Raw genomic sequence first — 57,671 nt, 5'->3', positions numbered from 1 at the left:
CTTTCCGACCTTACCGACGCAAGAGCGCGCGAGGGTGAGCGTCTTAAAAAATTCTTTGACGAAAGCATCGAAAAAATGGCGGATTTGGTGTGCAGAATTGAGGCGCGCTCGCCCGAAACCATAACCGAATTTGCGGAGAGAATAAAACAGAGGGTGGAAGATTTCACAAACGGCGTAACGCTTGATGAATCAAGACTTCTCGCCGAGGTGTGCCTTTATACCGACAAGATAAATATAACCGAGGAAATCACGCGTTTCAGAAGTCATTTGAACGAGATTAAAAATCTTATTTCGAGCGACGTTCCCGTGGGAAGAAAGCTTGATTTCACCGTTCAGGAGCTTAACCGCGAGGCGAATACGATGGGTTCAAAATGCAACGACTACGAAATCAGCCGTCTTGTGGTGGACTTGAAATCGGAAATTGAAAAGGTGCGCGAGCAGGTTCAGAATATTGAATAGGAAGTGACATTATGAAGCTTATAAATATCGGTTTCGGAAATATCGTTTCCGCAAACAGGCTTGTGGCTATCGTAAGCCCTGAGGCGGCGCCGATTAAGAGAATTATTCAGGGCGCGCGCGACAAAGGTATGCTTATCGACGCAACCAGCGGACGGCGCACAAGAGCGGTTATTATTATGGACAGCGAGCATATAATCCTTTCAGCGGTACAGCCCGAAACGGTTGCCGGAAGATTGGAAAAGGATTTGACGCTTTCGGGAGATGAAGAAGATGACGAATAGAAAAGGTACGCTTATCGTGCTTTCCGGTCCGTCGGGAACGGGCAAAGGCACGGTGTTAAAGCATTTTTTTGATAATTATGCGGACGATGCCGTAAAGCTTTCAATATCCGCAACAACGCGCCTTCCGCGGGACGGCGAAACGGACGGTGTTAACTATTTTTTTGTAGAAAAAGAAAAATTTGAAAATATGGTGCAAAACGATATGCTTCTTGAGTGGGCGTCGTTCTGCGGAAACTGCTACGGCACGCCTAAAGCGTTTGTGGACGAAAATCTTGAAAACGGCTGTGACGTTATTCTGGAAATTGAAGTTCAGGGCGCGTTAAAAGTTATGGAAAAGCGTCCCGACGCAGCGTTTGTGTTTATTGCACCGCCGTCAATGCAGGAGCTTAAAAACCGTATTGTCGGACGTCAGACCGAAACGGCGGACGTTATCGAAAAACGTATGGAAACCGCAAAATGGGAGGTTCAAAACATCTCAAAATATACATACGCGGTGGTAAACGACGATGCGGATATGGCTGCAAAGCGTCTTAAAACCATTATTGACGCCGAAAGGCTGAAAGTGGAAAAAAATAATTTTGCAAACCTGAACGGGTAATTTTTCCCGTGTTAACGGTGTTTTACCGGTCTGCGGTAAAATGCTTTGAATATATTATTTTCGCAGACAGAAAGGCTATGATTTAAAATGATGATCGATCCTTCGGTTAAAAAACTTATGGAGGGCTCAAATCCCGAAAATCCGAGATTTGAAAGCCGTTATTCGCTTGTTATCGCGGCGGCAAAGCGCGCGAGAGAAATCTGCAAAACGGGTGTAAGCTTTACGGAATGTAAGTCGAACAAACCCGTTACCGTTGCGGTTAACGAAATTGCGGAAAACAAAATAAGCTTTAAGAAAAAAGCCCCCAAATCCGAGGCTATGAGTATGGATATGCTTCTTAATATGTATCTTGAAGAGGACAGAAACAAAAAAGCACAGTAATTTGTAAAACCGTACAATGGAGGTTTTAAAAATGGGAAAAACGGTTGTAATGGGCATATGCGGAGGAATTGCCGCGTATAAGGCGGTTTATGCCGCAAGCGCTATGATGAAAAAAGGCATTGACGTTCACGTTGTGATGACAAAATCGGCAACGGAATTTGTCACACCGCTCACCTTTCAGACAATTACGAAAAACAAGGTTATAACCGATATGTTTTCGCTTTCCGAAAACGTTACAACCGAGCATATTTCGCTTGCAAAGGCGGCGGATGCGTTTTTGATATGCCCCGCAACCGCAAATGTTATCGGCAAAATTGCGTCGGGCATTGCGGATGATTTTCTCACAACCACCGTTATGGCGACAAAAGCGAAGGTGGTTTTTGCGCCGGCAATGAACACGAATATGTATGAAAATCCCATTGTTACGGCAAATATCAATAAGCTTAAGCATTTGAAATACGAGTTTGTCGAGCCTGCCGACGGCATTTTGGCGTGCGGTGATTCGGGCAGGGGCAGACTTGCCGAAATTGAGGATATCTTAGACAAAATCGACGAGGTTTTGTGTGATAAAAAAGATTTCGAGGGCAAAAAAGTACTTATCACGGCAGGTGCAACGCAGGAGGCGATTGACCCGGTGAGGTACATCACAAACCATTCTACCGGCAAAATGGGCTACGCGCTTGCAAAGATTGCAAAAATGCGCGGTGCAAACGTTACTCTTGTGTCGGGCAAAACCAATTTGCGCCCGTTTTCGGGTGTTGACGTTGTAAACGTCACGAGCGCGGAGGATATGTATAACGCGGTTATGGAGAAATATCCCGATACCGACATTGTGATAAAGGCGGCGGCGGTTGCCGACTTTACGCCCGAAAAATGCGAGAGCGAAAAAATTAAAAAAACAGACAGCGAATATGCTTTGCCTCTTAAAAAGACAGAGGATATTTTAAAGAAACTCGGTGCACTTAAGGTTAATCAAATTCTTGTGGGTTTTTGTATGGAAACGAGCAATCTTATTGAAAACGCGCGCGAAAAGCTTGCGAACAAAAACCTTGATTTTATCGCGGCGAACAGTTTAAACTGCGAGGGCGCGGGGTTCGGCGCCGATACAAACGTTGTTACGCTCATATCAAAGGACGGCGGAATTGAACCGCTCGAAAAAATGAGCAAAGATGACGTTGCAAATGTTATTCTTGACAGAATAGCCGAAAAATTTTAAAAGACGGGCAACTTTAGCCATTTGCAAAAAAGCGGCTTTTGTTGCTCTTTTGCCTATAATTAAGAATTTGTTTTATTTGCTTTCGGAGGATTTGTAATGATATGTGAGGTTGTAATAAACAATATTTCGCGGCATACAGATAATATATATCATTACCTTGCGCCCGAAAATTTGAACGTTTCAGTCGGTCAGCGCGTTGTTGTGCCGTTCGGACGCGGAAACAAACCGCTTGAAGGCTATGTTTTGGGTATCTGCGAAGAAAGCGAATATAAAAATTTGAAAGAAATTTTATCGCTTGCGGACGGTTACGTTTATTTTAACGAAAAAACCGCGTCACTGATAAAGTTTTTGCATCACAGATTCTTTTCGCCGTACTGCGACATTATAAAAGCGGTTTTACCGCGCGGTGTGTCGCTTAAAATGGTCACGGTTGTTCATCTTTCGGACAATGGCGAAGATTATATCAAAAGCAAGATTAAAAATTCGCTTATAAAAGAGCGGATTGTTGAAACGCTGAAAGAAAACGGCGGTTTTTGCGAACTTGACGAGCTTTGCAAAAACGTCGGACGAAAGAACATAACGCAGACGCTAAAATCGCTTGTGTGCGATAATATCGTTTATACCGAACTGAAAAAAGAAGAAGGACAAAAGGACAAATATATCAAGGTTGCGTCGCTTGCAATCGAGCGCGAAGAGGCATACAGAATGTGTGAAATCCTCGAAAAACGCGCAAAAGCACAGGCGCGCGTAGTTGAAGTTTTATGCGAGAATGAGTCGGTTTCGTTGTCCGAACTATTGGATATATGCGAGACGTCAAAAAGCGTTGTTGACGTGTTGGAACAAAAAGGAATTGTGACGGTTTTTGAAATTCCGCGCCCGTTTGACGAAGAAATTTCAGAGATTGACGATAAAAAAGTTGAACTTACCGACGAGCAGAAGTCGGCGGTTGAAACGGTTGGAAAAAGCATTGACAACGGCGAAAACAAAACGTTTTTGATACACGGAGTGACGGGGAGCGGTAAAACCGAAATTTACTTAAATCTGATTGAAAGATGTATGAATTTGGGAAAACAGTCGCTGTTTCTCGTGCCCGAAATTTCGCTCACGCCTCAAATGGTGGCGCAGGTGAAAGGTCGGTTCGGCTCGCGCGTTGCGGTAATTCACAGTATGCTCACCGTGCGTAAACGGTACGAAGAATGGAAACGCATTAACGAGGGCGAGGTGTCGGTGGTTGTCGGCGCGCGCTCGGCGGTGTTTTCTCCGCTTGCAAAACTCGGTCTTATCATAATTGACGAGGAACACGAAGGAACTTACAAGTCGGAAAGCAGTCCGCGCTACCACACAACCGAGGTTGCACGCTTCCGCGCAAAAAGCGAGGGTGCGGTGCTGATTTTAGCGTCCGCAACGCCGTCGTTTGAAAGTTACTGGCGCGCGGAAAACGGAAAATACACGCTCATTGAACTTAAAAACAGAGTTAACAACCGCGATTTGCCGAAAGTTACAACCATTGATATGCGAAAAGAACTTGAAAACGGCAATTTTTCAATATTTTCGGAACGGCTCAAAACCGAAATCGCGAATAATTTAAAAAGCAAACAGCAAACAATTTTATTTTTGAATAAAAGAGGATATTCGTCCTTTGTGTCGTGCAGAAAATGCGGATATGTTCCAAAATGCCCGAACTGCGATATTTCGCTTACTTATCACAAAAACGGCGGTTTTATGGTGTGCCACTACTGCGACTACAAAACCGAAAAGCTTGACGTTTGCCCGAACTGTCAAAGTGAGCAGATAAGGTTTTTCGGGCTCGGCACGCAAAAGGTGACAGACGAAATTGCAAAGCTTTTCCCGTCGGCAACATATCTCCGTATGGACGCGGACACGACGTCGAAACGGTTTTCGCACGAGGAAATTTTAAATAAATTCCGTGACGAAAAAACAGATATTCTCGTCGGCACGCAGATGATAACAAAAGGTCTGGATTTTGAAAACGTTACGCTTGTCGGCGTTATTGCCGCTGATTTAAGTCTTTATCAAGACGATTTCCGCGCGGGCGAAAAAACGTTTTCACTTCTCACACAGGTTGTGGGCAGAGCCGGCAGGGGCGAAAAAGAGGGTAGAGCGGTGGTGCAGACATATTATCCCGAAAACGAAATTTTTTCTTATGCGTCCAACCAGGATTACGTAAGCTTTTATAAAAACGAAATCGCGCTCCGCAGACAGATGCTCTATCCGCCGTTTTGCGAAATGATAAATTTCACCGCGTCGTCGGACAGTGAAAAAACGGCGTTTGACGCGCTTTTAAACTTTAGAAATGCGCTTCTTGACGAAATAAAAGAGAAAAATATCAAAGCTGATGTTTTCGGCGTTCAAAGCGCGCCGATGCACAGAATTAACAATAAATTCCGTTCCAGATTTATTATGAAAATGAATTATAATCGGGAAATTTACGAACGCATACATACACTGCTTAAAAATTTTTACAAGGACAATGTAAGCATTATTGTGGACGTAAACCCTGTTAATATGTATTAAAAGGAAAGGGTAATGAAATATGGCAATCAGAAATATAAGAAAACTCGGCGATGAGCTTTTGCGCAAAAAAAGCCGAAAAGTTGAGGAAATAGACGACAGAATTATCACGCTTTTGGACGATATGGCAGACACTCTCAAAGAGGCGAACGGCGTAGGTCTTGCCGCACCGCAGGTGGGCGTTTTGAAAAGAGTTGTTATAATCGATGTCGGAAACGGCGTGATTGAACTTATAAACCCCGAATTTGTGAGCGTGAGCGGTAAAAAAACGTCGGTTGAGGGTTGTTTGAGCGTTCCCGACCGCTGGGGCGAGGTAGAGCGCCCGGCAAAGGTTGTCGTACGCGCGTTAAACCGCAAAGGAGAAGAATTTGAAATCACGGGCGAGGAGCTTTTGGCAACTGCGCTTTGCCACGAGCTTGACCATCTTGACGGTATAATTTTTGTTGACAAAGCGACAAGATTTATCGAGCCCGAGGACCTTGCAGACGAAGATGATGAATAAAAAGGACTGATTTTATTGAAAATAATGTTTATGGGAACACCCGATTTTGCCGCCGCGTCGCTTGACGCGCTTGTGTCCGGCGGTTATGACGTGGCATCGGTTGTTACACAGCCCGATAAGAAAAAGGGCAGAGGACACAAAATGTCGCACACGCCGGTGTATGAATACGCAAAGGCGCACGAAATCGAGATTTTTCAGCCCGAAAACCTTAAAAAAGAGAATTTTGAAGAAATTTTAAATTTGCAGAATCCCGATATTATCGTGGTTGCGGCATACGGAAAAATTCTTCCCGAATACGTTTTAAACTATCCGAAATACGGCTGTATCAACGTGCACGCGTCACTTTTGCCGAAATACCGCGGTGCCGCGCCCATTCAAAGGTGCATTATCGACGGTGAAAAAAAGACGGGCGTTACAATTATGTATATGGAAAAAGGGCTTGACACGGGCGATATGCTTATATCGGACGAGGTTGAAATTACCGATGACGACAATTTTGAAACGCTTCATGACAAGCTTGCCGAGGTCGGCAAAAACGTGCTTTTAAAAGCGCTCAAAATGCTGGAAAACGGCACTGCAAAGCGCGAAAAACAGGACGATTCAAAAACGTGCTATGCGCATATGATTGACAAGCAAACCGCTAAAATCGACTTTTCAAAGTCGGTGCGCGATGTGTTTAACTTAACGCGCGGACTGTATCCGTATCCCAAAGCGCAGACGGTTTACGACGGCAAAATGATGAAAATATGCGTATCAAAGCCGACGGACGAAAAATCCGGCGGAGTTTTCGGCGAAATTATGCGCGTTGAGAGAAATTCGTTTTTCGTTTCGTGTGCGGACTGCCTTTTGGAGGTTCTGAAAATCCAGACCGAGGGCAAAAGGGAAATGACGGTTGCTGATTATCTTAAAGGAAATACCATAGAAAAAGGAAAAATCCTGGGAGTGTGAAAATTTTATGGACATTTACTATCTTGTTTTTATTCTTCCTGCAATGATTATTGCTTTGTGGGCGCAGATTAAGGTGAAATCCACCTTTTCGCGGTACTCGGAGGTATATTCTGCCGGCGGTGTCACGGCATACGACGCGGCGCGCAGAATACTTGACGCAAACGGACTTACAAATGTGAAAATAGAGCATATATCCGGCTCGCTAACCGACCATTACGACCCGAAAGACAGAGTTATACGCCTGTCAGACTCGGTTTACGGCAGTATGAGCGTTGCGTCAATCGGCGTTGCGGCGCACGAGGCGGGCCACGCAATTCAGCACGCAAAAAGCTATATGCCGTTGTCTTTGCGAAACACTGTTTACCCCGTTGTAAACCTTTCGTCGCAGGCGGCGGTTCCGCTGATATTTTTGGGATTTATATTAAATTCGCTGAACCTTGTGTATGTCGGAATTATACTTTTTTCGGCAGTTGTGCTTTTTCAGCTTATCACACTGCCGGTTGAGTTTAATGCGAGCGGACGCGCACTGAAGATACTCGGCGAATACGGCATTTTGTCGCAAAACGAGCTTGGCGGTGCGAAAAAAGTTTTATCCGCCGCGGCTATGACATACGTTGCCTCTGCACTTGTTGCGGCGGCACAGCTTTTGCGGTTTGTGCTTATGGCAAGGAGAAGAAAATAATGCAAAACGCACGTTCAACCGCATTAAAGGCGCTTTATAACATCGAGAAATCGGGCGCCTACATAAACATTGAATTAAAAAAATGCCTTGACAGCGCCGAAATTTCGGACGCGGACAAACGTCTTGCTACCGAAATATGCCACGGCACTGTAAAATATAAAATCAACCTTGATTTTTATATAAAGAACGCGTCAAGCATTAAGATAAACAAAATTTCGCCGTATGTGAAGATTATTTTGCGTATGGGCGTTTACCAGATTAAATATATGGACAAAATCCCCGTTTCCGCCGCGGTTAACGAAAGCGTCAAGCTTGCAAAGCGTTACGGCGGTGCACGGAGCGGGGGGTTTGTCAACGCGGTGCTCAAAAAAATTGCAAATTCCGAAATTGAATATCCGAAGGATAAAGCGGAATTTTTGAGCGTTAAATATTCCTATCCGCTTGAACTTTGCGAAAAATTTATTTCGGATTTCGGTTTTGATTTTGCAAAAGACATTATGGAAAAAAGCCTTGAAAGACCGAAAATTTATATCCGCGTAAACACCCTGAAAATTTCGGTTGATGAATTTTTAAAAATTCTTGACGGCGAGGGTGTAGAATATGAAAAAAGCACGCTCTGCGCCGACGCGGTGAGGGTTTCAAAGCTCGGATTTTTATTGAAAAGCAAATATTTTCCCGACGGCTTGTTTTACGTTCAGGATTTGTCAAGTATGCTTGCGTGTAAAATTCTTGCACCGAAAAAAGGCGCGTCCGTTTTGGACATTTGCGCCGCGCCGGGCGGAAAATCGACGTATATTGCACAGCTTATGCAAAACGACGGCGAAATTTATTCGTCCGACATATACGAGCATAAAATAAAGCTTATTTCGGAAAACGCGAAACGGCTCGGAATTGACATAATTAAGCCGTGCATAAGCGATGCTACGGCGGAGAATAAGGCGTATTTTGACAAATTTGATTTTGTTCTTGCCGACCTGCCGTGTTCGGGACTCGGAATTGTGAACAAAAAGCCCGAGATTAAATATTCGGTTACGCAAAACGATATTTCAAATCTCGCGGATATGGGACTTGAAATTTTAAACAATTGCGCAAAATACGTGAAAAAAGGCGGTACATTGGTATTTTCGCTCTGCACGTTCACAAAGGACGAGGGCGAAGAAAACGTGAAAAAATTTCTTTTGCAAAACAAAAACTTTGCGCTTAAAAAAATTGTCCTTGATATTGAAAACGACGGATTTATCACGTTTTATCCTCATATTTACGGTACTGACGGATTTTTTACGGCAAAATTTATAAGGATTGATTAAATGGAAAAAATTAACTTAAAGGATTTAACTTTGCCCGAACTTGAAGATTTTTTGATATCGAACGGCGAGCAGAAATTCCGTGCAAAGCAGATTTTTAAATGGCTGTCGCTCGGCGTGACCGATTTTGACGAAATGACTGACATCTCGAAAGCTCTGCGCGCAAAGCTTGGCAAAATTTCATATATCAGCACGCTTACTATTGTGAGAAAGCTTGTGTCGAAAATCGACAAAACGACAAAATATCTTTTTAAGCTCGGCGACGGCAACACCGTCGAGGCGGTAATTATGTATTACAAGCACGGCATAACAATCTGCATATCGTCGCAGGTGGGGTGCCGAATGGGGTGCAAATTCTGTGCGTCCACAATCGGCGGACTTGTAAGAAATTTATCTGCCGGCGAAATTTTAGACGAGGTTATTTTTGCACAGAAAGACATAGGCGAGCGCATTTCAAACATAGTTATGATGGGAATAGGCGAACCGCTCGACAACTTTGACAACGTTATAAAATTTTTAAAAAACGTAAACGACCCTTTGGGATTAAACATAGGATACAGACATATTTCACTTTCTACTTGCGGAATTGTAAAAAATATAGTAGAATTAGAGAAAGCGGATATTCCGATAACGCTCTCGATTTCGCTTCACGCGCCGACAAACGACCTGCGAAGCGAGATTATGCCGGTAAATAAGGCATATGACGTTGACACGCTTATAGACGCGTGCAAACATTATGTTAACGCAACAAGGCGCAGAATAAGCTTTGAATACACGCTTATAAACGGCGTTAACGACTCGGAAAACGTTGCAAGGATTCTGGCAAAAAAGCTGAAAGGTATGCTTTGCCACGTTAACTTAATTCCCGTAAACGAGGTTGACGAAACGGGATTTAAGAAAAGCGGACGTCCGGCGATAGAAAAATTTACGAAAGTTTTGGAGAAAAACGGAATAACAACCACGGTTCGGAGAAAACTCGGCAGCGACATAAACGCGTCGTGCGGACAGCTCCGCCGTGCGGACCAAAAAACAAATAAAGATGTAAAAAGCAGGTGATGGAAAATGATAAGCGCAGCATATTCGGACATCGGTAAAAAAAGACTGGCAAATGAGGACAGTTATTTTGTATCCGAGTTTACAAAAAACATCGGGTATATTATTGTTGCCGACGGTATGGGCGGTCACAGAGGCGGTGCGGTTGCAAGCAAAATGACGGTCGACTGCATAAAATCGTGTTTTGACAAGAACTTTGAATGGAAGAACGAGGGCGACATTAAAAATCTTTTGAAAAACGCAATCGAGCTTGCCAACAAAACGGTTTATGCCGCCGCAAAAGAGGACAGTCATCTTCTCGGTATGGGCACAACGGTGGTTTTGTGCATTGTCGAGAACGAAAACCTCTATATTGCAAATGTGGGCGACAGCAGACTGTATCACATTACGCAGGACAAAATCAACCAGGTGACGAAAGACCATTCGGTTGTGCAGGAGCTTATCGACCTCGGTGAAATAAGCGAAAAAGAGGCGGAAAACCACCCGAACAAAAACCTCATCACGCGTGCGGTCGGCACAAATGCTGATGTGGAAACCGATTTTTACAAATTCAAGGCAAAAAGCGGAGATATGATTGTTATTTGCACCGACGGACTTTCAAATATGGTGGGAAAAGACGAGATAAAGAGCATTGTTACGAGTGAAATTGACCTTAAAGATGCGGTTAAAAAGCTTGTAGACAGGGCAAACGAGCGCGGCGGACTTGACAATATCACCGTTGCGGCGGTTAAATTTTGATTTAGGATAAAGAGGTGTAAAAATATGGTTGGCAAAATACTTGGCGGAAGATACGAAATTCTGGAGGAAATCGGCAAAGGCGGTATGGCAGTTGTTTATAAGGCGCGATGCAGACTTTTGAACAGAATTGTTGCTATAAAAGTTTTAAGAGAAGATTTGACGGATAACGAGGAATTTGTAAGGCGGTTCAACATTGAGGCACAGGCGGCGGCAAGTCTTACGCACCCGAATATTGTGTCGGTTTACGACGTCGGCAAAGAGGGCGGTATTCACTATATCGTTATGGAATATGTCGAGGGCGTGACGCTCAAACAGTATATTGAGAAAAAGGGAAGAATTCCGTGGCGCGAGGCGGTCAGCATCACAATCGAAATTTGCCACGGTCTTGCGGCGGCGCACAAAAAACATATCGTGCACCGCGACATAAAACCGCACAATATTATAGTTACGTCAACGGGCGCGATTAAGGTTACCGATTTCGGTATCGCACGTGCCACAACCACTTCAACCGTTGCGGCGTCGGACGACGTTCTCGGCTCGGTGCACTATTTTTCGCCCGAGCAGGCAAGGGGCGGTTATGTTGATGAAAAATCCGACATTTATTCGCTCGGCGTTGTTATGTATGAAATGCTTGTCGGAAAAGTTCCGTTCACGGGCGACACACCCGTTGCGGTGGCGATGAAGCAGATTGAAGAAGCGCCGAGGTCGATTTGCGAGCAGGTGAGCGACGTTCCGCAGTGCGTTGAGGGCGTGACCTTCAAGGCAATGGCAAAGGAAACGCGTTACCGCTATCAGTCGGTGGAGGATTTATCCGACGACCTTTATGCAATACTTAAAAATCCTAATCTTGACGCGCCGTCGGTGGTTAACACGCCGACTGACGACGATGCGGACGCAACAAGAAAAATTGCGCCGATAGTTAAAAGAGAGGAGCTTGATGTTATGCCCGAAAACATAAGGAAAAAAGGCTCAAACACCTCAAAAAAAGGAAATAACGGCGAAAAAGGCGACAAAAAAGCGGTGGTTTTTGCAATGCTCACTTCGCTTTTGATTGTCGGCGTGCTCACTGTTGTTTTCGGATTTATGTTTTTCGGTTCGCAGAATTCCGGAAACATAAAAGTTCCCAGCGTTATGGGGATGACGCTTGAAGGAGCGGAAAAAGTTGCAAAAGACAACGGTGCGGTTATCGAAGTGCTTGAATATAAGGAAAGCACAGAAGAGGACGGCACGATTATAGAACAGTCGCCCAAAGCGGATATGACGGTTGCAACGCTTGAAAAAATCAGCGTTGTTATAAGCGGAAAAGAGCCGACGGAAATAGTTTTGAGCGATTACAAGGGCAGAGATTTCGACAGTGCGGAAAAAGAGCTTACAAAGCTCGGACTTAAGGTTACAAAGTCCGAAGAGAAGAGCGAGTCAGCGTCGGAGGGCGAGGTTATCCGCCAAAGCCCGAGCGCGAAAACAAAGCTTGAAAAAGGCGACAGCGTTACACTTTACGTCGCTGTTAAAAAGGCGGATGAAGAAGAAATTATGGTTCCGCAGGTTGTTGGAAAAACCTATGACGAGGCAAAATCAGAACTTGAAAACGCAGGATTTAAGGTTGAAAAAAACGAGAAAACTTCGGATAAAGCAAGCGGAACGGTCATTTCGCAGAGCATAAACGGCGGTGCGAAAAAAGGCACGTCGGTAACTCTTACCGTAAGCAAAGGAAACGAGAGCACAGCGCAGAACCCGACAACGCAGCCTCCCGCGGCAAAGACAAAAACACTCACCATTGATTTATCGGGCTATTCAAAACCTGTTGAAATTAAAATCGTTACGGGAGGCAGAGTTGTGTCCGCCGTTACGGTTGACCCGTCAAAAACGCCCGAATATTCGGCAACGCTCACGGGTACCGGCACAAAAACGTTTGAAGTGCATATCGACGGCGTAAAAAAGGTGACGAAAACTGTAAATTTTGATTAAAGGATTTTTTTAAATATGCTAACGAAAAACGGCACAATTATAAAGGGAATAGGCGGATTTTACTATGTCAAAACCGATATAGGCATTATAGAATGCCGTGCGCGCGGAAAATTTCGGAATGAGGCGAAAGTGCCTACGGTAGGGGATTTTGCTGACATAGACATAGACGAAAACGGAAGCGGAACGGTTAAAAAAATCGGCAAACGCAAAAACTTTTTCGTCCGTCCGCCCATATCGAATATCGACACTCTTGTGCTTGTTGCGGCGGTCAAAAATCCTAATCCCGACCTTTTGTTTATCGACAAAATGCTTCTTATCGCAAAAAACAACGGTGTTGAGGCAATTTTGTGCATTAACAAGTCGGATTTGTGCGACAGCGCCGACGCGGAGAAAATATGCAAAATCTATGAAAACGCGGACGTAAAAACCATTGTTACAAGCACGCTTTCAAACGTCGGAATTGACGAGCTGAAAGGGTTGATAAACAAGAAAGTTACGGCTTTTGCAGGTTTTTCGGGTGTTGGAAAGTCGAGTATATTAAAGAAGCTTACGGGGCTTGATTTGCAGACGGGAAACATCAGCAAAAAATTAAGCCGCGGAAAGCACACAACGCGGTGCGTTGAACTTTTGGAATACGCCGACGGTTCGTATCTTGCCGATACGCCGGGTTTCAGTATGCTTGATTTGCCTAAATTTCCGTCGGAGGAGTTATGGCGGTATTATCCTGAATTTTTAAGTTATGCCGACGGGTGTAAATTTTCGGATTGCAGACACTTGAACGAGCGCGACTGCGGTATTAAAAATGCGGTTGAAAACGGCGAAATTCCGCCGTCGAGGTATGAGAGCTACCGTGTTTTTTACGAATATTTAAAGCAGAAGGAAAACGAATATAAATAGACAAAAGAAGGTAAAAAAGGGGACAACAATGATAAAACTTTCACCGTCGGTGCTTGCAGCCGACTTTGCGTGTCTTAAAGACGAAATTGAAAAGATAGGCGGTGCGGATTACGTTCATATTGACGTTATGGACGGGCATTTTGTACCCAATATAACCTTTGGACCCGACATTGTAAAGTGCATAAAAAAGCACACAAATCTTGTGCTTGACGTGCACCTTATGATTGAAAATCCCGAGAAATACGTTGACGTTTTCCTAAAATCGGGCGCGGACATCATCACCGTGCATTACGAGTGCAATATGGATTTTGAATACATAAAAAATGCGGTTAAATCGGCAGGCAAAAAACTCGGAATTTCCATTAAGCCTAAAACGGACGCGGAGGTTTTGGAAAAGTTTTTGCCCGATATTGATATGGCGCTTGTAATGAGCGTCGAGCCGGGGTTCGGAGGTCAGAAGTTTATGCCCGAAAGCATTGACAAAATTAAAAAGATCCGCCTGATGGACAAAAATATTGACATCGAGGTTGACGGCGGTATCGGTGAGGACAACATAAAATCGGTCGTTGACGCGGGCGCGAACGTTATAGTTGCGGGTTCGAGCGTGTTTAAGGCGGATGACGTTAGAAAAGCGGTTGAAAGTTTAAAGAAATTTTAGGAGCATCTTATGAGTGACAAAGCTGTTATAGTGTCGGGCGGAAAGTTTGAAAACTCAGAATTTTACCGTGAAATTCTGCGCGGAAAATACATCATCTGCGCCGACGGCGGAATTTATCTTTTGCAGAAGTTGAACATTAAACCCGATATGTTTCTTGGCGATTTTGACTCGTGCAATTTTGACGAAATAGAAAAGTCGGGATTTTTGGACGAATGTAAGGATATTAAAAAATTTAAGATTGAAAAAAATGCCACCGATACGCATATTGCGGTAGATTTTGCCGTTGAAAAAGGTTTTCGCGACATAACGCTTATCGGCGCGCTGGGCGGACGGATTGACCATTCGCTTGCAAACATAATGCTTTTAAAATATATGCTCGAAAAAGGCGTGAAAGGTACGGTTTTGAATGAAAAAAACAAGGTTTTTCTGACCGATAAAAGCATAAAAATTCCGCCCGAACACGGACGGAGGCTGTCGCTCGTTCCGCTCACCGAAAACGTGTGCGGAGTGACGCTTAAAGGCTTAAAATATCCGCTTTGCGGTTTTACGCTTACAATGGGCGATTCAATCGGCATAAGCAATGAATTTACCGATACAGACGCCGAAATTATCTTTGAAAAAGGACTTTTGCTCGTTATAACATCAGAAGATTAAATAAAAAATCCGAACGTTTAAAACGTTCGGATTACTTTCTTTCGGCTAAAATAATGCGTTTTATCACGCGTTTCATTTTTCCAAAAATACGTCGTGCAAGACGCATTGATTTTTTGTAAAAAAGCCTGAAATACATAAAATGCACAACGTAAAACGCATAAATGCGGTATTTTAAATCGGTACATTCAATGCGTTTGCCGTCTTTTATGTATGCCGTAAGAACCCCGACGATTTGATTTTCGCAAATCGGATATTCCGAAACGGTTTGATTATCTCCGCGAAGAACATAACCGTCTTTTCGCACCTTTATAATTCTGTGAAGAACATATTCGCCGTTTTCGCGTATATACAGCGGAACGTCGCCGATTTTAAGAGGCGTATTTGCCTTTACAACCACAACGGTGTCAACGCCGTCGCGGAGCATAGGGAGCATACTCGTTCCGCGCGAAATCATTTTAAATTCACCGCCGGTATTTATTACGCTGTCCATAACTGTGCGGAGCTTGTTTATTGAAAATTCCCTGCTTTTGTTACCGCTCAATAATATCCGCCCCTTCAAGCTTTGACAAAAACGCGTCCGCGTCATCTTTTGCGGTGGTGTAATCTATTCCGAATTCCTCTGCAAAATTTTTGTAGAGAGTATCTTTTTCGGTGCCTTTTGAAATGATGTCCCACAAAAATTTTCCTGTATGGTTAAGGCAGATATATCCTCCGAACGTGCGCGAGCGTTTGCCCGTCGCCGCAACGATATATTCGCCGTCTATTTCGTTTAAAACAAAGCCTTTTTTTATTTTGATTTTCGCCATATCTTCACCTTTTGCTTTCTTTCGGCTAACGGTAAATTTCATTACACTTATATTATAATGCGTTTTACGTTTTAAGTCAAACAAAAAATTTTTTATCTTTTTTGTTATATTTGCACATCTTAATTTGCATTAAAAAGAGGTTTATTATTGAATTTTTGTGTTGAAATACCGAGAAAAATGTGGTAATATAAAGTAATCAAACTTTTTTACGGTTTGAAAATTTATATCAAGGAAGGAAGACCAACTTATGAAGCTTAGTTTTTCAACACTGGCTTGCCCGTACTTTAGCTGGGAAGACATTTACTCGATGGCAAAAGACTTGAAATTTGACGGAATTGAAGTCAGAGGCCTGGGCGACGACATTTTTGCAGTCACCGCAAAGCCGTTTACCGATTCCAAAATTGACAAAACGCTGTCAAAGCTAAATGAGTTGGGTCTTGAAATTCCCTGCCTTTCGTCAGGCTGTGCGTTAAAATTCAAAGAAAATTATGACGAGATTATTTTTGAAATTACAAAATATATCGAGCTTGCGCAAAAGCTCAACACGCCGTATATTCGTATTCTGGGTGATATTGAGCCGATGCCCGAGGGCGAGGTTGACGACGAATATGTTAAAAAAGTTTTGCTCGACCTTGCGAAAATCGCAGACGGAAAAAATATTACACTGCTTGTTGAAACAAACGGTGTTTATGCCGATACAAAACGTTTGAGAAAGCTTTTGGACGACGTGAACAGCCCGTATGTTGCAGCGCTGTGGGATTTGCATCACCCGTACAGATATGCAAACGAGCAGCCGCATACGACCATTGAAAACCTCGGAAGCTACATAAAATTTGTTCACGCAAAAGACAGCGTTATGATTGGCGGAAAATGCGAATACCGCCTTATGGGTGAGGGCGATTTGCCTCTTGATGCAATGCTCACCGAGCTTGAAAAAACAGGTTACGACGGCTATATTTCGCTCGAATGGGTAAAAAGATGGGCGAGAGAACTTTGCGACGCAGGTATCGTATTTCCTCATTTTGCAAACTTTATGGAGCCGTACAAAAAAATGGCTCACACGCTTTTTGACAGCAAGGACGGCAAGGGAAAATATATCTGGAAAAAGGAAAGACTTATTGACGAAACTTTCCCCGACGTGCTTGACCGCGTGTGCAAGGAATTTCCCAATCAGTACGCTTTCCGCTACACCGAGTTTGACTATACGAGAACATATCCCGAATTCCGCGACGACGTTGACACCTTTGCGCGTTCGCTTATCGCGATGGGCGTTAAAAAAGGAGACCACGTTGCAATTTGGGCGACAAATATTCCTGCGTGGTATATAACATTTTGGGCGACAACCAAAATCGGTGCGGTGCTTGTTACCGTTAATACCGCATACAAGGTGCACGAGGCGGAGTATCTGTTAAGACAGTCCGACACGCAGACTTTGGTTATGATTGACGGCTACAAAGACTCAAATTATATAGAAATCATCAAGGAAATCTGCCCTGAGCTTGAAGAATGCGACCCGGGCGATTTAAAGAGCAAAAGACTTCCCGTGCTGAAAAACGTTGTCACGGTCGACAGCAAAAACAACGGCTGCTACACTTGGGACGACGCTATGAAACTTGCCGAAACGGTTGATATTTCTGAGGTTGAAAAAATGCGTATGAAGGTGCATAAAAATGACGTCTGCAATATGCAGTACACGTCGGGCACAACGGGATTTCCGAAAGGCGTTATGCTCACGCATTACAACGTTGTAAACAACGGAAAAGCAATCGGCGACTGTATGGATTTGTCCACAGCCGACAAAATGATGATTCAGGTGCCGATGTTCCACTGTTTCGGAATGGTACTTGCTATGACCGCCTCGGTTACTCACGCAACCACAATGTCGCCGATAACGGCATTTTCACCGCGCAAAGGCTTGGCTTGCATAAATAAAGAGCAAATCACCGCTTTTCACGGTGTTCCAACAATGTTTATCGCTATGCTGGAAAATGAAAACTTTACAAAAACTGACTTCTCGCATATGAGAACGGGAATTATGGCAGGCAGTCCGTGTCCCGTTAAGGTTATGGAGGACGTCGTAAACAAAATGAATATGAAAGAAATCTGCATAACATACGGTCAGACAGAGGCATCGCCCGGCTGTACGATGAGCAAAACGACAGATTCTCTCGAAACAAGGGTTAACACGGTAGGTTCAAACATTTTCGGCGTTGAGTGCAAAATAGTAGACCCCGAAACGAATGAGGAACTTCCCGTAAACACCGACGGCGAGTTTGTGGCACGCGGGTACAACATTATGAAAGGTTACTACAAAATGCCCGAGGCTACTGCGGCGGCAATCGACAAAGACGGCTGGCTTCATACCGGCGATTTGGCGCGCAAAACCGCGGACGGAAATTATAAGATTACCGGACGTATCAAAGATATGATTATCCGAGGCGGTGAAAATATTTACCCGAAAGAAATTGAGGAATTTATTTACACTCACGAGAAAGTTAAGGACGTTCAGGTTATCGGCGTGCCCGACAAGCAGTACGGCGAGGAAATTATGGCGTGCATAATCTTAAAAGAGGGTGAAACCGCGACCGAGGACGAAATCAAGGAGTTTGTAAAGAGCCATATGGCGAAACATAAAGTTCCCAGATACGTTGATTTTGTAGATGAATTTCCTATGAACGCGGCAGGAAAAATTTTGAAATATAAAATGCGCGAAACAGCGGTTGATAAATTTAATCTTCACGCGGACAGCAAAATCGTTACCGCATAGAATAAAAAGCAAGCCGGAAATGTAAAAAATCCGGCTTGTTTTTTTGCCGTAAAAACAAAACGCCCGGATTTTTCTTCCGAGCGGTCTTCTATATATCACAGGTTAAACCCCATCAAAAACTGGTTAATAAATAAAATAGCACATATTACGTATGATATGAAGCTGAAATGAAAAGGGTGGTAAGTCCTTTCTATGTCAGCTTGCGCCGCGTAACTTACGCGTTAAAGTTCTTTAGTTCTTCAAGGCAGTCAGAGCAAATATTCCGGTCTTTGTATGAAATAACATTCCGCGCGTTACCGCAGAACATACAAGACGGTTCATATTTTTTAAGAACTATTGTATTACCTTCAACAAAAATTTCAAGACTGTCCTTTTCGTTGATTTCGAGCGTTCTTCGAAGCTCGATAGGAAGGGTAATTCTTCCTAATTCATCCACCTGTCGTACTATGCCCGTAGATTTGAGCATTTTAAACACTTCCTTTGTAATAAAATTTTTGCTTAAGGGTAATAAGCAAGAAGTGGCTAGGCATACGAGGTTCGGCTCTCTAATGCCGGCGTAGAGAGAAAATAGTAATAAACCGAATTTCGAATTTGAGGTGTAACACATCGCTTTGGATTGCCGTTAAAATAAACGTCAATCCCGAATAATTGGATTTTATAAGCGGCTCAAATCGCATACGTCTATGTACTCTTTTTTATGTCCCTCAAGCTTGCTAAGATATATTACCATATATTGTAAATAATGTCAATACAAAATCGAAAAAAATCTTATTTGTTACTTAATTGTAATATTTTGTCACCTATTGGACACAAATACGTCACAAGCCTGTCGGATTTGCGCCGACAGGCTTTAAAACGGGGAAAAATCATCTTAAAATGTCTTTGATTACACTGTCCGGAATTACAAATTCGGGACTGCCTTGCGCGCCCGCCGCAACGTCATATTTGTCAAAGCAAATTACCAATTTATTGTCGGAATTGATGTAAAAATTCTGGTTGGGCTTGATTTTTTCAAATATATCAAAGTTAAATTCGTCCTTTTCAATCCAGAACGCGCCGTTTTCTTCATTGTTTATGCGTTTCATTTCGCCTCTGATGTAGTTGCTGATCGGCGTGATATAGTCGGCATTGTCTTTAAAAAGTGATTTTAACGTCACAAGTTTTCCCGATTTCTTGTCGATTGTGTAGAAGGTGTGCTTTGTTGACGACGAACCCGCGACGTTTAGGATGTAAACGTCGAGCGACAGATAATTGTCGTTGTCGGTTTTTATGATGTAGTCGGATTTTACACCCATATGAATTGTTTCGTCACCGAATTCTTTTTTCAGCTCCTTGACGTCGTTTTCGTATGCCGAAATAAGCGCGTCCGCGTTGTCTTTAAACTCTTTGTTAAGCCTGTTTTCAAGCTCCTTGTCTAAAAGTCCCTCAATTTTCGGCGACGCGATTTCCGCACTGTATCCGTTTTCGTTAGCCTCGTATCTGCCGAGAGTAACAACTCTTACAATATCCTTTAAAACGGGTATATCTTTTGCGGCATACGCGAGAGTGGGGGAGAGATTGACCGCCGCAGTGCCGAGAATTACAATACTTGCCGCGATTGACGAGCAAAGTTTTAGAACTAATTTTTTTCTGTTTTTGTTTTTAATCATACAAATCGTCCTTTCCTTAAATTTTTTGTCAATGTTTATTTTTTGATATTCGTCTTTTAAAAGTTTGATTTTATCCATAAATTTCGCCCTCCAAATCAATTTTAAGTGCTTTGAGCGCCTTGTAATAACGCGTTTTGACGGTGCTTTCGTTAAGCTTTAAAATTTCGGCGATTTCACAAAACTTCATATTCTCCAAAATTTTTAAAACTATAATGCTCCTGTCCTGAATGCTTAAATCCTTTAAAATATCGAAAAATTCAAGGTTTGTTTCGTCGTTGTGCGCAATTTCTTCGCACTGCGAAAAATCTACGCTGACAACTTTCCTCCCGCGGTTTATGTGCGTAATCGCGGTGTTTGTGATTATCTTGTAAAACCAGCTTTTTAAGTATTTTTCGTCTTTTAAGGTTTTAATCGCCTTGAGTGCTTTTACCGCGCTCTCGGACAAAATATCCTCCGCGTCCGGTTTGTTTTTCACAAAGGTGTATGCAAATCGGTAGGCGTTATCTATGTTACCCTCCATAAATTTTTCAAAGGCTTTTCGTGTCGACATCTTGTATTGCCTCCTTTCATTAGCTTAGACTGCAAAATGCCGTAAAAAGTTTTATACAAGTACATTTTATTTTAAAAATTTTTGCGCGTCAATGATTTCGCGAATTTTTTTAATGTGACTGTAATATTGTTTAATAGGGGGGATAGCGTTGCTCAACTATATATGGGGATTTTTGGTTATAATTTCAATCGTGTGCGGATTTGCAACGGGAAAAATCGACGGCGTGACAAACGCGCTTTTTGACGGCTCAAACGGCGCGGTGACAACGGTTTTATCGTTTTCGGGCGCGGTGGTGATGTGGTGCGGTATGCTCAAAATCGCCGAAAAAAGCGGACTTACAAAGGTTTTTGCAAAGCTGATACGTCCGCTCACGCGCGTGCTTTTTCCGCGTCTTGACAAAAATTCGCCTGCGCTCGCGGCAATTTCTATGAATATGCTGGCAAACATTCTTGGGCTTGCAAATGCCGCAACACCGCTCGGACTTAAGGCAATGAACGAGCTGGACAGGATAAATCCGAAAAAAGGCACGGCAAGCAACGAAATGTGTATGTTTGTTGTGCTCAACACCGCGTCAATCCAGCTTATTCCGTCGACGCTTATTGCAATCCGCTCGTCGCTCGGCTCGCAAAATCCGTCCGAAATTATCGTTCCCGTGTGGATAACCTCCGTAATAACCGCGTTTTGCGCCTGTGCGCTGACAAGTGTGTATGCAAGCGCCGGCAGGAGGCGGTTATGAGCAGAATTTCGTCAATGTGCGTGCCGATGATGCTGATTTTGTTTGTCGGCTATGCGCTTTATAAAAAGGTGAACGTTTACGACGCGTTTATCGAGGGCGCAAAAGAGGGCGTTAAAACGGTGGTTTCGATTTTTGCGCCGATACTTGCCATTTTGGTTGCGGTAAATATGCTCAAAGGCTCGGGCGCGATGGATATTTTCACTGCGATTGTAACGCCGTTTGCACGCCTTATTTCTTTCCCTGCGGAAATGGTGCCGTTCGCGCTTTTGCGTCCAATATCAGGGAGCGGTTCGCTCGCTATGGCAACCGACATTTTCAAAACCTGCGGCACCGATTCGTTTGTCGGACGTGCAGTGTCAACACTTATGGGGTCGACCGAAACGACGTTTTACACATTGAGCGTTTATTTCGGTGCGGTAAAAATCAAAAATATGCGCCACAGCGTGAAATGCGCGCTCATTGCCGATATTGTCGGGATTTTCGTAAGCGTTGCGGTGTGCAGACTTGTTTTCGGATAAGTTTTTTTGTTGACAAATGACGAAAAAAGAGTTATAATATTACTCGTATGCGGTACTAAAAATGTCCGCATAAAATTTTGTTTTTAAATGAGGTGAAAATCGAATGAACGCATCGGGCAGCGGCGACATAAAACCCCCTGATTTATGCTCAATAATTTTTAAAAGCGCACTGCTCTTTGTGCGCAAAATTTGATTTTTGGTTATAAATTTCGGTGTTTTGTGTCCTTTTAAACTGCGCATACTAATGTTAGTTTAAGGAGGCATAAAAATGCAGGAAAAAATGCAGGAGAGAATTTTGTTTCTCTTGGAAAAAAGAAGATATGCCCAGCTGAAAGAGGAGTTGCTGGACATAAATCCGTATGACTTGGCTGTGCTTATGGCGGATATTCCCATTGAGCATTTGCCGATACTTTTCAGAATACTTCCCAAAGAACTTGCCGCGGAAACATTTGTCGAAATGGACCACGATATGCAGGAGCATCTTATAAAATCGTTCAGCGATACCGAGCTTAAAGCAATGCTTAATGAGCTTTACGTCGACGATACGGTTGATATTATCGAAGAAATGCCGGCAAATGTGGTAAAGCGAATTTTAAAATATACCGACAGCGAAACAAGGGAAATGATAAACGAAATTTTGAATTATCCCAAGGACAGCGCCGGAAGTATTATGACAACCGAGTTTGTAGACCTTAAAAAGGATATGACGGTTGCCGACGCGTTTGAGCGCATACGAAAAGACGGCGTTGACAAAGAAACGATATACACGCTGTATGTAACCACAAAAAGCCGAAAGCTTATCGGCATTGTGAGCGCGAAAGATTTGATGCTTTCCGAGCAGAATGTGGTTATTGAAGATATAATGGAAACAAATATCGTCTGCGTTGACACGTCGGAGGATAAAGAGGTCGTTGCAAATCTTTTCGACAAATACGATTTTCTGGCAATCCCCGTTGTGGACAAGGAGGAAAGGCTGGTCGGTATCGTCACAATCGACGACGCTATCGACGTTTTGCAGGACGAAACAACAGAGGATATTACAAAAATGGGTGCGGTTATGCCGAATGAGGACACATATTTTAAAACCTCGGTGTGGCAGCACGCAAAAAACCGCATACCGTGGCTTTTGTTCCTTATGCTTTCGGCAATTTTCACCGGAACGATTATAACGCAGTATGAGGCGGCGTTTTCGTCGATACCGCTATTGGTTTCGTTCATTCCCCAGCTTATGGATACAGGCGGAAACTGCGGTTCGCAGGCGTCCGTGCTTATAATCCGCGGTCTTGCGCTTGACGAAATCAAAACCTCTGACTTTTTGAAAGCCGTGTTTAAGGAAATACGGATTGCATTGCTTGTAGGTGTTGTTTTGGCGGTTGTAAACGGCGTAAGAATTATAATTATGTATAATTCCGATCCGTCGGTGAACGCATATGCACTTGCGATAGTGCTCGGCGTCACGCTTATGTGCACAATTATTCTTGCAAAATTTTTGGGCTGTGCACTGCCGATACTTGCGAAAAAATGCAGACTTGACCCGGCGCTTATGGCATCACCGCTTATCACAACTATTGTTGACGCCTGCTCGATTTTGATTTACTTCAACTTTGCGGTCGCATTTATGAATTATTTGATAAAGTAATATTGACGAATTATGTAAAATATGGTAGAATACTTTTTACCGACTTAAAACGAAAGGGTATGAAAACTTAAATGAAAAAAGGTTTGTTCGGATACAACAAAAAAGAAGTTGATACGGCGCTTGAAATGCTTAAAAACGAAAACGAAGAGCTTAATTTAAAGCTTACCAATATTATGATAGAACTTGCCGAGGCAAAAAAAGAGGCGGCAAAGGCAGCCGAGCTTGAAAGCGTTAAGCTTGAGCTTGCAAAGGCAACCGAAGAAAACACCGCGCTTTGCGAAGAAATGGAAAAGGTGAGAGCCGAGGCAAAATTAAGCACCGCAAACGCGTACAGTGCGGCGGGCGAAATCTGCTCAAAGGCGTATGCCGATATGGACGCGGTGAGAAAAGAGGTTGCGTCGGAGCTTACCGAGCAAATCGAAAATTACGAGGCGTTTGTTGCACTCTCCAGCGAGAATATGAAAAACGAAGTTGTCGGCATACGCGCGCTTTACACCGAAATTTTGGATAAGCTTTTGAACACGACAAATGAGTTTGTGAATAAGGTTAAAATTATCGACGAGGGCGCAGCCGAGCTTGAAACAAAGCTTGACGGCGCAAACGATATTCCCGTAAAACTCAAGAAAGAAATCGGCGCAACGCTTAAAACTCCTATGGCTGACCCCGTTTTCGACGCGTCGGAGATATTGTCTAATTCCGCAAAGGAAACCAAAGAAGTTAAAGAGGACAGCAAAAAGGTTATCGACATTCATAAAATTTCCGCAGTAAAATAACATTGTGAAAAATTAAAAATCCTTGCTTTTAAAAACTTAAAAGCAAGGATTTTTTTGTTTCGGTATATATTATATTTCTACATATAGTTGTAAACTTTTCTTTTTGCCGTTATAAAGGCGAATGTCACAGTAAATGCCAATAATTCCGACACCAAAAGCGAAAACCAAATTCCCTCGGTTTTAAAGAAAATCGGCAGAATAATTACCACTGCCGCCTGGAATACAAGCGTTCGCATAAAAGATATTGCCGCGGAAATAATGCCGTTGTTGAGCGCCGTGAAAAATGCCGAGCCGTAAATGTTGTATCCGCACACAAGAAAGGCGAGCGAAAACAGTCTTAATCCGTGTTCTGTAAGCGCGAGCAGGGTTTTGTCGTAGCCTATAAAAATTCCTGCAAGCGGACGCGCAAAGGCAACCGAAATTGCCGTGAGCAAAATTCCCATAACGGTTAAAATTACAAAACTTTTTTTGAAAATATTCTTTAATTCCGTGTCGTTTTTCGCACCGTAGTTATAACCGACAATCGGCGCACTGCCGATGGAATATCCTATAAAAATAGAAATGAAAATCCAGTTTGCATACATTATAACACCGAACGCCGCAATGCCGTCTTTGCCCTCAAGTCGCATAAGCTGAAAGTTGTATAAAATGTTAACCAGCGACATAGAAACGTTTGTCATAAGCTCGGACGAGCCGTTTGTGCACACCTTGCCGAGTGTTTTGAAATCGGCAGACGCTTTTGTGAGGTGCAAAAGGCTTGAATTTTTGCTGTTTGCAAAATATACAAGCGGAATAAGACCGCCCACCGCCTGGCTTACCGCCGTTGCAATCGCCGCGCCGGCAACACCCATTTTAAACGGTACAATAAGCAAAAAGTCGAGAACCATATTCGCAACACCGGCGGCAACCGTTACAAATAGTCCCATATGCGGTTTTTCCGCCGTAACGAGAAAACTTTGAAACACGTTTTGGAGCATAAAAAACGGCAGTGCGCAAAGGATAATCGTGCCGTATTCAACGCAGTCGCCGAGCATCTGCTCGTCCGCACCTAGAAGGCGCGTAATCGGCTTTATAAACACAATTCCCAAAATTGCAAACAGCGTACCGAATATAAGCGTTGTGTAAATCAGCATTGAAAAATGCTCGTTTGCCTTTTTCTTGTCGCCCTCACCGAGCGTTTTTGCAATGACTGCGCTTCCGCCCGTGCCTATCATAAACCCGAACGTGCCGAGTATCATAAGAAACGGCATTATAAAGTTGACCGCCGCAAACGCGGTTTTGCCGACGTAGTTTGACACAAAAAGTCCGTCCACAATTCCGTACAGCGACGAGAAAACCATCATCATAATTGACGGAAAAACAAAACGCATAAGTTTATTATAGGTAAAGTTTTCCGATAGGTGTATCCGCATAATCCCTCCGAAAATTTAATGTCGTTAAGACAGTGTAACTCACAGTATAACATAATGAAGTTTAAAAGTCAACTAAAAAATATTTTCAAATGACGGTATTTCATTTGTGAGAATATCGGTGATGTGAAGCTTCGCAAGACGGATTTGTTCGAGCGCCTCGCCGTATCTTTGAGTGTCGATTTTCGCGCTGATTTTTAAAAAAGTCTGCGAAATATCGTCAAGGCATTTGTGGTTTGAAAACGCAAGGAGCATATCTTTTTTGTCCTGCCAGTACGACTCAACATCTTCAAGATTTTTGCTTATTTTTTCGTCGTCAAAATCAATAATGCTTTTTTCAAGCGTATCTAAACGGTTAGTAAGTTCATTGCATCGTTTTTCAATGTAAAAATAATTGCAGAACAAAAGCACGACGATTATAACAAGCAAAATCATAACAAAAACATAAGTTTTAATTTTTCGCACCGTCCCTTATCTGCATAGTAATTATTCCGTCCGAGTCAACCGAGAACAAAAACACGTCGGCGGTGTTTTTTATGTTGCGGTCGGCAAGTTTTTGATTGAGCCATTTTATATCTTTATTTAAGTCTTTTAAGTGGTTAAACCTTATTTTTCCGTCCGATATAAGCACCAGCGGAACGTTTTCCTGTTTGGGGTTTATCTTTAAATCCTCGGGCGTCACTGCGCGTTTGTTCGACTTTAAAACAACGCTCAATTCGCCGTTTGTTTCAAGTATTGCGGTGTGAACGTCGGCAATGTTCGGGCAGTCTTTAAGGCGCAGTTCTTCCAGCAAATCTTCAATGTTGTAGCGCATATCGCGCATATGTTTTTCGGCAATAATTCCGTCTTTTATGATATACGTCGGCTTTCCCGTGATGATGTTTCGCGCCCGCTCGCTTTTTAGCGTCAAAAACGATATGCTAACTTCAAAAACTATAAGCGTCATAATGGGTATAACTCCGCTTAAAAGCGGAATTGCAATATCGGACACGGGAACGGTGGCAAGGTCGGAAATCATAATTGCAACCACCAGTTCGGACGGCTGAAGCTCGCCGATTTGCCGTTTGCCCATAATCCGCATTGCGCATATTACCAAAAGATACAAAATTATTGTTCTTATGAATGCAATCGCCATTTAAAAACACCGCTTTTCTTTTTCTCTGTCGCATTTGCCGTATTTTTGGCATTTGTAGCAGATTTCGTTTTCCAAAAATTCGTTGTTGAAATAGCGCGATAAATTTGAAAGGGTAACGTAAGCAATATTTTTCAGCGCCTCGTGCGTGAGAAATGCCTGGTGCGACGTGATTATGACGTTGGGCATAGCGATAAGTCCCGACAAAATATCGTCGTTTATGATTTTGTATGAAAAATCCTCGTAGAAAAATTCGGTTTCCTCCTCGTAAACGTCCAACCCCGCCGCGCCGATTTTCTTGCTTTTGAGCGCGTTAAGCAGAGCCTCGCTGTCGATAAGCGAACCGCGCGACGTGTTTAGAATATACACGCCTTTTTTCATTTTTTCAATGGTTTTTTCGTTAATCATATGATGTGTTTCCTTTGTTAACGGGCAGTGCAGTGAGATAATGTCCGATTTTTCAAAAAGCTCGTCAAGGGTGACGTAGTTTATATCGGTATTTTTTTGAGGAAACGCGTCGTATGCGATAACGTTAAGACCGAATCCCTTGCAGATGTTTATAAATGTTCTGCCGATTTTGCCCGTTCCCACAACGCCGATTGTTTTTTGATTGAGGTCAAATCCGATAAGCGAGTTTAAGCTGAAATTGTATTCGCGCGTACGGTTAAAAGCGCGGTGGATTTTTCGGTTAAGGCACAGAAGAAGTGCCATTGTGTGCTCCGCAACCGCGTACGGCGAATATGCCGGGACGCGCACGACGTGTACTTTGCCGTATGCCTCCTTGAAATCAACGTTGTTATAGCCGGCACAGCGCATTGCAACGATATTTATGCCGTTGTCATAAAGTTCGTTTACGGTGTCTTTTCCCAAATCGTCGTTAACAAACGCGCATACCGCGTCGTATTTTCCGGCAATATATGCTGTATCGGGGTTCAGTTTAGACTCAAAATACTTAATTTCAAATCCGAATTCGTCTTTAAATTTGTCAAAATAAATTTTATCGTACGGCTTGGTGTCGAAAAATGCAATTTTTTTCATAGCGCAACCTCTTTTTTTAAAATTCATACTCTTATTATCAAAAAAAATCCGCAAATTATCCTTAATTTGCAGATTTTTGTATAAATTATTTATTCACAATTTTTAAAGATTTTTTTCGGTTGACGAAATTGCCGCCATAATTCCCAGCATTATAAAGCTTGATATAATCGAACTTCCGCCGTAGCTTACAAACGGGAGCGTTATGCCGGTGAGCGGTATCATTTTTATAACACCGCCGATTATTATAAACGTTTGAAATCCGAACACCGTTGTAAGGAGAATTGCAACCGCTTTGTAGAAATCGTTGTTTGTTTTGAGTGCGATTTTAACACCGCGGTAGGTGAAAATGAAGTAGCACATAATTATTGCAATTCCCGTAAACAAGCCCATTTCCTCGCATATTGCCGAAAATATAAAGTCCGAATGGCTTTCGGGGATGCTTGTGGGCGAGCCTTGCCCGAGTCCGCTCCCGAAAAATCCGCCCGACACAATCGCAAAAAGTGACTGCGCAATCTGGTAGCTTTTGCCTTGCATATCTTTCCACGGGTCGAGCCAAATGTGCACACGCGTTGAAATCTGGTCGGTGAAAAAATATCCCAAAATGCCGATAAACGCTGACATAATTCCGTTTACAAGCACAAGTTTTAAGCTTTTGTCGTATATGAACATCGCCACAAAATACGTCAAAAAGAACAACAGCGCAGTGCCCCATTCGTTGAGAATTGCAAAAAATCCGACACAGCCGTAAACGTATGCCGAAAGGAGCAAATCGCCCGTTTTAAAGCCGAAACGCACAGTGTTGAAAAAGTGATTTTCGGGTGTTTTTTTCGATATGAAACACGCTATTGTGAATACGTAAAAAATCTTTATAATCTCGGACGGCTGAATGGTGAGCGCGCCTATTTTTATCCAGTTTTTCGCGCCTTTTATGTTTTCACCGAAAATGAGAGTTATAAGGAAAAGCACGAATGTCATTGCCGCATAAAACACAAGCAGTTTATCCCAAACCTTTATAAACCGCATAAAGACATAGGAAATCAAAAACAGTCCCAAGCCGATGAAAAACCACGCGGTTTGCTTTCTGCCGAATGTCTGATAATCAATGCGGAAAAGCATTATAAGACCTATGCTTACAAGAAACGACGCGATAAGATAAAGGTAAACGTCGCCGAGCTTAAAAGCGGTCATAAGAATGTATATGAGCATCAACGCGCCGAAAAACACAAGCGCCGAAATAAGCGCGTCTTTTCTTACGGTACTGTCACCCGTCAAAAGCAGAAACGAGCCGAAACCGCAGATGTCAAGAAGCAGAAGAAACAGGGGAGGACGCAGTTTAAATCTCGTCATTTTCGTTTTCCTCCCTTGAATTGTCAAGCACTTCCACAAAAAGAAAGCTCAGTCCGCCGAACGAAATTTTGTCGCCGTCTTTTATGCGGACGGGCTTTTCGAGAACCTGTTTTCCGCCTACAAAAGTGCCGTTTGTACTTCCCAAATCCTCAACGTAAAATTTGTCTTTGTAAAGAAAAATCCGCGCGTGAACCTTTGACAAAAACGGGCAGTTTATGCGTATCGTACAGCTTTTCTTTCTGCCGATTGTCACGTTTTCGCCGATGCCGTAGCTTTCGTACACCTTAAAATTGAGGTCCTCGCGCAGGTTTATAAGCTTTAAATAAGCATACGCGTCCTCGACGGTTTTAAGATAGCGCGACGTGTCGGTGATGTCGAGATAAATCAGCTTTGTAACGCTTGCGATAAACAAAAACGCCAAAATTACAAACACATATTTAAGTATAAATAAAATCAGTTCAACACTAATCATTTAATCCTCCGAAGTGTGATACTTTTATGCTGTTTAATAGCCGAAATTTTCGGTGAGCGAGTCGTCGTGCTCAATCCAGTCGGACACCTTTATAATTTTGTATTTGTCGTGTCCCTCGCGCACGATAACCTCTTTAATTCCGGCATTTATCACCATTCTTTTGCACATAGCGCACGAGGTTGCGTTTTCAACATATTCGCCCGTGCGTGCGTTTTTTCCGACAAGATAAAGAGTTGCGTCAAGCATTAAAGAGCGCGGTGCGGAGATTATTGCATTCGCCTCGGAATGAACGCTTCTGCAAAGTTCATACCGTTCTCCGCGCGGAATGTTGAGTTTCTCGCGCAGGCAAAATCCCAAATCAATGCAGTTTTTGCGTCCTCTCGGCGCGCCCGAGTATCCTGTTGAAATAATTTCGTCGTTTTTTACGATGATACTTCCCCAGTTGCGTCTTATGCAGGTACCGCGCTTTGACACGGTTTCCGCAATGTCAAGATAATAGTTGATTTTATCGCGTCTTTCGTGCATATTAAAACCCCCTGACTTTTATTTTTTCAGCTTGTTTTTAATTTCGTCCGCAAGCAAAATCTGCTCTTTTGCGTTTTCGCGCGTAAGGTCGGTGATTACCTCACCGCCGATAATTCGCGCAATTTCGTTTACGCGCAAATCTCCCTCAAGCGGTGTGATTTCGGTGCGCGTGCGTCCGTTTTCGGTTTTTTTCTCAATCAGAAAATGCTTGTCCGCAAGTGCGGCAATCTGCGCAAGGTGGGTTATGCAGATAACCTGCGCGCTTTTTGTCATTTTGTATAGCTTTTCGCCGATTTTCTGTGCCGTTTTTCCGCTTACGCCGGTGTCAACCTCGTCAAAAATAAGCGTGCCGGCGCTTTTTTCGCTTGTAATAACGCTCTTTATAGCGAGAATTATTCGCGAAAGTTCACCGCCTGACGCGATTTTTGACAGCGGTTTCGGCATTTCGCCGAGATTTGTGCTGATTAAAAATTCTATATCGTCCTTGCCGTTTGCTGAAAATTCCGTGTCCTCAATTTTAACCTCAAACACCGTTTTCGACATTTCAAGTTCGGCAAGCTCGGCGCAGATTTTTTCGCTCAAAATTTTGGCGTTTTCTTTTCGTATAAGCGATAGTGCCTCGGCTTTTTCCAGCCTTTCAAGTTCAAGTTCTTTAAGTTTTTCGTTAAGAATTTTAATCTGTTCGCCGCTGTGCTCGATTTCGGCATATTCTTTTTTGATTTTGTCAAGATACTTTAAAACGTCGCCGAGGTTTGCGCCGTATTTTCGCTTTAAACTGTATATTAAATCAAGCCGTTCCTCAATTTCGTTAAGTTCGTAATCGTTGCTGTCAAGACTGTCTGCAAGCTTTTTGATGGTGTGCGAGTGATCGGAAATTATGTAGGTCATATCGGTAAGTTCCTTGCAAATTCCGTCAAGCTCCGAGTTAAATTCCGTCACCTGTTCCAAAAGCTTAACAGCCTCCCAAATGAGGTCGTGAGCCGAATTTCCCGTTTCTTCGCCGTCATACAGCTTGTCGAACGCCGAAAGACAGTTTTCCGAAATTTTTTGAGCGTTTGCAAGAAAATTCCGTCTTTCGGTGAGGTCGTCCTCCTCGTCCGCCGAAAGATTTGCAACCTCGATTTCCTCAATCTGATATTTCAAAAGGTCCATTCTGCGTTCTTTTTCGGTTTCGTCGGTAGACAGCGCGTCAAGTTCCGATTTTGTTTTTTTGTATTCCTCATAAACTTTTGCATATTCCGAAAGCGCATTTTTAAGGTTTTCACCGCCAAAATTATCCAAAAATCCCATATGGCTTTTTTTGACAAGCAGTGAGGTGGAGTCGTGCTGACCGTGGATATTTACGAAAAATTCGCCGATTTCTTTAAGCATAGAAAGCGTGACGACACTGCCGTTTATGCGGACGCTGTTTTTTCCGTCAAGGTTAAATTCGCGCGAAATCATAATTTCGTTGTCGTCAACATCAATGCCGATAAGATTTTCAATTTCGTTTTTTATTTCGTCCGACACGGTGAAAATTCCGTCAACGCGCGCGCTCTGCTCTCCCGAACGGATAAGCTCTTTTGACGCACGCTCGCCCTTTAAAATATTAAGTGAATTTATAATAATCGACTTTCCTGCGCCCGTTTCGCCTGTGAGAATGTTAAAACCGTTATCAAAATCAATCTGCGCTTTGTCGATAACCGCAATGTTTTTTATGCTCAAATGAGTAAGCATTGTTTTCACCTCTTATGCTATAAATCTCGATAATTTAACTGTAAGCTGTTTTGCGCTTTTTTCGTTGCGCACAACAATCATAATTGTGTCGTCGCCCGCGATTGAGCCGACGATTTCGTCCCAGACAAACGAATCAATCGCCGCGGCAACAGCCTGTGCCGCACCGGTAAACGTTTTTACAACGACAATGTTCATTGCATAGTCAACGCTCACAAGGCACTGCGAGAAAACCGCGTTCATTTTTTCGCTGATGTTAATTTCGGGCAGTTTTGCCGCCGCGTATTTATATGTGCCGTCGGGGAGCATAAGCTTTGTTATGCGCAGTTCCTGCAAATCGCGCGAGGTGGTCGCCTGTGTCACGTTGTAGCCAGCGTCATTTAAAATGCGCACAATTTCGTCCTGCGTCGATACCGCGTTTTCCGATATAATTTCAAGTATTTTTGCTTGTCTTTCGCTTTTCGTCATTTTAAAAGTTCCTTTCGTTTTGCTTTCCGCGCTCGCAGAGTTTTTGTTTCAATACGTCATAAAAACTTAAATCCGATAGTTTTATAAGTGATGTCTGATAGTTTGATTTGCAGATTTTGATAACGTCGCCGTCCTCCAAATCAAAACCCTCCTGACCGTCGATTGTGAGAATTGAGTGGCGAGCGGTTTTTTCGCGCAGACGGATTTTGACCGTTTTTTCACCGGGCAGGATAATGGAGCGCGCCGTGAGAGAGTGGGGGCATATCGGGGTTATCAGCATAATGTCGAGCGCACTGTCGACAAGCGGACCGCCGGCAGATAAAGAATATGCCGTCGAACCGGTCGGAGTTGATGCAATTACGCCGTCCGCCGAATAACTGTCAAGCTTTGTGCCGTCAACAAAAATCTCAACGTCCACCATTCTTTTGAACGAATTGCACGATATAACAACGTCGTTGAGCGCGTTAAATTTCGCAATCCGCTGACCGTTTCTTTCAACGCAGGCATAAAGCATACTGCGTGTTTCAATGGAGTATTTTCCGTCGATAAGGCGCGAGAGATATTTTTCGAGAGAATTTTTTTCGATTTCAGCCAAAAATCCCACTCTGCCCATATTTATGCCGAGAATTGGAGTTTTTCGCTTGCACACCTTTCTCGCCGTGCGCAGAATTGTTCCGTCTCCGCCGAGAACGATAATAAGCTCGGCATTTCGCAGAACATAGTCCTCGCTCGTATATTTTATACCGTTTATATGCATATTTATGTGACTTATAACATTGTATTTCGACTTTATAATTTGATAAACCGCCTCCGCGGTTTTAAAGTCTTTGTCCTTTTTTGCATTGGATAATATTGCAACAGTTTTCATATATTCTACCTCGTGGCAAAATTCATAAGTTTATTAAATTATACACTTTTTTATAAATTTATGCAATAGTTATTTGAAAATTATACAAAAAAATTAAAAAAACAACCGCATATTTAAAAATGCGGTTGTCAAAAATTGATATTTTACAGAAATTATTGGTTATTTGTTGTCGGCAAGCTTCATATAAAGGTCACTGCTTCGTTTTAAAAATGCCGTCAAATCGTCGCCGGAAAGAGTTTTGTGCGAAAGACGCGCCATATCGTAAACCTGTCTTGCCAAAAGATTTTTGGTGTCGCTGTCCTCAATTTCGCAGATTTTGAGCACAAGCGGATTTTTGCTGTTTACAACAAACGTTTCGCCGGCTTTCGGAACGCCGAAGTCCATATTTCCGAACATTTTCGACATCTCTGCCATACGTCTTTCCTCCTCGGAAAGAACGAACAGCGCCGAAACATCCTCGGATTTTAACGGCGAAACCTCAATTTTTGTGTCTTTGTCCAAAATATCCTTAAAAATTTCGGTGATTTTGTTTTTAACGCTTTCTTCGCTTTCCTTGTTGTCTTTTAGATTGTCGCCGATAAACGAGTCAACGCGCTTGAATTTTATATCGGAATTTTTGTATTCGAGATAGCTTACAAAATGGTTGTCCAGCATATCGGGCAAAAGCACGGGGGTAATTCCGTCCGCTTTCAAAAGGTCAATATACTGTGCCTGTGCGTCCTTATCGGTAACGTAGTAAACCTCTTTAACGTCTGCGTCGGTAAAATCTTTGAGTGTTTTGTATGCGCCGTCAATATCCTTGAAAAGAAGAATATCTTTAACCCTGTCATAGAATTTGTCGTCGCGCAGACAGCCGTATTTAACAAACGGATTGATGTCGTCCCAATATTTTTCATATGTTTCTTTTTCGGTTTTATAAAGCGAATTAAGCTTGTCCGCAACCTTTTTTGTGATGTGGTTCGATACCTTTGTAACGTAGCCGTCGTTCTGCAAAAAGCTTCGGGATACGTTAAGAGGCAGGTCGGGGCAGTCGATAACGCCCTTTAAAAGCATAAGATACTCGGGGATAACTTCCTTTATGTTGTCCGCAATAAACACCTGATTGTTGAAAAGTTTAATCTGTCCCTCAATGCTCTGAAACTCGTGGTTAAGCTTGGGGAAATACAAAATTCCCTTTAAATTAAACGGGAAATCAACGTTCAAATGTATGTGAAAAAGAGGTTCGTTGAAGTCCATAAACACCTTGCGGTAGAAATCTTTGTATTCTTCCTCGGTGCAGTCACTCGGATTTTTGAGCCAAAGCGGATGCGTGTCGTTTATGGGAGTGTTTGCGTTTTTGTCCTCCTCGCCGTCCTTAACTTCTTTTTCTTCGTTTATAAGATAGATGTTAACAGGGAGAAATCCGCAGTATTTTATAAGCGTTTTTCTGACGGTTACAACATCCAGAAATTCCTCACTGTCCTCGTTTAAATGAAGCGTGATAACTGTTCCTCGGCTTTCCTTTGTGCCGTCCTCAATGTCAAATTCCGTACCGCCGTCGCTTTCCCAGTGAACGCTTTTTGCGCCGTCCGCATATGAAAGAGTGTCAATCTCAACGCTCTTTGACACCATAAACGCAGAATAAAATCCAAGACCGAAGTGGCCTATAATTTCGCCCTCTTTGTCCTTTGAATTTTCGTATTTTGCTATAAAATCCTCCGCGCCCGAAAATGCAACCTGGTTTATGTATTTGTCAACCTCGTCCGCGGTCATACCTATGCCGTTGTCGCACACTTTTAAGGTTTTCGCGGTTTTGTTCACGATAACATCAATTCTGAAATCCTCGCTGTCCGCTATATTTGCCTCGCCGATTGCGGCAAGTTTTTTAAGCTTCATAACCGCGTCCTGCGCGTTTGAAACAAGCTCTCTCAAAAAAATGTCCTTGTCTGAATAAAGCCATTTTTTTATTATCGGAAGAAGATTTTCCGTATTTACTTTAATACTGCCTTTACTCATATTCTCATTACCTCCAAAAAATTGCTAGAGTATATTATAGCACTGTTTTGCAAAAAAATCAAGTTAACAGTGAATTTTTCACTCATCTTTCACAAGACCGTATTTTATTTTTATGCGTTCAAGTTTATCTATCAGCGGTTCGGATATAAACCACATAAAAAATGCGGTGGAAAACGCGTGCACAAGGTCGAACGGCAAGCCCAGCCAATATGACGAAACGATAAGCGCAAAATCGGGGTAGGGCTGATATGTGATTACCGATGCCGGGTTCATTATTCCGCCGTAGATTATGAGCGTTGCAAAAAATCCGAAAACGGCGAGAGAAAGTTTTGTTTTGGGAAAAATGTTTTTTTGATAAACTATTCCCGTCACAAACCCGACTGCGCCGAGCGCGAGCATTTGCCACGGCGTCCACGGACCCTGTGAAAAATAAAAATTCGACACAAATGCCGACACCGCGCCGACCAAAAATCCCGTTTCCGCGCCGAAACAAACCGCTGAAATCATCACGACTGCAACAATCGGCTTAAACTGCGGAAGCATAAAAAACGCGGTTCTGCCTGCAACCGCAAGCGCGCACAAAACGCTTATAACAACCAGTTCGCGCGCTTTGGGTTTGCGCCCCTCAAACACCGCAAAAAACGGGATGAGCGTTTCAAAAATCACTGCAAGGCTGATAAAATAAAACTTTCTGTCGCCCAAAAAATACACTCCGTAAAGAACGGTGAGCGGTACTGCGATAAGTACGAAAACCGACGCCAAAAGCGTGCGTTTGTCAAGTTTTCCGCTTGATTTTTTTGTGTCTATACCGATTTTTTTCTGCGGTATAAAGCAAATGAGCGATACGGCAAGTGTTATGATGCTCAAAATCTGCGCCGCGCTTTCGCCGAAACTTCCGAAAATTTTGGTTAACACCGCGGTCGGATAAACGCTGAAACGGCTTTGCAAAACAAAGAGCAGTGCAAAGATTATGCCGAGCGCAATTCTTTTCGGCGAAATGTGCTTTTCGCTTGGATTTTCGGCTTTTTCCGCTTTTCTTTCCGTTGATTTCAAAAGAATGTTTGATACGCTTTCATCTTCGGTTTCCGTAATTTTACCGCCGAGCGCAAAAATCACGTCGCGCTCCAAAACGGCATTGTCAATTATTTGCCGTGACATTCTGTTTGCCGCGGTGGTGTAAAAATTCTTGCCGTCGAAAAACTCCCTCGGCGCGCCCTCCGACACAATTTGCCCGTCAAAAAACATAGCGCATCTGTCGGCAAATTCCGCGCAGAATTCAATATCGTGCGACACGGTGACAACGGTAATTCCGCTTTTTTGAAGTGTTTTTATAAGGCGCGCGAGTTTTTGCTTGAAATGCGCGTCAATGCCCTTTGTCGGCTCGTCCAAAAGCAGAATGTCAGGCTCGGTTAAAAGGACTTTCGCCATTGCCGTGCGCTGTTGTTCTCCGCCCGACAAATCGTACGGGTGGCGGTCGGTAAGGTTTTCAAGTCCGCATATTTCAATCACGTTTTCAAGCCGTTTTTCAAAGTTTTCGCTGTCTTTCTGCACTGCCTCGCGCAAATCGTCCTCAACGGTGTTTTTTGAAAAAATCATTTTTACTTCCTGCGGAAGATATGCAATTTTTTTTCCGTTTAAAACGTTAATTTTTCCCGAATACGGTGTAAATCCGCCCGAAATAACGTTTAAAAGCGTGCTTTTTCCCGCGCCGTTGGCGCCGAGAATTGCATAATGCTCGCCCTCGTAAATCTTCGCCGACAGGCCTTTCAAAATATCCGGAGAGTCTTTCTCGTAGCGAAAATAAAGGTTTTTAAGCTCCAGCGCGCATTTCTTGTCACAGGGCGGATTTTTTGCAAAATCAAGCCTGTTTAAAATTTTGCTGTCATTTAAAATTTTTCGTCCCTCGCGCACCGTAAGCGGTAAATTTCCGTCATAGCCGACCGTCGAAAAAATTCTCGCCGGAACGGGCAGAGAGAGGGTGAGGTCGCTTTTGAGTTCTTCAAGTTTTTTGCAAACCCTCCTCGGCTCGCCCTGCGCGATTATTTCGCCGTTTTCCATTGCAACGCAAACGTCTGACATTGCCAGTGCTTCGTCAAGACGGTGTTCGGTGAGAATTACCGTTGTTCCGAGTTCTTTGTTTAAGTTTGATACTGCCTGAAGAAAATTTTTCGCCGAAATGGGGTCAAGACGGCTTGTCGGCTCGTCCAAAATCAGCACCGACGGCTGCATAACCATTACAGACGCGAGGTTCAAAAGCTGTTTTTGTCCGCCCGAAAGGGTGTCGGTGTTTTTGTAAAACCAATCGGATATACCGAAAAATGCCGACGTTTCGGCAACACGCGCGCGGATTTCGTCATTTGCAATGCCGAGATTTTCAAGCCCGAACGCAAGCTCGTGCCACACCTTGTCGGTGACAATCTGCTCGTCGGGATTTTGCATAACAAAGCCGATTTTTTCTGCCTGTTCGCGGTTTGAAAGCGAAAAAACGCACCTTTCGCCGAGATATACCTCACCCGTGCGCTCGCCGTAAGGGCAGAGGGGCGGTTTTATGTGCCTTAAAAGCGTGGACTTTCCGCACCCCGACTTCCCGAAAATTGTTACAAATTCGCCTTTGTCTACGTTAAGCGAAACGTTTTTGAGGCTCGGAGCGGAGTTTAGAGGGTATGTAAATGTTAAATTTTCGATTTTAATGCTTTCCACCTTTGAGCCTCCTTTATTTCGATTATGACAGGTGTTGCGCCAAGAAGAAAATATGATAAAAACACGCTTGCGGTATAAAAATTCATCGGTGCAGACTTTATGTACGGATAATATGCAAAGTTAATTTGACCTAAAATTTTTCCGATAATTATGTATGCCGAAAGGCACAAAATCCAGAAAATCCAAAAAACATCGCGCGAAGATATGCGGTAGTTTGTGTATGCCGTGCGGTGCGAAAGTCCGTAGCCCCGGCATTTCATACTGTCTGCGGTTTCAATCGAGCCTTCAAGGCTGATGCTTACCGCCGCCGACAAAACCGCAAGCGCGTCTTTTATGCGTTCCGTAAGCCTTTGCGGTGAGCCTTTTCCGTATGTTTTGCGCGCGAGTGCGATTTTTTTAATCTGTGACACAAAGCGCGGTACAAACCGCAGACACATTGAAAAAACGAGCGAAAGCGACGGCGCAAGTCTGCCTGCAAGATACACGATTTTGTCGCTTGTCATAACGGTGTTGAACGACGAAAACCAAATCAGCGCGGTTATGAGCATAAACGACGCGGAAATTCCGTATAAAATTGATTCCGCGGTAAGCGGATTTCCGCTTGGAAGATAGGTCAAAATCGTCACGCCCTCGTGACTGAAAAGAGGGGTTATCAAAGATGCCGATATAAAAAGTATCGCCGTGTAAATAACGCTTTTCGCCTTTGGTTTTCCGACTGCAAAATGCCTTGAAAATACGGCGGACAAAAACGACAGCGCAAGGCATAATGGATGCGTGAAAACCATTGCAAAGCCTATTGCAAAAAGAAAAAACAGAAAATTCACAATAGGGTGCATTTTTTTAAATTCCGTCATTCTTTTTGCCCTCCGCTGTAGCTGTTATCCCCAACATCGCGCCCAAGGTCGCAGGTGTAAACCCATTCCAACTTGTCGCCGTCCGAAAGCTTGTAGCGCGAACAGCCGTAATTCGGAAATTTTCCGTTTACCTTATACATCCAGCCTGAAAGATTTCCGCAGTCAAATTCGTAAATATTTGCAATTCCCTCGATATACGCACTGTTGTAAATCGGTGTGTTTACAAATTCAAGATGGATTTTGTTTTTCTTCATCTCGCGCGAAAGCAGATTGAAAACGCTCTCACCTTCATAGAACACCGCGGTTTTTTCGGCTAAAATAACGCCGTTTTCGGGGATTATGCCAACTTTGTTTTTGTCAAGCTTATCCATATTGTTTAAAATCGTTTCACAGCTTACGGAAAGCGTGCAGGTAAGCTCTTTTTTCGTAACGGTTGAATTTTGCGGTTCAACGGGGCTCGGCACGCCCTCGGGCGTCGGCTCGGTTTGATATTTGTCGGTTTTTATTTCCGTTTTTTCGCTTGTTTCAGCCTTTTCCTCCGATTTTCCGTTTCGGTTTGCTTCGCCCTGAATATCCGTTTTTTCCTCGTTTTCGATTTCGCTTTTTTGTGCGTTTCCGTTTTCCGATTTGCTTGTTAAATCTGCGGTTTTAACAGTATTTTGCGCGATGTCTTTTTTCGAATTTCCTATAAAAAACGCCGCCGAAAGCGTTAAAACTACTGCAAGAAGTGCTATAATTATACCTTTATATTTTTTCATAAAACGAACCTCGTAAATTTGATAAAACAATTATATAATAAAAGCGTTATAAAGTCAAATAAGGTCTGCATTTTGCAGACCTTAAACTGACAGAAAAATATTATTTTGAGTATTTTTCGCAAAAACGCATAATAAGTGCGGCGCACTGTGCGCGAAGTGCTTTGCCGTCGGGGGCAATGAGAGTTTCGCTTTCGCCTTTGATGATGCCTTCGCCGACAGCCCACTGCATAGCGGAAACCGCGTATTCCGAAATACTTTCCGCGTCGGAATAGGAGAGGATATTTGTGTTTTCTCCGGAAGAAACGTCAATATTTTTCTTCTGCGCATAGCGGTAAAGAATTGTTGTGAGCATTTCGCGTGTTATAGGCTCGTCGGTCCCGAACGTATCTTCGGAAATTCCCGAAACAATACCCTCGGACGCCGCCCAGCGGATTGCCTCGGTATACCAGCCGTCGTTTGCGTCGTTAAACTTCATTGCAAAGTTTACGACAGGCGAGTTTTCCATTCTCCAAAGCACCGTCACAAGCATAGCGCGCGACATATCGGTGTTCGGCTCAAAGCCTTTGTCGGTGCCTTTTATGATGCCTTTGTCGTATACGTATTTTACCGCGTCAAAATACCAGTCGTCTTTTTTAACGTCGGCAAATGTATTTTCGTCAAATCTCTTGTTATTCTCGGGTGTTTTTGTGTCCGATTTGTCTGTTTTGCCGTTTTCGGCTGTGTTGCTTTTTGATGATGACGGTTTCGGGTCGTCCCATTTTTCGTAGTTTTTCTCGGTCAGATAATCGTCGGTGTAGAACCATTCAATCACGTCGCCGTCCGAAAGTTTTTTAGCCGCATAGCCGACGTTTGAAATTACGTCGTTGACCCTATACATCCAGCCCGAATTTTTGCCGTTGTCAAATTCGCCGATACCGTTTATATACGAAATGTAAACACCGCTGGTTACAAAATCAATCTTCGCGTTGTTAAGCATAAGCTCTGTTATGTATTTGAGCGTTGAATTTTTGGGAATAACAACGTTCTGGGTTTTTATCCAAACAGGTTTTTTGTGATTTCCCGTGTATAGGTCAGTATCTTTATTGTAGTGGATTACGTCGCCCGTAAGCGTGAACGAAACGGTAATTTCGTTGCTTGACGGAGTTGATGACGAAGCGCTTTTTCGTGTAATTGTGAATGTGTATGTTTTTTCGTTTTTGCCGTTTTCCGATTTAACTTTGATGTCGAAAACGTTTTCGCCGACCGAAAGGTCGATAACCGCGCTTTCTTCGCCGTTGTTAAGTGTTACGGCATTTTCAAGGCTTTTGCCCGAAATTTCAGCCGTCGCCTTTCTGCCTGCGGTTTTGGGGGTAATTCTTACAGTTGCCGTGTTGTTTGAAACGGCGTATGCAAGCTTGTTTTCACTGTCGGGCGAAAGGCTTATGCCGTCGGGTGATATTTCAATCGACGAAAGCGATGAGTTATCGCTTTCGGTGGGGATGTTTTCAAAGCCGAGTATATAAATTACAGGCTCTTTTTCGCCGTCCTGAACGATAATTCTTGTTTTTGCGGCCGATGTGATTTTGCATTTTTCGCCCGAGTTTACGCGCGTATCCGAAACGTAAATATTTGCATCGGCAATTTTTGCGGTCGGAGCGATTTCGAGCGTTTCGGCATTTTCCGCGTCAACGGTGTATGTGAATTTTCCGTCTTCAAGAGTAACTTCTTTGCCGTTTACATAAAGCGACGAAAGTGGAGAGGAAACGCCTGCGTCCTCTGTGTTTGCCTTTGCACGCGCGATTGCCGAAATTTCGGGGGATTTTTCGCCCGTTGACGTGCCGTAGCTCAATGTGGGATTGTATATTTTAATATAGCTTATTTCGTCAAGCTCAACCCTGTTTCCATTTTCGTCAACCGCCCACGAAATGTCAAAACCGTCGCCGTTGTATTTGTATTCGTGGTTCTTAACATACGGATTTACCGCTGTGCCGGCTGAAAAATTTTCGTTTTTGCTGTGCGAGTCTGCATAGCCGAACGGATAAAATCCGGGGTCTATTATTGTACCGGTAAATGTTACGGTTTTTGAGGTATAGCTGTCGTTTTTGCCTATGCCGTTCTGATATTTGCCGTAGAACGACGGATCGGGGTAATACGGTTGTTTGTGATAATCGTTTTTGGGCATAATACCGCTTTCGCCGTCACTGCTTGTCCACGCGGTATCGGACGCCGAGGTAAAGGTTTCGTCGCCGTTTGTGTAGGTTACCGAAATATTGCGGCGCGTATCGGCACTGTAATATTTTGCGCCTGCAAGCTCATACCAATTTACGCCGTCTTTCGATACCATTACAGCACCGGGTTCAGCTGCGCCCGACGAGGTTGTGCCGTCGTCGTTTTTGAATGCGTTTCCGTAAATTATAAAGTCAATTCCGTAAGGATTTTTGCTGTCGTTTGCGATAGGATCATCGTATCTGTAAACAGCGTATCCGCCGAACGCACCGAGTGTGACAACCGAGCCGGACGAGGAAATGACAACATCGGGATTTCGGTACGGCGTCTGGTTTACAAACTGACCGGGGGCGGGAAGATAACTTTCAACCGCGTTCGGTGATGTTGCCGCCAGTCTTCTGAAACTTATAACGTAGTTTTGTTCCTCCAAAACACCGTCAACCGTGTGTGAAATTTTTGTAATCGGTATAATTGAGTCTTCGCCGTCAGTGTCAATTTCAATAGGTTCGCCCGAAGTGCCTGTGTAAACCTTGTCGCCTGCCGTGATGGTGATGTCACACGGTTCGTTTGTGATATAAGTAACGTTAATCTTGTCTGCATTATTTGCAAACGAACAGCTTCCCGTTCTGCCGTTGTCGAGTGATGAAAGATATCCGTTATCGAGCTTAACGTCCGTTATTACAAGCTTTGCTTTTCTGCGGACAACAACCGTGTATGTTTCGGTATTTCCGCCGAGCGTAACTTCGATTTTTATTTCGTTGTTTCCGACTTCAAGATTTATCGGATTGCTTACCTTTCCGCTTGCAACCGTTTCGCCGTTGACTTTTATATCCGCACCCTTTGCGGTGGGCTTAACCGTTATTTGATTGCGGAAATAGTTTACCGTATAACAGTATGTTCCTGCGTTGTCGCCCGATACGAACAAGGGGGCGAGTTTTTCCTCGTCAGCACGCGAATCGGCTTTGCCGTTTTCGGTTGAAAGCGCGGTGATAACAAGACCGGTGAGCGGTTTTGTATCGCTCTTTTTCGTGATGTTTATTGTATATTCACGTGTTTTCTGCTCCTGAACACTTCCGCTCGGTGCGGTTACGGTTATTTTTATAACCGAAACACCGGGTGCGTCGGGGAGATAGCAGTTAACGCCCCTTGCGTTAAGCGCTGTGCCTTTTGTGTTAAGCGTGCCTTTGTTTGCATTTGCGAGCGAAGAATAGTACGACGTAATTTTAACGTCCGCGCCGTTTACCGCAGGAAGTCCTGCAATTTTAACCGACTGTGCGCTGTTTATTTCAACATTATATTCTGCCGTGTCCTTGTCAAAGTTAAAGTCTTTGATTTCGGGAGCAAGAAATTTAAGCGTTCCGAGCTTTGTATCGTCAGCGGACGACGCGGTAAGGCTTATAATAATGTTTTCGCCCGGTGTTTCGCCTGTCACGGAAATTGTTCCGCTTTTCGTGATATAGTTTTCAAGCTCTGCGGTATATGTGTAATCCTGTTTTGTGCCGGTTGCCGACGTGTGGAGTGCGCAGATGTAAAGATCGTATCCCTCGGGTGCGTTTTCCTGTTTTACAATGTATTTTTCATCGACATTTTTAATTGTAAGGTTTGCGCCCGACGTTACCTGAACGGGGATATAAACCGCCTCATATGCAGGAACGGTGAGGGTGTATACAACATCTTTTGTTATACTGCTGTCTTTAGCTGACGTTACAGTTGCGGTAAGCTTGAACACGGCGTTATCTTCGCCGATTTCGGGGCGTGAAACAGTGATTTTGTTGTTCTTTAACGTCAGCGCGTCGCTTTTTCCGCTTATATTTTCAAGTTTCCAGCTGATAGTTGCGCTCGATTTTGTATAAAGCTTATCTGCGGTCGGAAGCGCGCCTACTCTGCCGTTTGAGAGCTCGCCGATTGACTGAACGATTTCGTTTTCCGATTTGTTGTTGCCTTTTATGCGTGCAAACGGGAGATTTGACGCAACATAATCGACGATTTCTTCGTCGTTTCTTTCAAGCGAGGTCGTTTTTGCCCACAGTGTCGCAATACTTGCGCTTTCCGCTGTGCCGATTTTAAATTTAACCGCGGTAAACATTTTGGACATCGGTTTGTTGTCGGCAAAATAATTCGGCACCGCCTCGCCGTCGGACTCAAACGGATTGGGAACGTATTGGATAGGTTCACCGCTTCTCCAGTCGGGATATGCGGTTGCGGACGGTGTTAATTTGTATTCAATTTCAGGCTCAAAACCTGTTTTGTCAAGCGTCCAAGCTTTTAAATATGAAATAAGGTTTGTGTATGTAACCGAGTTGTATTCGAGAGGGAACACAAGCGGTGTGTTTGATGCAGTATATTTGTTTTTTGTTGAAAATTCATCATACGCAATTTTTACCGCCGATTCGTAGTCGGGCGCGGTTTCTGCTTTTTCAGCTGTTACAGTGCAGAACGGCGCAACAATACTGCCCGTTTCGGCAAAACCCTGTGCGGTTACGGTGTATGTGCCTTCGGTATCGAATTTAAGAGAAATCTTGCCGTCTTTGTTTATCACGGCGTCAAGCGGTTCGCTTATACCGCCGTCGGGGTTTACGGTGTTTATCGTAATCGCATTGTCTTCGTTTGTGCCGTCGATCGGTGCTGCGACGGGGTTGTATGATGAGTCGTATGTTACCTTGTTTAATGTAAGGTAGAAGCTTTCACCGGTTTTTACGGTCTTTTTATATGTATCAAAAAACGTGTAAACGTCGCTCCAGGTTGTTGTATCCATATAAAAGTAATATTCGAGCGTGTCGCCGTTTTTGATAATTTGTTCGTTTGAAACAGATGCCGACGAAGAGTTCACCGTAAATCCGCAGCTGTCCGCGGATTTGAATGATTTCAGTATCCATCCTCCGCTGGTTACATCAAGATAATCTTTTGCACTTTCCTTTGTAAAAGCGTCGCCGTATTTGGCTTTATGCACGGCAACGAGAGCGTCAAGAAAAGTAGGCGAGGTTATGTTTTCTTTAACGGTATAACCGTATTCCTCAGCAATGCCGTCTTTAACTTCAATGCTTTGCGGTGCAAAAATAAATGCACCGTCTTTTTGTGCGGCAAATGTAACGCTTACGCTCGTACTGTCGGCATATGCCGGGAAAACAAGCGTTGATACAAGCATTACAACGCAAAGCAAAAGTGATAAACTTCTTTTTGTTTTCATTCGTCAAATCTCCTTTATTGTTCTTTTGTATATATAAAAAACTGCGAAGGTACAAAAACCCTCGCAGTCTGATTTTTCTGCGCACACCGCAATTCGCCTATGCTGTTTTGCATAAGCGGAAAATACCGCCCGCGAATGAAAAATAAATAAAATTTCAGACGAAACGGTATCAAAGCAGGTCTTCCGGCTTGCGTCCTACCAATGCTTATACTGTCTGCCTTCTCAGTTTCCCAATGACCGGCTTTCGCCGACGGCAGTATGAGCACTCAGGCGTATACGGCGGCAGTTTCCCCGCAGAGGATTTTAACCTCATTCCCTTTTCACCGATTATGCCTTGCAAAATTTGCCTTTACGGCATAACCGACACTTTGTGCGAATATTTATTTTTAAACAGTATATAACAATTTTTGTAAAAAGTCAATAGTAAAAACAAATATATCTTTACAAAAAACAAATATATCTTTACAAAAAACAAATATATTTGTATGTTGACATATCTGTAAAAACGTGGTACCATAACAAGATATTGTGTTTGGAGTGAAAAGTATGAGTCTTTTTGAATTGTTTTTGCTTGCGGCAGGGCTTTACTCCGTTCCTTTTGCGTTTTTAAAATAGTCATTTATGCCGAGGTATATCGCCCACGCGATTTTGTTTTGATATTCGTCTGATTTTAAAAGTTTTTCTTCTTCGGGATTTGACAAAAAACCGCATTCCGCGATGATTGACGGAATTTTGCTGTCCTTTAGAATATATATCGAATTGTCGGCGGTTTTTGCAACGCGCGTATTTGTCGGGTCGAGATTTTCGGTAAATGATTTTTGCACCGTTTCACCCAAAATTTTGCTGTTTTGCGGACTGCGCGCGTAAAACACCTGTGCACCCTTGTATTTTTGTTCGGGAAACTTGTTCATATGTATGCTCACAAAAATATCGGCATTTGGCGTGTTTTTGTATTCTCGCCGAGCTTTAAGGTCCGCACGCTTTATATCGCGGATTTTGACTTTTTCGTCGGGCGCTATATTGCTATCATCACTGCGTGTCATAATAACATACGTTCCGCTCTGTTCCAAAAGGCGCTGGAGTTTTTTTGTGATTTTAAGGTTTATGTCCTTTTCCAAAACTCCGCTTATTCCCACCGCACCTCCGTCGGGCGCACCGTGTCCCGCGTCGAGAATAACACATTTTCCGCTTGGCGGAACAGCAAGCGTCTGCTCGGCTTTTGTGAAATTTGCAATATTTACCGCGAGCGACAGCGCAATTATTGCAAGGCATATAAAATAAGTTGAAATTTCTTTATAATTTTTCATATATAAAAACACTCCCCATAAGCATAATTATGCTCACGGGGAGTAGGTTATGATTTGTTTTTATTTCTTATTTTTGCTTTTGAAAATCAGCGGATAAATGTATTTATCGGCAAATTCAAAGTTCTTTGTTCCCGCAATGTAGCCGAGATGCGCAAAGACAACAGGCAGAACAAGCGAGAAAATGTAGAACAGTTTTGAAATGTCTAAAACGCCGATGTAAATTCCCTGCCAAAATCTGAAAATCGTGTAGAAAATATTGTATGAGCCGGGATTTTTAAGGTTAAATACCGCCATAAGCACAAAAATTATGTATGTGGGAATTTCAGAAATAAGCGAAATTTTAAGCGCGTACATAAAATTCGGCTTAACTTCGCTTGTTTTGCGCGCGTGCGCGCGTCCGAGGTGCCACAGGTTTGAATAAGGCGCCGGCAAATACAAAAGAAGCATAACGAGCGTGTAGAGTATGCCTCCGAGCGGTCTTACAACGCCGTCTTTGTAGTATATAAGGCTTGAAAACGGCAGAAGAAACACCAGTGAAACCACCGAATACAATGCGTGATAGCCCAAAAGCAGGGCGCTGTTTTTATATAAACCCTTCATAAATATTCTCCTTAAAATTAAAGTCTACAGCGATATTATATCACATTTGCGCACGGTGTCAAATATTTTTTTGAAAATTGCCCGCGAGAAAAACAGAGTATTTTTAAGAAAATTAAAGAATACGCGAGTTTAAAAACAACAAATTAAATTTTTTGAAAAAAGTGCTTGACATATGGGATAAAATGTATTACAATATAAAGCGTTGTAAGTGCAAATTTATATAAAAAGTAAATTTATATAAGAGCAAAACAAATACGGAGGTAAAAAATATGAGTACATTTATGGCTAAACCGAACGACGTTGAGAGAAAATGGTATATCATCGACGCACAGGATAAGCCCCTCGGCAGAGTTGCAAGCGCGGCTGCTTCCATTTTGAGAGGTAAAATCAAACCGTCGTTCACACCGCACGTTGACTGCGGAGATTTCGTTATCATCATCAATGCAGACAAGGCAGTTCTGACAGGTAAAAAACTTGACCAGAAATATTACAGATACCACACAGGTTATGTCGGCGGTTTAAAAGAGGTTAAATACAAAATTTTAATGCAGGAAAATCCCGAAAAGGCTATGACACTTGCAGTTAAGGGTATGCTTCCTCATAACACAATCGGTGCTAATTCTCTTACACGTTTGAGAGTTTACAAAGGCGACGCTCATATGCACGACGCGCAGAAGCCCGAAGTTTACACTGGTGAATTGAGATAAGGAGGAAATAGAAAATGGCAAATGCACAGTTTTACGGCACCGGAAGAAGAAAAAAATCTATCGCAAGAGTTAGACTTATTCCCGGTAAAGGCGAAGTTAAAATAAATAACAGAACAATCGACGATTATTTCGGTTTGGAAACACTTAAGGTTATCGTTAGACAGCCCCTCGTTGCAACCGATAATCTCGGCAAATTCGACGTTGTATGTAAAGTATCGGGCGGCGGATTTACAGGTCAGGCAGGCGCTATCCGTCATGGTATCGCAAGAGCGCTTTTGCAGGTTGACGCAGAGAACAGAAAAGTTCTTAAAGCTGCCGGCTTCTTGACACGTGACCCCAGAATGAAAGAAAGAAAGAAATACGGTCTCAAAGCTGCAAGAAGAGCTCCGCAGTTCTCAAAACGATAATCTATCAACTTCTCACGACTATCGAAAGCCTTTATTTACGGGGTTTTTGGAGTTATCAGATGTTGTGGAAAGTTGCAAAAAGTGTGGGATAAGTAACACACAAGCAACATATATGCAACAAAGTTATCTAAATAGCAAAGATTTTAAAAGAGATGTTTTTCTCCGCAAAAGAAAGACATCTCTTTCCTTTTGTCTTTAGATTTTATTGATTGCATCTATTAGCTCCTTCACATCCAAATGAGTATAAACTTTTTCGGTGAGCGTCATCGCACCGGCGTGTCCTACAATCTTTTTGATTGTGGTTTGGTCTACATGAGCTTCGGCAAGCATTGATATACAAGTATGACGGCAGCAATGTGTAGTTTTGTCGAAGCCTAAGTTTTCCATTAAAGGTGTAAAATAACTGTCATAATAATTACGGTATTTGAATTGTTCCCCATTTTCAGTATGTAAAAGGTATTTGCTATCGGTATCATTATACCAAGCCTTAAAGAATGGTAATACCTTATCTGCAATGGGGACTTTTCTTATGCCGTTTTCCGTTTTACTGTCAATTACATCAAAGTATTGTTCTTCGATATGAACATCACTTTTCAGCAAATCAAGCATTTCAGAAATTCTAACACCTGAGTAAATCAGCATAAGAACAATTTGATAGTATTTATCCTCTTGCTGTGCCCAAATACGATCAAGCTCATATTTGTCAAACTTGTTTTTATCCCTTCTGTTAGGATTACGATCTTTGTATTTTACTATGTCCACAAACTCAGCATAATTTTTGTTGCACACATCGTTTTTCAATGCATATTCATACAACTGACCGAATAACACTTTGAGTTTACGCAAGGTTGGATAATTCTTATCACAAGTATCTACCACATACTGCAAATCTGCAAGCCTTATTTCCTTAAACACCTTGTTATATAAAGTACCACATAGCTTATACGAAGCATTATAGCCCTTTACGTTGGAATCTGATATTGTAGAAAATTTACTTGTCGACCACTTTTTAAATATTTCTTGAAAAGTGATTTTTGCAGATGAAACATCAAATGGGTTCTTGTTATACTCTGCAAGCATTTGAAGTCCGTCTGCTTTTGTAGGTGCATAACCTATTATAATATATTCCTGCACCTGCTTGTCTTTCTCCTTATCGTATCGCCAGCCTGCCGTCTTTCTGACTACATAAGGATTTCTTCTTTTTCCGGATAATTTTACGACGCTCCCATATCCGTTGGGCAATCTCAATTTTCCAAAACCTCCTTTGATTTAAAGTATTTATGATACGAGCAGTTACTCGTTATCACCGACATTTTCATGTACTTGCTTTTCGGCAAGTATTTTTTCTACTTTTTGACGGTCTAATTCGTTGCGTTTCTTTATAAGGTCAGTACCTTGTAAAACTTCGCGCTCTTTATCTGTCAAAGTACACTTGCTGTAATACTCAAGCTTCATTGCTTCCCAAGCATCGTAAGCTTCATAATCCATCCAATATGTCTTTATAGCATCTCTGTTATTACGGAATGTTTCCATAACAATACAAAGGTCTGCATTGTGCATTGCCTCGGTATCTTCTCCGTTAAAGATAAACGAACATTGCCATTTGCCGTCTTTGCCTACCTTTTTTATGTCAATATCATATGATAATTCCCTCTTTTTGTCTATCTCAAAAAAGAACGCAAGAACATCTGAAAGAGTTTCTGTTTTTATGTGTGATGAATCATACCCTAGCAAATAGTTCATAGTAGTGTTTAAAACCTTTGAAATATCAGCAAGTGTTGACAGCGGGATATCAATTTCTCCACTCTCGTACTTCTGTACTGTCCTTAAAGACTTACCGAGCTTATCAGCAAAATCAGTTTGACTGACACGATTATATTTGCGAATTTCGGCAATTCTTTCGCCTACTATCTTTTGGATTTCATTCACTTTTTATCACCTCTTATGACATTATAACACATCTTACCGCGAATTGCAAGTGCATTTGTGAATTTTTATTTCGTATTTTTGATAAAAATGTATTGACAAGTCACAAGAGTTCGTGTATAATAAGATTGCGCATTGAGAATGCGTAAATTTTAATAGGAGGTGTTCTGCAATGAATGGCAACAAAACCTATATTGAGTTTCCTAATTTTACAGGGAGAAATGTTCCTATAACGGAAATTGCAAAGGCAATAGGTAAAGACGCACAGTATGTCAGAATAGGGCTTCAGCAAGGTATTCTTAAATTCGGATATGCTATGAAGCTTGAAAATTCAAGCGAATTTAACTATTATTGCCCTGACAAAAAAGTATGGGAAGAAACAGGTTATTTCAAGGAAAGCTAATAGTTGCTTAAAATAAACAATGTATGTGAGGTGGTTCTATGTGAGTGAAAAGTTTTTTAAAATGGATAACGATATATTTAAATTTGACTTGTCAGCATATGAATTTGTTGTGTATGCGTATCTTGTGATGAAAGCGGACAGAAAGACGATGACTTGTTATCCGTCAGCGGCTAAAATTGCGGCAGATTGCAATATCAGCATATCGCAGGTGCGGAAGGTAACAGCTTCTTTGGAGGATAAGGGTTTAATCACAAAAGAGATGCGTTACCGGAAAACCGCAAACGATAAAAATCATCAAACGAGTAACCTCTACCACATAGAGCCACTGCCTACGCAATACGGAGGCACTCCCTCCGTATTAAATACCCACTCCCTATCTGATAAAGAGGGGAAATAAATATATCAATAACCATTTAACAATATTCATTTATCAAAAACCACTACAACAAGAAGGTGAGGTTGTGGATTTAGAAACAGAAAAATTCAACTATTATCTTGACGAGTGTTATTTTCACTCCGAAAGAGATAAGGAATTTTCAACCGAAACCGAAAAACAGCTTGCAAGGAAATCTATGGAGCTTTTATGGAATAAGCCGAGCATAAATGTAAACGGCATTACATATTCAAATCAAGAAATACGAAAGAAATTACTTGATGAGATGATGCCGGAGATTTTGGACAGAGCCGTAGAAGTGTATAGACAGGCGAAAGATGTAAAATCTGAAACTGCATACCTTGCAAGCTACATTTTCAGAACGCTCATAGATTATGACGCATACATAGAACGGTTATTCAGACAAACATACAAATTTTAGGAGGATTTGCGATGAAATCATTATTTGAACAAAAAGGCGGAACTTACACAAAGGTCGGAGATTATTATCTTCCAAATTTATCGGCAGCCGGTGATAATTATAAAATCGGCAAATACGGCAGAGCAAGACGGAACTATCTCAAAAAGCACAGAGAAAGCGAATACACTGCCTTGATGATCACCGGAAAGCTGCATAGCCATTTGCGCGATGTCGATGTCAAGGCGCAGAAGATTTTGGAATGTTTTATCAAGGATGCAGAAAAATCCGCACCCGATAAGGCAACGCACCAAATGGAATGGGTTGGGCATATGAACAATGCAAAGGCTTGTGCGGAAGCGTTATACTGTAAAGGGTGGTATTCATACCATACCTAAATAAAGTATATGGCTGCGGCTCATTTGTGACAAATTGAAATGTAGTTATATGCAGAAAACAAGGACGGTGATATCCAACCAATTAAGCTGTAACCACAAAACAATTTTATCACAAACGGAGGTCGGAAACAATATGAAAGACAAAATTACTTATTCAAAATGCGGAGATTTTTACGTTCCGGATTTAACCGTACACGATACAAAGGAATACATAATCGGCAAGTACGGGAGCTTACGCAGACAGTTTTTGAAAGAACACCACAAGTCATATTATACATATCTGCTTATGACAGGTAAAGTAACCGAACACCTTGCAGAAATTGATGAAACCTGCCATAATTGTATGAAAATTATGGTGTCAAAAATAGCAAAGCAAGAGGGCGTTACGGAACAGCTAAAAGCCGATAATCAAATGCTATGGGTACGGAAAATGAACTCAATTCACAGCAGAGCGGAAGAATTTGTTGTAAGAGAATATGTGTACGGAGGATTTGCAGAATGAGGAAAATATCTATATTTTTAATCACATTATCATTGGCGGTAAGTACAATTTCGGCAAATGCCGCCCCGGTTCCTAAAGAATCATTGCCGTATTATGCAACAACGGAACAAGTCACGGTTGCCGAAAATTTAATCGGCGGTATTTTAGACGAGGTTAAAAACGGTTTGGGATATGCGGAGGCAAGAGCAAAATCAAATGTCATCATTTTCAACGCTTGGCTTAACGGACAAACAGGCGGATATGCTTACGGTGAATTAACCCCTATTGCAAATAACGCAATATATCAGTACAGAGATATGTGTTTAAGACCGAATTTCTATATTGAAAATGAGGAAAAAGTCAAAAATATAATTGCGGAAGTCATTATGCAGTATGCAAACGGCGAAATTGATTATACAAAAGCTGAATTTAATGCAAGAGTAAAAATCTATCAATCCATAAATCCTACATTTAACCCCGATGAAGAATTTGCAAAAGACAGCTGCTACCGTGATATTCCGGCGGTTGATAACGGAATATTTGCAATAGCAAGAAAGTTATTACTTGAAGTAAAGTAATTTCAGCATATCATATCAAAATGCCCGCTGCGGATTTTAATATCTGCAACGGGCATAAGTCATTATCAACAAATTTGATTGTATAATTCATATTATTTGTAAAAACTCTTGAAAAATATCGAATTGTGGTGTATAATAAGGCTTGTCGGAGCAATCCGATAAGGCAAGATTTCTTAACGGTGTTCACACCGGCGGTTATGCCCACCTTTTACATACAGGCACTTGTGCTGAGTTTATGAAAGGGGGGTATGCTTATGAAAAGTAAGCATTGTGTTAATGGTAAAAAAGTTGCTGTTTGCAATTTTAGAGATTATCATTTTATTGATAATCTTTTCCATAAAAGCAGAATGACCGCCCTCGCCAAAGTTCGGTCATTCTAATATGATTCGTTCTAAGGCATAACCGTTTGAGGTCTTGCCTTTTTCTATTATCATTATAACCTTAATTCATAGTTTTGTCAATGCCTTTTTTAGAAAAAGGGCAAAATGACGATAAATTAAGAATTACCCTTTGCCCTGCTCTTATAAACATTATACTGATTTTTGCATTTGGAGCTGCAAAAGACAGCGTTCGGACGGGACGGAATAAATGCTTTTGCACAATGTTTGCAGACACGAATAGGCTTTTTATCATCGGTAATTGACAGACTGAACAGCATTTGAACTGCGATGGCAAGCGAACCGAATTTCCACACAAGAACAGGCTTATCATCACACAGGGCGATATGATAGGTCGGAGAATTGCCGTCAAACACCGTCATCATCTGTCGGTAAAGCGTTTTATCGGTTTCGCTCAAATCGTCCTCATAGAAAATATGCGCCGTTGTGAATAGCAGCGCCCAATCAACAAGCTGCATTTTTACCCACTCATACGGCTCTGCGTAATTCCGCTGAAAGCTCATATTTACCGCTGTTTCCCTGTCCGAAAAGGTCATAGCAAGAGCCATCATTGTTTTATCGCCGGAAATATCCCAACGCATCGCAAGACCGTTTTTTGTAATTTGCGGCATTTCAAACGGATAGAATTTTGCAATATATTCGAGCGTATCCATTGTTTCAGCCTTTACAAAGCGATTTTTAATAAAGTGTACCACTTCATAATCCATAAATGCCGGAGTTGATGTAATCGTAGTCATCAAGCCGAGCAGACCGTAATGCGACACGAATTCCATTACGCCTTTTTTCTTTTCTTCCTCATTGATGTTTTGTTTCATACAAAGCAAGCCGGTGTTTAATGCGTCAACGATTATTTTCTCCCTGCACTTCATAATATTATATAAATCGGGCATTGCGTTTTCGGATGGAGTTATGTATAAAACCCCGTCTTTTTCCTTGAAATCATAGCTTATATAGCGCACCCAATTCGACCTTGAATTTTCAAAAAAATCTTTCATTATGTTTTACCTCAACTTTTATATAGATTGACAAATATTAGGTTTTATCTAAAAATGAGCAGGTCAAACAGACCTATGTATTTTTGCTCATTATCATTTTCATATTTTAGTTTTCGTCTTTTTTTCAAAATATTCAGTTTTATAGTTTTCGACAAATCTCTTTTCAGCAAGCGTCATATCGTGAGTTTTGCCGATTTCGGATGTAAGGTATTCATACATCTTTTTTCGTATTTTGCGGAATACGGTGTCTTTCATATATCGTACTGCTCTGTCGGTTTTGCTTTGTAAATCTGCTATTTGTGTGTTGCTCAGTCCCTTAATTGCCGTCAGATATAGCAGCTCCTTATGTTCAGGTTTTAATTCATTCAGGATTTTGTATAGATATTCATCTGTTACAAGCTCTTGTATTTCGTAAGGGCTGTCAAATACGGCATCTAAAAATTCGCCCCTTCGTATCTGTTTTGCAATAACAGAATTGAGATTTTTCGGAAACACCGTACCGTAGGCTGCTTCGCCGTATTCAAGCGGATAATCTTCGTTATTTCGGCATATCTCCCAATACCGTTCTTTTCTTTCTCTGTTTTCATCGAGCCTGTCCCATTGCTCCGTTACATTCTCAAAATCCTTGACGGTTTCGACTGCTTGTTCAAGTCTTTCCAATGCCGCCGCTTTAATATCCCGTTTAAGCTGTTCTTTTGGAGTTGCTGTGACTTTCGGTGCGGTTTCGGGAGGAGCGTTTGCGGCTTCAAGCGACAGAGCCTTTTGCAGTAATTCCGCTTCTTTTTGCTCAACCGCATCGTAGTCAAATTTATCGTACACCGAAGCATCACCACCTGTCTGTATTAAAATTTCAAGGTGCAAAATAAATTTTTCAAAAACCTTTCCGATTTTGCAGCGGTATTTCTCCATAATATAGAGGGAGTAATCTGCAACAAAATAAAAGGGTTACAAGATAAATTATACATCAATCCCTCAACTTTGTCAATAGATTTGGAGGAATAAAGATTATGAGTAATACTATTTTAACAAAAAGGATAGGAATGACTACCTACAAGGTCAATGTGTTTTTCAGCGAAAATGCAAAAGAAACAATGGAAGAAAAATTTTTACGGATAATTTCACATTATCAGTTGGCAAGCGGTGAAAATTGTGGTATAATAAATGTGTCACAAATGAGCCGTTCAGCCTGAAAGGAGTTCTATTAAATGACAAACAGGCAGACGGATGTTGAAAAAATTACTGCTTTATACGAAAGACTTTCCAAAGACGACGAGGCTTTCGGAGAAAGCAACAGTATATTAACACAAAAAGAAATGCTTGAAAACTATGCAAGGCAAAACGGATTTACAAATATCGTTCACTATACCGATGACGGACACAGCGGAGGAAATTTTGAACGCCCTGCTTGGAAGCAGATGATTGATGATATTCAATCAGGTAAGGTCGGTTGCGTAATTGCAAAGGATATGAGCCGTATCGGCAGAGATTATTTACAGACAGGTTTCTATACCGAAGTGCTTTTCAGACAACAAGGTGTAAGATTTATTGCTGTATCAAACGGTGTGGATTCAAAGGACGCTAATTCAAGTGAGTTTGCACCGTTTCTTAACATTATGAACGAGTGGTATTTGAGAGATTGCAGCAGAAAACAGATTGCTGCTTTTAAATTAAGAGGCAATGCAGGAAAACCTACAACCTGTGATGCTATATACGGATATAGAAAAGATCCCGAAGATAAGCACCATTGGCTGATTGACGAAGAAGCAGCCGCAGTTGTAAAGAGAATTTTTCAGTTGAGTATTAAGGGGTATGGAATTTTTCAAATAGCAAAAATTTTGCGTGAAGATAAAATTCCAACGCCTGCTGTGCATTTCGTCAGACAAGGCAGAGGTACACGGGGAAAAAGACCAAATATGGAAGAACCATACGACTGGAGTTCAAGCACTGTCGGCAAAATTCTTCAAAAACCCGAGTATATGGGACATACAGTGAATTTTCGCTCATATAAGGAGCATTACAAAGACAAAAAGCGGATAATGAAATCACCTGATGAATGGCTTATCTTTGAAAACACACACGAAGCTATTGTTGACAAGGAAACTTGGGAGCTTGCTCAAAAGGTACGTAAGGTTGTACGCAGAACAGATACAACGGGCGTTGCAAATCCGTTAACGGGATTGGTCTATTGTGCAGATTGTGGCGAAAGAATGTATAACCATAGGGGTATTCATAAAATGAAAAAATGTAATATGGAAATAAATCCCGGTTATATTGAATATCCATACGATTTTTATGATTGCGCAACATACACAAAAACTGCCAGCAGAACTAATAAAAAATGTGTCGGACATCACATCAGCTCAAAATCTTTGGAAACATTAATTTTGGAAACCTTAAAAACAGTAAGTAAATATGCCATAGAAAACGAGTCCGATTTTACCGAAAAGGTTTTAGGTGTAGCGAGAGAAAAACAACATCAAGCTATTAAGGAATTAAAGAAAAAGACCAAACAAAATGAAAAGCGATATGCAGAGCTTGATAATCTTATAAAAAAGCTGTATGAATCTTATGCAACGGAAATGATTGGTAAGAAACGATTTAAAGCGCTGTCTGCCGAATACGAAGCGGAACAGGAACAGCTTGAAGCAGAAATTGCAGCACAGCAAACAGAAATCGAAGGCTATGAGCTTGACGGCGATAAAGTAAGTCAGTTTATGGAGCTTGCAAAGAAATATACCGATTTTTCCGTACTTACTGTACCGATGATAAATGAGTTTATAGACAAGATTATAGTACACGCTCCCGACAAATCAAGTGGAGTGCGAGTACAGGAGGTTGAAATATTTCTTAATTTTATAGGTAATTTTGAATTGCCTATACCGGAGCCTACACCGGAAGAATTAGAGGAGTTGAAAAAAATACAGCTAAAAAGAAAAAGGAACAGAGAGGCAGTCAATCGTTATCAGACAAAAATGAAAGAAAAACGAAGACTTGCCGAGCAACAGGAAAAGGAACAGAAAAAAACAGTTGATGAAGAATCAGCATAAAACTTAATCATTAAGGCGGTTTGCAAATTTAAGCAGACCGCCTTTTCAAATGCGAAAATTTAATTTTGGAGGTACAATATAATGAACTTTACAAACAATCAACCTATAATTATAGGCATAGACCACGGTTACGGCAACTGCAAAACGAGAAATTGTTGTTTTAGGTCGGGTGTGGCGTCGTATGACAAAGAGCCAACATTTAAGGAAAATCTGCTTGTGTATGATGATAAGTATTATCTTGTCGGCGAGGAACATAAGGAATTTTTATCGGACAAAATGGCAGATAGCGATTATTATATTTTAACCCTTGCGGCTGTTGCAAAGGAACTTAATATTCGGCACATAACTTCTGCAAAGGTACATATCGCCGCAGGGCTTCCGCTCACTTGGGTAAGCGAGCAGAAAGAAGCCTTTAAGGCATACCTTATGCAGAATGAAAGGGCTGAATTTATTTTTAGGAATATATCCTATCATATCGAAATCACAGGGATTGATATATTCCCGCAAGGCTTTTCAGCTATTGCTGACAGGCTTCGGGAGTTTAAGGGTGTAAATATGCTTGCAGACATTGGCAACGGCACAATGAATGTTATGTATATAAACGAGTGCAGACCGCTGGAAAAGAAATGCTTTACCGAGAAATACGGCACAAATCA

Annotated in this window: 58 protein-coding genes and 1 riboswitch (1 of these 59 running past the window's edge); of the genes, 32 read left to right on the top strand and 26 right to left on the bottom strand. The window is 42.3% G+C overall.

Annotated features, from left to right (window positions below; translation table 11 throughout):
* From H8706_RS02170 to H8706_RS02095, 16 genes are all read left to right on the top strand, one after another.
* Positions 1–459 carry the 3' portion of a YicC/YloC family endoribonuclease gene (locus H8706_RS02170; RefSeq protein ID WP_178348232.1) on the top strand. 420 nt of this gene lie to the left of the window's left edge, so the window shows 459 of its 879 coding nt (coding positions 421–879); its start codon lies off the left edge, out of view; its stop codon occupies positions 457–459.
* Between the two features lie 11 nt (positions 460–470).
* Positions 471–740: an extracellular matrix/biofilm regulator RemA gene (remA, locus tag H8706_RS02165; RefSeq protein ID WP_178348231.1), complete on the top strand. Its 270-nt coding sequence runs from the start codon at positions 471–473 to the stop codon at positions 738–740.
* The gene (gmk, locus tag H8706_RS02160) at positions 730–1,338 is read left to right on the top strand and encodes a guanylate kinase (protein WP_178348230.1); all 609 of its coding nucleotides are present in this window, start codon (positions 730–732) and stop codon (positions 1,336–1,338) included. The genes remA and gmk overlap by 11 nt, the downstream gene beginning before the upstream one ends.
* An 87-nt stretch (positions 1,339–1,425) precedes the next feature.
* The gene (rpoZ, locus tag H8706_RS02155) at positions 1,426–1,719 is read left to right on the top strand and encodes a DNA-directed RNA polymerase subunit omega (RefSeq protein WP_262431328.1); all 294 of its coding nucleotides are present in this window, start codon (positions 1,426–1,428) and stop codon (positions 1,717–1,719) included.
* A gap of 31 nt (positions 1,720–1,750) precedes the next feature.
* A complete protein-coding gene (gene coaBC, locus H8706_RS02150) occupies positions 1,751–2,935 on the top strand; it encodes a bifunctional phosphopantothenoylcysteine decarboxylase/phosphopantothenate--cysteine ligase CoaBC (RefSeq protein ID WP_262431327.1) in 1,185 nt (394 codons plus the stop codon).
* A gap of 96 nt (positions 2,936–3,031) precedes the next feature.
* Complete coding sequence (priA, locus tag H8706_RS02145) at positions 3,032–5,470, top strand: primosomal protein N' (protein WP_262431326.1); 2,439 nt, start codon at positions 3,032–3,034, stop codon at positions 5,468–5,470.
* A 19-nt stretch (positions 5,471–5,489) separates the two neighbouring features.
* Positions 5,490–5,969: a peptide deformylase gene (def, locus tag H8706_RS02140; protein ID WP_178348227.1), complete on the top strand. Its 480-nt coding sequence runs from the start codon at positions 5,490–5,492 to the stop codon at positions 5,967–5,969.
* 24 nt (positions 5,970–5,993) lie between these two features.
* Positions 5,994–6,917: a methionyl-tRNA formyltransferase gene (gene fmt / locus H8706_RS02135; protein WP_262431468.1), complete on the top strand. Its 924-nt coding sequence runs from the start codon at positions 5,994–5,996 to the stop codon at positions 6,915–6,917.
* A gap of 7 nt (positions 6,918–6,924) precedes the next feature.
* A complete protein-coding gene (locus H8706_RS02130; RefSeq protein ID WP_178348225.1) occupies positions 6,925–7,599 on the top strand; it encodes a zinc metallopeptidase in 675 nt (224 codons plus the stop codon).
* Positions 7,599–8,906: a 16S rRNA (cytosine(967)-C(5))-methyltransferase RsmB gene (rsmB, locus tag H8706_RS02125; RefSeq protein WP_262431325.1), complete on the top strand. Its 1,308-nt coding sequence runs from the start codon at positions 7,599–7,601 to the stop codon at positions 8,904–8,906. Before H8706_RS02130 ends, rsmB begins: the two co-directional genes overlap by 1 nt.
* Complete coding sequence (rlmN, locus tag H8706_RS02120; RefSeq protein ID WP_262431324.1) at positions 8,907–9,959, top strand: 23S rRNA (adenine(2503)-C(2))-methyltransferase RlmN; 1,053 nt, start codon at positions 8,907–8,909, stop codon at positions 9,957–9,959.
* 6 nt (positions 9,960–9,965) lie between these two features.
* Positions 9,966–10,694, top strand: coding sequence for a Stp1/IreP family PP2C-type Ser/Thr phosphatase (locus H8706_RS02115; RefSeq protein ID WP_262431323.1), 729 nt, complete (start codon positions 9,966–9,968; stop codon positions 10,692–10,694).
* Positions 10,695–10,718: 24 nt separating this feature from the next.
* Positions 10,719–12,659 carry a Stk1 family PASTA domain-containing Ser/Thr kinase gene (gene pknB / locus H8706_RS02110; RefSeq protein ID WP_262431322.1) on the top strand — a complete coding sequence of 647 codons (1,941 nt, stop codon included), beginning with the start codon at positions 10,719–10,721 and terminating at the stop codon, positions 12,657–12,659.
* Between the two features lie 15 nt (positions 12,660–12,674).
* Complete coding sequence (gene rsgA / locus H8706_RS02105; RefSeq protein WP_262431321.1) at positions 12,675–13,556, top strand: ribosome small subunit-dependent GTPase A; 882 nt, start codon at positions 12,675–12,677, stop codon at positions 13,554–13,556.
* Positions 13,557–13,584: 28 nt separating this feature from the next.
* On the top strand, positions 13,585–14,214 hold the full coding sequence (rpe, locus tag H8706_RS02100; protein ID WP_262431320.1) for a ribulose-phosphate 3-epimerase: 630 nt from the start codon (positions 13,585–13,587) through the stop codon (positions 14,212–14,214).
* A gap of 9 nt (positions 14,215–14,223) precedes the next feature.
* A complete protein-coding gene (locus tag H8706_RS02095) occupies positions 14,224–14,868 on the top strand; it encodes a thiamine diphosphokinase (RefSeq protein WP_262431319.1) in 645 nt (214 codons plus the stop codon).
* Positions 14,869–14,899: 31 nt separating this feature from the next.
* Here H8706_RS02095 and H8706_RS02090 read toward each other — a convergent pair whose 3' ends face one another.
* Positions 14,900–15,409 carry a S24/S26 family peptidase gene (locus H8706_RS02090; protein ID WP_262431318.1) on the bottom strand — a complete coding sequence of 170 codons (510 nt, stop codon included), beginning with the start codon at positions 15,407–15,409 and terminating at the stop codon, positions 14,900–14,902.
* Positions 15,399–15,716: a PqqD family protein gene (locus tag H8706_RS02085; protein ID WP_262431317.1), complete on the bottom strand. Its 318-nt coding sequence runs from the start codon at positions 15,714–15,716 to the stop codon at positions 15,399–15,401. Before H8706_RS02085 ends, H8706_RS02090 begins: the two co-directional genes overlap by 11 nt.
* A 205-nt stretch (positions 15,717–15,921) precedes the next feature.
* On the opposite strand from H8706_RS02085, the gene H8706_RS02080 reads away from it, so the two are divergent.
* Positions 15,922–18,441 carry an AMP-binding protein gene (locus H8706_RS02080; RefSeq protein ID WP_262431316.1) on the top strand — a complete coding sequence of 840 codons (2,520 nt, stop codon included), beginning with the start codon at positions 15,922–15,924 and terminating at the stop codon, positions 18,439–18,441.
* Positions 18,442–18,655: 214 nt separating this feature from the next.
* Here the strand turns inward: H8706_RS02080 and H8706_RS02075 are convergent, their stop codons facing one another.
* From H8706_RS02075 to H8706_RS02065, 3 genes are all read right to left on the bottom strand, one after another.
* Positions 18,656–18,907 (bottom strand): AbrB/MazE/SpoVT family DNA-binding domain-containing protein, encoded by a 252-nt coding sequence (locus H8706_RS02075; protein WP_178348214.1) that lies wholly within the window; start codon positions 18,905–18,907, stop codon positions 18,656–18,658.
* 400 nt (positions 18,908–19,307) lie between these two features.
* Entirely contained in the window at positions 19,308–20,168 is an 861-nt protein-coding gene (locus H8706_RS02070; RefSeq protein WP_262431315.1) for an anti-sigma-V factor rsiV, read from the bottom strand.
* Positions 20,161–20,640: an RNA polymerase sigma factor gene (locus tag H8706_RS02065; protein ID WP_262431314.1), complete on the bottom strand. Its 480-nt coding sequence runs from the start codon at positions 20,638–20,640 to the stop codon at positions 20,161–20,163. Before H8706_RS02065 ends, H8706_RS02070 begins: the two co-directional genes overlap by 8 nt.
* Before the next feature lie 148 nt (positions 20,641–20,788).
* Between H8706_RS02065 and H8706_RS02060 the strand changes: the two genes are divergently transcribed.
* From H8706_RS02060 to H8706_RS02045, 4 genes are all read left to right on the top strand, one after another.
* Positions 20,789–21,376: a nucleoside recognition domain-containing protein gene (locus tag H8706_RS02060; RefSeq protein ID WP_262431313.1), complete on the top strand. Its 588-nt coding sequence runs from the start codon at positions 20,789–20,791 to the stop codon at positions 21,374–21,376.
* Positions 21,373–21,894 (top strand): spore maturation protein, encoded by a 522-nt coding sequence (locus tag H8706_RS02055; protein WP_262431312.1) that lies wholly within the window; start codon positions 21,373–21,375, stop codon positions 21,892–21,894. The genes H8706_RS02060 and H8706_RS02055 overlap by 4 nt, the downstream gene beginning before the upstream one ends.
* A 268-nt stretch (positions 21,895–22,162) precedes the next feature.
* Complete coding sequence (gene mgtE / locus H8706_RS02050; protein WP_262431311.1) at positions 22,163–23,533, top strand: magnesium transporter; 1,371 nt, start codon at positions 22,163–22,165, stop codon at positions 23,531–23,533.
* A 71-nt stretch (positions 23,534–23,604) separates the two neighbouring features.
* On the top strand, positions 23,605–24,306 hold the full coding sequence (locus H8706_RS02045; RefSeq protein ID WP_262431310.1) for a hypothetical protein: 702 nt from the start codon (positions 23,605–23,607) through the stop codon (positions 24,304–24,306).
* A gap of 77 nt (positions 24,307–24,383) precedes the next feature.
* On the opposite strand, the gene H8706_RS02040 is transcribed toward H8706_RS02045, so the two are convergent.
* From H8706_RS02040 to H8706_RS01960, 17 genes are all read right to left on the bottom strand, one after another.
* Positions 24,384–25,718 (bottom strand): MATE family efflux transporter, encoded by a 1,335-nt coding sequence (locus H8706_RS02040; RefSeq protein WP_262431309.1) that lies wholly within the window; start codon positions 25,716–25,718, stop codon positions 24,384–24,386.
* Between the two features lie 72 nt (positions 25,719–25,790).
* Positions 25,791–26,180, bottom strand: a complete 390-nt coding sequence (locus H8706_RS02035; RefSeq protein WP_262431308.1) for a DUF4363 family protein — start codon at positions 26,178–26,180, stop codon at positions 25,791–25,793.
* Positions 26,167–26,850: a DUF421 domain-containing protein gene (locus tag H8706_RS02030; RefSeq protein WP_262431307.1), complete on the bottom strand. Its 684-nt coding sequence runs from the start codon at positions 26,848–26,850 to the stop codon at positions 26,167–26,169. Before H8706_RS02030 ends, H8706_RS02035 begins: the two co-directional genes overlap by 14 nt.
* Positions 26,851–27,885: a 2-hydroxyacid dehydrogenase gene (locus H8706_RS02025; RefSeq protein WP_262431306.1), complete on the bottom strand. Its 1,035-nt coding sequence runs from the start codon at positions 27,883–27,885 to the stop codon at positions 26,851–26,853.
* A 102-nt stretch (positions 27,886–27,987) separates the two neighbouring features.
* On the bottom strand, positions 27,988–29,232 hold the full coding sequence (locus H8706_RS02020) for an FtsW/RodA/SpoVE family cell cycle protein (protein WP_262431305.1): 1,245 nt from the start codon (positions 29,230–29,232) through the stop codon (positions 27,988–27,990).
* Positions 29,219–29,704 (bottom strand): FHA domain-containing protein, encoded by a 486-nt coding sequence (locus H8706_RS02015; protein WP_178348515.1) that lies wholly within the window; start codon positions 29,702–29,704, stop codon positions 29,219–29,221. The genes H8706_RS02020 and H8706_RS02015 overlap by 14 nt, the downstream gene beginning before the upstream one ends.
* Before the next feature lie 33 nt (positions 29,705–29,737).
* Positions 29,738–30,229, bottom strand: a complete 492-nt coding sequence (locus H8706_RS02010; protein ID WP_178348516.1) for a deoxycytidylate deaminase — start codon at positions 30,227–30,229, stop codon at positions 29,738–29,740.
* An 18-nt stretch (positions 30,230–30,247) separates the two neighbouring features.
* The gene (gene recN, locus H8706_RS02005; protein ID WP_262431304.1) at positions 30,248–31,945 is read right to left on the bottom strand and encodes a DNA repair protein RecN; all 1,698 of its coding nucleotides are present in this window, start codon (positions 31,943–31,945) and stop codon (positions 30,248–30,250) included.
* A gap of 12 nt (positions 31,946–31,957) precedes the next feature.
* Positions 31,958–32,410, bottom strand: coding sequence for an arginine repressor (gene argR / locus H8706_RS02000; RefSeq protein ID WP_262431303.1), 453 nt, complete (start codon positions 32,408–32,410; stop codon positions 31,958–31,960).
* A gap of 1 nt (position 32,411) precedes the next feature.
* Complete coding sequence (locus tag H8706_RS01995; RefSeq protein WP_262431302.1) at positions 32,412–33,278, bottom strand: NAD(+)/NADH kinase; 867 nt, start codon at positions 33,276–33,278, stop codon at positions 32,412–32,414.
* A 159-nt stretch (positions 33,279–33,437) separates the two neighbouring features.
* On the bottom strand, positions 33,438–35,273 hold the full coding sequence (gene htpG / locus H8706_RS01990; RefSeq protein ID WP_262431301.1) for a molecular chaperone HtpG: 1,836 nt from the start codon (positions 35,271–35,273) through the stop codon (positions 33,438–33,440).
* A gap of 78 nt (positions 35,274–35,351) precedes the next feature.
* Positions 35,352–37,973, bottom strand: a complete 2,622-nt coding sequence (locus H8706_RS01985; RefSeq protein WP_262431300.1) for an energy-coupling factor transporter ATPase — start codon at positions 37,971–37,973, stop codon at positions 35,352–35,354.
* Positions 37,946–38,827 carry an energy-coupling factor transporter transmembrane component T gene (locus H8706_RS01980; RefSeq protein WP_262431299.1) on the bottom strand — a complete coding sequence of 294 codons (882 nt, stop codon included), beginning with the start codon at positions 38,825–38,827 and terminating at the stop codon, positions 37,946–37,948. Before H8706_RS01980 ends, H8706_RS01985 begins: the two co-directional genes overlap by 28 nt.
* The gene (locus tag H8706_RS01975) at positions 38,824–39,585 is read right to left on the bottom strand and encodes a DUF4430 domain-containing protein (protein ID WP_262431298.1); all 762 of its coding nucleotides are present in this window, start codon (positions 39,583–39,585) and stop codon (positions 38,824–38,826) included. The genes H8706_RS01980 and H8706_RS01975 overlap by 4 nt, the downstream gene beginning before the upstream one ends.
* A 100-nt stretch (positions 39,586–39,685) precedes the next feature.
* Positions 39,686–44,977 carry an S-layer homology domain-containing protein gene (locus H8706_RS01970; RefSeq protein WP_262431297.1) on the bottom strand — a complete coding sequence of 1,764 codons (5,292 nt, stop codon included), beginning with the start codon at positions 44,975–44,977 and terminating at the stop codon, positions 39,686–39,688.
* 156 nt (positions 44,978–45,133) lie between these two features.
* Positions 45,134–45,363: riboswitch (cobalamin riboswitch) on the bottom strand.
* A 198-nt stretch (positions 45,364–45,561) separates the two neighbouring features.
* On the bottom strand, positions 45,562–46,284 hold the full coding sequence (gene cwlD / locus H8706_RS01965) for an N-acetylmuramoyl-L-alanine amidase CwlD (protein ID WP_262431296.1): 723 nt from the start codon (positions 46,282–46,284) through the stop codon (positions 45,562–45,564).
* Between the two features lie 60 nt (positions 46,285–46,344).
* Positions 46,345–46,884 carry a hypothetical protein gene (locus H8706_RS01960; protein WP_262431295.1) on the bottom strand — a complete coding sequence of 180 codons (540 nt, stop codon included), beginning with the start codon at positions 46,882–46,884 and terminating at the stop codon, positions 46,345–46,347.
* 269 nt (positions 46,885–47,153) lie between these two features.
* On the opposite strand from H8706_RS01960, the gene rplM reads away from it, so the two are divergent.
* Together rplM and rpsI are read left to right on the top strand one after the other, a co-directional pair.
* Entirely contained in the window at positions 47,154–47,591 is a 438-nt protein-coding gene (rplM, locus tag H8706_RS01955; RefSeq protein WP_178348527.1) for a 50S ribosomal protein L13, read from the top strand.
* 14 nt (positions 47,592–47,605) lie between these two features.
* On the top strand, positions 47,606–47,998 hold the full coding sequence (gene rpsI, locus H8706_RS01950; protein ID WP_178348528.1) for a 30S ribosomal protein S9: 393 nt from the start codon (positions 47,606–47,608) through the stop codon (positions 47,996–47,998).
* A 195-nt stretch (positions 47,999–48,193) separates the two neighbouring features.
* Here rpsI and H8706_RS01945 read toward each other — a convergent pair whose 3' ends face one another.
* The gene (locus H8706_RS01945) at positions 48,194–49,246 is read right to left on the bottom strand and encodes a tyrosine-type recombinase/integrase (RefSeq protein WP_178350887.1); all 1,053 of its coding nucleotides are present in this window, start codon (positions 49,244–49,246) and stop codon (positions 48,194–48,196) included.
* Between the two features lie 45 nt (positions 49,247–49,291).
* Positions 49,292–49,927 carry a helix-turn-helix domain-containing protein gene (locus H8706_RS01940; protein ID WP_262431294.1) on the bottom strand — a complete coding sequence of 212 codons (636 nt, stop codon included), beginning with the start codon at positions 49,925–49,927 and terminating at the stop codon, positions 49,292–49,294.
* 169 nt (positions 49,928–50,096) lie between these two features.
* Between H8706_RS01940 and H8706_RS01935 the strand changes: the two genes are divergently transcribed.
* The 6 genes from H8706_RS01935 (at position 50,097) to H8706_RS01910 (ending at position 52,575) form a co-directional block, all read left to right on the top strand.
* Positions 50,097–50,327, top strand: a complete 231-nt coding sequence (locus H8706_RS01935) for a hypothetical protein (protein ID WP_262431293.1) — start codon at positions 50,097–50,099, stop codon at positions 50,325–50,327.
* Between the two features lie 40 nt (positions 50,328–50,367).
* Positions 50,368–50,724 (top strand): helix-turn-helix domain-containing protein, encoded by a 357-nt coding sequence (locus tag H8706_RS01930; protein WP_262431292.1) that lies wholly within the window; start codon positions 50,368–50,370, stop codon positions 50,722–50,724.
* 64 nt (positions 50,725–50,788) lie between these two features.
* A complete protein-coding gene (locus H8706_RS01925) occupies positions 50,789–51,142 on the top strand; it encodes a hypothetical protein (protein ID WP_262431291.1) in 354 nt (117 codons plus the stop codon).
* A gap of 11 nt (positions 51,143–51,153) precedes the next feature.
* On the top strand, positions 51,154–51,516 hold the full coding sequence (locus H8706_RS01920; RefSeq protein ID WP_262431290.1) for a TnpV protein: 363 nt from the start codon (positions 51,154–51,156) through the stop codon (positions 51,514–51,516).
* Between the two features lie 133 nt (positions 51,517–51,649).
* Entirely contained in the window at positions 51,650–52,018 is a 369-nt protein-coding gene (locus tag H8706_RS01915) for a TnpV protein (protein WP_262431289.1), read from the top strand.
* On the top strand, positions 52,015–52,575 hold the full coding sequence (locus H8706_RS01910; protein WP_262431288.1) for a hypothetical protein: 561 nt from the start codon (positions 52,015–52,017) through the stop codon (positions 52,573–52,575). Before H8706_RS01915 ends, H8706_RS01910 begins: the two co-directional genes overlap by 4 nt.
* A gap of 496 nt (positions 52,576–53,071) precedes the next feature.
* Here the strand turns inward: H8706_RS01910 and H8706_RS01905 are convergent, their stop codons facing one another.
* Together H8706_RS01905 and H8706_RS01900 are read right to left on the bottom strand one after the other, a co-directional pair.
* Entirely contained in the window at positions 53,072–53,968 is an 897-nt protein-coding gene (locus tag H8706_RS01905; RefSeq protein ID WP_262431287.1) for a hypothetical protein, read from the bottom strand.
* A 99-nt stretch (positions 53,969–54,067) separates the two neighbouring features.
* A complete protein-coding gene (locus tag H8706_RS01900; RefSeq protein ID WP_262431286.1) occupies positions 54,068–54,787 on the bottom strand; it encodes a sigma-70 RNA polymerase sigma factor region 4 domain-containing protein in 720 nt (239 codons plus the stop codon).
* 188 nt (positions 54,788–54,975) lie between these two features.
* On the opposite strand from H8706_RS01900, the gene H8706_RS01895 reads away from it, so the two are divergent.
* The 3 genes from H8706_RS01895 to H8706_RS01885 form a co-directional block, all read left to right on the top strand.
* On the top strand, positions 54,976–55,158 hold the full coding sequence (locus tag H8706_RS01895) for a transposon-encoded TnpW family protein (protein ID WP_262431285.1): 183 nt from the start codon (positions 54,976–54,978) through the stop codon (positions 55,156–55,158).
* Between the two features lie 15 nt (positions 55,159–55,173).
* Positions 55,174–57,015, top strand: a complete 1,842-nt coding sequence (locus H8706_RS01890) for a recombinase family protein (RefSeq protein ID WP_262431284.1) — start codon at positions 55,174–55,176, stop codon at positions 57,013–57,015.
* A gap of 81 nt (positions 57,016–57,096) precedes the next feature.
* Positions 57,097–57,671 (top strand): ParM/StbA family protein (locus H8706_RS01885; protein ID WP_262431283.1); only part of this gene is annotated, 575 nt, incomplete at its 3' end.

This window comes from Qingrenia yutianensis, assembly GCF_014385105.1.
Taxonomy (GTDB): Bacteria; Bacillota; Clostridia; order UMGS1810; family UMGS1810; genus Qingrenia; species Qingrenia yutianensis.
This window is presented reverse-complemented; position numbering and strand designations above follow the sequence as displayed.

Excerpts from the sequence above, each read along its gene's own strand:
- H8706_RS01920 (WP_262431290.1), top strand. The coding sequence starts at position 51,154 with ATGAAATCATTATTTGAACAAAAAGGCGGAACTTACACAAAGGTCGGA.
- H8706_RS02075 (WP_178348214.1), bottom strand. The coding sequence starts at position 18,907 with ATGCTCAAATCTACGGGCATAGTACGACAGGTGGATGAATTAGGAAGA.
- H8706_RS02020 (WP_262431305.1), bottom strand. The coding sequence starts at position 29,232 with ATGACGAGATTTAAACTGCGTCCTCCCCTGTTTCTTCTGCTTCTTGAC.
- H8706_RS02095 (WP_262431319.1), top strand. The coding sequence starts at position 14,224 with ATGAGTGACAAAGCTGTTATAGTGTCGGGCGGAAAGTTTGAAAACTCA.
- argR (WP_262431303.1), bottom strand. The coding sequence starts at position 32,410 with ATGACGAAAAGCGAAAGACAAGCAAAAATACTTGAAATTATATCGGAA.
- H8706_RS02045 (WP_262431310.1), top strand. The coding sequence starts at position 23,605 with ATGAAAAAAGGTTTGTTCGGATACAACAAAAAAGAAGTTGATACGGCG.
- H8706_RS02085 (WP_262431317.1), bottom strand. The coding sequence starts at position 15,716 with ATGAAATTTACCGTTAGCCGAAAGAAAGCAAAAGGTGAAGATATGGCG.
- mgtE (WP_262431311.1), top strand. The coding sequence starts at position 22,163 with ATGCAGGAAAAAATGCAGGAGAGAATTTTGTTTCTCTTGGAAAAAAGA.
- H8706_RS01960 (WP_262431295.1), bottom strand. The coding sequence starts at position 46,884 with ATGAAGGGTTTATATAAAAACAGCGCCCTGCTTTTGGGCTATCACGCA.
- def (WP_178348227.1), top strand. The coding sequence starts at position 5,490 with ATGGCAATCAGAAATATAAGAAAACTCGGCGATGAGCTTTTGCGCAAA.
- H8706_RS01915 (WP_262431289.1), top strand. The coding sequence starts at position 51,650 with ATGAAAGACAAAATTACTTATTCAAAATGCGGAGATTTTTACGTTCCG.
- rpsI (WP_178348528.1), top strand. The coding sequence starts at position 47,606 with ATGGCAAATGCACAGTTTTACGGCACCGGAAGAAGAAAAAAATCTATC.
- recN (WP_262431304.1), bottom strand. The coding sequence starts at position 31,945 with ATGCTTACTCATTTGAGCATAAAAAACATTGCGGTTATCGACAAAGCG.
- rsmB (WP_262431325.1), top strand. The coding sequence starts at position 7,599 with ATGCAAAACGCACGTTCAACCGCATTAAAGGCGCTTTATAACATCGAG.
- rlmN (WP_262431324.1), top strand. The coding sequence starts at position 8,907 with ATGGAAAAAATTAACTTAAAGGATTTAACTTTGCCCGAACTTGAAGAT.
- H8706_RS02080 (WP_262431316.1), top strand. The coding sequence starts at position 15,922 with ATGAAGCTTAGTTTTTCAACACTGGCTTGCCCGTACTTTAGCTGGGAA.
- H8706_RS02065 (WP_262431314.1), bottom strand. The coding sequence starts at position 20,640 with ATGTCGACACGAAAAGCCTTTGAAAAATTTATGGAGGGTAACATAGAT.
- H8706_RS02130 (WP_178348225.1), top strand. The coding sequence starts at position 6,925 with ATGGACATTTACTATCTTGTTTTTATTCTTCCTGCAATGATTATTGCT.
- H8706_RS01895 (WP_262431285.1), top strand. The coding sequence starts at position 54,976 with ATGAGTAATACTATTTTAACAAAAAGGATAGGAATGACTACCTACAAG.
- H8706_RS02015 (WP_178348515.1), bottom strand. The coding sequence starts at position 29,704 with ATGATTAGTGTTGAACTGATTTTATTTATACTTAAATATGTGTTTGTA.
- pknB (WP_262431322.1), top strand. The coding sequence starts at position 10,719 with ATGGTTGGCAAAATACTTGGCGGAAGATACGAAATTCTGGAGGAAATC.
- H8706_RS02115 (WP_262431323.1), top strand. The coding sequence starts at position 9,966 with ATGATAAGCGCAGCATATTCGGACATCGGTAAAAAAAGACTGGCAAAT.
- cwlD (WP_262431296.1), bottom strand. The coding sequence starts at position 46,284 with ATGAAAAATTATAAAGAAATTTCAACTTATTTTATATGCCTTGCAATA.
- H8706_RS01995 (WP_262431302.1), bottom strand. The coding sequence starts at position 33,278 with ATGAAAACTGTTGCAATATTATCCAATGCAAAAAAGGACAAAGACTTT.
- H8706_RS01975 (WP_262431298.1), bottom strand. The coding sequence starts at position 39,585 with ATGAAAAAATATAAAGGTATAATTATAGCACTTCTTGCAGTAGTTTTA.
- H8706_RS01970 (WP_262431297.1), bottom strand. The coding sequence starts at position 44,977 with ATGAAAACAAAAAGAAGTTTATCACTTTTGCTTTGCGTTGTAATGCTT.
- H8706_RS01890 (WP_262431284.1), top strand. The coding sequence starts at position 55,174 with ATGACAAACAGGCAGACGGATGTTGAAAAAATTACTGCTTTATACGAA.
- rsgA (WP_262431321.1), top strand. The coding sequence starts at position 12,675 with ATGCTAACGAAAAACGGCACAATTATAAAGGGAATAGGCGGATTTTAC.
- fmt (WP_262431468.1), top strand. The coding sequence starts at position 5,994 with ATGTTTATGGGAACACCCGATTTTGCCGCCGCGTCGCTTGACGCGCTT.
- H8706_RS01980 (WP_262431299.1), bottom strand. The coding sequence starts at position 38,827 with ATGACGGAATTTAAAAAAATGCACCCTATTGTGAATTTTCTGTTTTTT.
- priA (WP_262431326.1), top strand. The coding sequence starts at position 3,032 with ATGATATGTGAGGTTGTAATAAACAATATTTCGCGGCATACAGATAAT.
- H8706_RS01910 (WP_262431288.1), top strand. The coding sequence starts at position 52,015 with ATGAGGAAAATATCTATATTTTTAATCACATTATCATTGGCGGTAAGT.
- H8706_RS01935 (WP_262431293.1), top strand. The coding sequence starts at position 50,097 with ATGAATGGCAACAAAACCTATATTGAGTTTCCTAATTTTACAGGGAGA.
- rpe (WP_262431320.1), top strand. The coding sequence starts at position 13,585 with ATGATAAAACTTTCACCGTCGGTGCTTGCAGCCGACTTTGCGTGTCTT.
- rplM (WP_178348527.1), top strand. The coding sequence starts at position 47,154 with ATGAGTACATTTATGGCTAAACCGAACGACGTTGAGAGAAAATGGTAT.
- H8706_RS02025 (WP_262431306.1), bottom strand. The coding sequence starts at position 27,885 with ATGAAAAAAATTGCATTTTTCGACACCAAGCCGTACGATAAAATTTAT.
- H8706_RS02010 (WP_178348516.1), bottom strand. The coding sequence starts at position 30,229 with ATGCACGAAAGACGCGATAAAATCAACTATTATCTTGACATTGCGGAA.
- H8706_RS02055 (WP_262431312.1), top strand. The coding sequence starts at position 21,373 with ATGAGCAGAATTTCGTCAATGTGCGTGCCGATGATGCTGATTTTGTTT.
- htpG (WP_262431301.1), bottom strand. The coding sequence starts at position 35,273 with ATGAGTAAAGGCAGTATTAAAGTAAATACGGAAAATCTTCTTCCGATA.
- H8706_RS02040 (WP_262431309.1), bottom strand. The coding sequence starts at position 25,718 with ATGCGGATACACCTATCGGAAAACTTTACCTATAATAAACTTATGCGT.
- H8706_RS02030 (WP_262431307.1), bottom strand. The coding sequence starts at position 26,850 with ATGGCGATTGCATTCATAAGAACAATAATTTTGTATCTTTTGGTAATA.
- gmk (WP_178348230.1), top strand. The coding sequence starts at position 730 with ATGACGAATAGAAAAGGTACGCTTATCGTGCTTTCCGGTCCGTCGGGA.
- H8706_RS02070 (WP_262431315.1), bottom strand. The coding sequence starts at position 20,168 with ATGGATAAAATCAAACTTTTAAAAGACGAATATCAAAAAATAAACATT.
- coaBC (WP_262431327.1), top strand. The coding sequence starts at position 1,751 with ATGGGAAAAACGGTTGTAATGGGCATATGCGGAGGAATTGCCGCGTAT.
- remA (WP_178348231.1), top strand. The coding sequence starts at position 471 with ATGAAGCTTATAAATATCGGTTTCGGAAATATCGTTTCCGCAAACAGG.
- H8706_RS01905 (WP_262431287.1), bottom strand. The coding sequence starts at position 53,968 with ATGAAAGATTTTTTTGAAAATTCAAGGTCGAATTGGGTGCGCTATATA.
- rpoZ (WP_262431328.1), top strand. The coding sequence starts at position 1,426 with ATGATGATCGATCCTTCGGTTAAAAAACTTATGGAGGGCTCAAATCCC.